Annotated in this window: 53 protein-coding genes and 1 tRNA gene (1 of these 54 cut by a window edge); 20 read left to right on the top strand and 34 right to left on the bottom strand. The window is 60.5% G+C overall.

Translation table 11 applies throughout. From position 1 onward, the window contains the following. Nucleotides 1–56 precede the first annotated feature (56 nt). The 5 genes from HMPREF3104_RS08935 to HMPREF3104_RS08915 all read left to right on the top strand — a co-directional run bounded on the left by HMPREF3104_RS08935 (nt 57) and on the right by HMPREF3104_RS08915 (nt 5,038). The gene (locus HMPREF3104_RS08935; protein ID WP_070495242.1) at nt 57–1,265 is read left to right on the top strand and encodes an MFS transporter; all 1,209 of its coding nucleotides are present in this window, start codon (nt 57–59) and stop codon (nt 1,263–1,265) included. Next, entirely contained in the window at nt 1,253–2,251 is a 999-nt protein-coding gene (locus HMPREF3104_RS08930; RefSeq protein ID WP_070495240.1) for a nucleoside hydrolase, read from the top strand. Before HMPREF3104_RS08935 ends, HMPREF3104_RS08930 begins: the two co-directional genes overlap by 13 nt. Nucleotides 2,252–2,398: 147 nt before the next feature. Continuing rightward, nucleotides 2,399–3,193, top strand: coding sequence for a glycosyl transferase family 9 (locus HMPREF3104_RS08925; protein WP_070495237.1), 795 nt, complete (start codon nt 2,399–2,401; stop codon nt 3,191–3,193). A 4-nt stretch (nt 3,194–3,197) separates the two neighbouring features. Beyond that, nucleotides 3,198–3,878 carry an energy-coupling factor transporter transmembrane component T family protein gene (locus tag HMPREF3104_RS08920; protein ID WP_070495235.1) on the top strand — a complete coding sequence of 227 codons (681 nt, stop codon included), beginning with the start codon at nt 3,198–3,200 and terminating at the stop codon, nt 3,876–3,878. Continuing rightward, nucleotides 3,869–5,038: an ATP-binding cassette domain-containing protein gene (locus HMPREF3104_RS08915; RefSeq protein WP_070495234.1), complete on the top strand. Its 1,170-nt coding sequence runs from the start codon at nt 3,869–3,871 to the stop codon at nt 5,036–5,038. The genes HMPREF3104_RS08920 and HMPREF3104_RS08915 overlap by 10 nt, the downstream gene beginning before the upstream one ends. Nucleotides 5,039–5,058: 20 nt before the next feature. Here the strand turns inward: HMPREF3104_RS08915 and HMPREF3104_RS08910 are convergent, their stop codons facing one another. From HMPREF3104_RS08910 to HMPREF3104_RS08870, 9 genes are all read right to left on the bottom strand, one after another. Continuing rightward, nucleotides 5,059–6,189 (bottom strand): AAA family ATPase, encoded by a 1,131-nt coding sequence (locus tag HMPREF3104_RS08910; protein WP_070495233.1) that lies wholly within the window; start codon nt 6,187–6,189, stop codon nt 5,059–5,061. A gap of 403 nt (nt 6,190–6,592) precedes the next feature. Beyond that, on the bottom strand, nt 6,593–7,501 hold the full coding sequence (locus HMPREF3104_RS12120) for a NaeI family type II restriction endonuclease (RefSeq protein ID WP_083279039.1): 909 nt from the start codon (nt 7,499–7,501) through the stop codon (nt 6,593–6,595). 8 nt (nt 7,502–7,509) lie between these two features. After that, a complete protein-coding gene (locus tag HMPREF3104_RS08900) occupies nt 7,510–8,511 on the bottom strand; it encodes a DNA cytosine methyltransferase (RefSeq protein WP_070495231.1) in 1,002 nt (333 codons plus the stop codon). A 101-nt stretch (nt 8,512–8,612) separates the two neighbouring features. After that, nucleotides 8,613–9,137 (bottom strand): hypothetical protein, encoded by a 525-nt coding sequence (locus HMPREF3104_RS08895; RefSeq protein ID WP_141738193.1) that lies wholly within the window; start codon nt 9,135–9,137, stop codon nt 8,613–8,615. Next, nucleotides 9,122–9,331 carry a hypothetical protein gene (locus tag HMPREF3104_RS08890; RefSeq protein ID WP_070495229.1) on the bottom strand — a complete coding sequence of 70 codons (210 nt, stop codon included), beginning with the start codon at nt 9,329–9,331 and terminating at the stop codon, nt 9,122–9,124. Before HMPREF3104_RS08890 ends, HMPREF3104_RS08895 begins: the two co-directional genes overlap by 16 nt. A 45-nt stretch (nt 9,332–9,376) precedes the next feature. Then, the gene (locus HMPREF3104_RS08885) at nt 9,377–10,369 is read right to left on the bottom strand and encodes an L-lactate dehydrogenase (RefSeq protein ID WP_070495228.1); all 993 of its coding nucleotides are present in this window, start codon (nt 10,367–10,369) and stop codon (nt 9,377–9,379) included. 17 nt (nt 10,370–10,386) lie between these two features. Beyond that, nucleotides 10,387–11,769, bottom strand: coding sequence for an amino acid permease (locus HMPREF3104_RS08880; protein WP_070495227.1), 1,383 nt, complete (start codon nt 11,767–11,769; stop codon nt 10,387–10,389). A gap of 58 nt (nt 11,770–11,827) precedes the next feature. Further along, complete coding sequence (locus HMPREF3104_RS08875) at nt 11,828–12,439, bottom strand: hypothetical protein (protein WP_070495226.1); 612 nt, start codon at nt 12,437–12,439, stop codon at nt 11,828–11,830. Nucleotides 12,440–12,478: 39 nt separating this feature from the next. Further along, entirely contained in the window at nt 12,479–13,438 is a 960-nt protein-coding gene (locus HMPREF3104_RS08870) for a hypothetical protein (protein ID WP_141738191.1), read from the bottom strand. A gap of 42 nt (nt 13,439–13,480) precedes the next feature. Here HMPREF3104_RS08870 and HMPREF3104_RS08865 point away from each other — a divergent pair, with 42 nt between their 5' ends. Both HMPREF3104_RS08865 and HMPREF3104_RS08860 read left to right on the top strand, forming a co-directional pair. Further along, nucleotides 13,481–15,730 carry a DEAD/DEAH box helicase gene (locus HMPREF3104_RS08865; protein WP_070495224.1) on the top strand — a complete coding sequence of 750 codons (2,250 nt, stop codon included), beginning with the start codon at nt 13,481–13,483 and terminating at the stop codon, nt 15,728–15,730. 100 nt (nt 15,731–15,830) lie between these two features. After that, entirely contained in the window at nt 15,831–17,036 is a 1,206-nt protein-coding gene (locus tag HMPREF3104_RS08860; RefSeq protein WP_070495223.1) for an amidohydrolase, read from the top strand. 117 nt (nt 17,037–17,153) lie between these two features. Here HMPREF3104_RS08860 and HMPREF3104_RS08855 read toward each other — a convergent pair whose 3' ends face one another. From HMPREF3104_RS08855 to putP, 3 genes are read right to left on the bottom strand one after another with little or no spacing between them, the layout of a single operon-like run. Beyond that, a complete protein-coding gene (locus HMPREF3104_RS08855; protein WP_070495222.1) occupies nt 17,154–17,639 on the bottom strand; it encodes a DUF2269 domain-containing protein in 486 nt (161 codons plus the stop codon). Nucleotides 17,640–17,650: 11 nt separating this feature from the next. Further along, entirely contained in the window at nt 17,651–18,259 is a 609-nt protein-coding gene (locus HMPREF3104_RS08850; protein ID WP_070495221.1) for an HNH endonuclease family protein, read from the bottom strand. 6 nt (nt 18,260–18,265) lie between these two features. Then, entirely contained in the window at nt 18,266–19,774 is a 1,509-nt protein-coding gene (gene putP, locus HMPREF3104_RS08845; protein ID WP_070495220.1) for a sodium/proline symporter PutP, read from the bottom strand. Nucleotides 19,775–19,842: 68 nt separating this feature from the next. Between putP and HMPREF3104_RS08840 the strand changes: the two genes are divergently transcribed. From HMPREF3104_RS08840 to HMPREF3104_RS08825, 4 genes are all read left to right on the top strand, one after another. Continuing rightward, a complete protein-coding gene (locus HMPREF3104_RS08840) occupies nt 19,843–22,971 on the top strand; it encodes a DEAD/DEAH box helicase (protein WP_070495219.1) in 3,129 nt (1,042 codons plus the stop codon). After that, entirely contained in the window at nt 22,964–23,878 is a 915-nt protein-coding gene (locus tag HMPREF3104_RS08835; protein WP_070495218.1) for an SWIM zinc finger family protein, read from the top strand. The genes HMPREF3104_RS08840 and HMPREF3104_RS08835 overlap by 8 nt, the downstream gene beginning before the upstream one ends. Nucleotides 23,879–23,940: 62 nt before the next feature. Next, nucleotides 23,941–25,134 (top strand): metallophosphoesterase family protein, encoded by a 1,194-nt coding sequence (locus HMPREF3104_RS08830; protein WP_070495217.1) that lies wholly within the window; start codon nt 23,941–23,943, stop codon nt 25,132–25,134. A 2-nt stretch (nt 25,135–25,136) separates the two neighbouring features. Beyond that, nucleotides 25,137–27,773, top strand: coding sequence for an AAA family ATPase (locus tag HMPREF3104_RS08825; RefSeq protein WP_070495216.1), 2,637 nt, complete (start codon nt 25,137–25,139; stop codon nt 27,771–27,773). A 6-nt stretch (nt 27,774–27,779) separates the two neighbouring features. On the opposite strand, the gene HMPREF3104_RS08820 is transcribed toward HMPREF3104_RS08825, so the two are convergent. Continuing rightward, complete coding sequence (locus HMPREF3104_RS08820; RefSeq protein WP_052204737.1) at nt 27,780–28,316, bottom strand: YceI family protein; 537 nt, start codon at nt 28,314–28,316, stop codon at nt 27,780–27,782. A gap of 141 nt (nt 28,317–28,457) precedes the next feature. Between HMPREF3104_RS08820 and HMPREF3104_RS08815 the strand changes: the two genes are divergently transcribed. Together HMPREF3104_RS08815 and HMPREF3104_RS08810 are read left to right on the top strand one after the other, a co-directional pair. Beyond that, the gene (locus HMPREF3104_RS08815) at nt 28,458–28,937 is read left to right on the top strand and encodes a MarR family winged helix-turn-helix transcriptional regulator (RefSeq protein WP_070495215.1); all 480 of its coding nucleotides are present in this window, start codon (nt 28,458–28,460) and stop codon (nt 28,935–28,937) included. Nucleotides 28,938–29,011: 74 nt separating this feature from the next. Continuing rightward, a complete protein-coding gene (locus tag HMPREF3104_RS08810; RefSeq protein ID WP_052204733.1) occupies nt 29,012–29,236 on the top strand; it encodes a PspC domain-containing protein in 225 nt (74 codons plus the stop codon). Here HMPREF3104_RS08810 and HMPREF3104_RS08805 read toward each other — a convergent pair. The 4 genes from HMPREF3104_RS08805 to HMPREF3104_RS08790 are packed head-to-tail and all read right to left on the bottom strand — an operon-like array spanning nt 29,233 to nt 31,981. Further along, nucleotides 29,233–29,691, bottom strand: a complete 459-nt coding sequence (locus tag HMPREF3104_RS08805) for a hypothetical protein (RefSeq protein WP_070495214.1) — start codon at nt 29,689–29,691, stop codon at nt 29,233–29,235. The genes HMPREF3104_RS08810 and HMPREF3104_RS08805 overlap by 4 nt on opposite strands. Next, nucleotides 29,688–30,452: a YhfC family glutamic-type intramembrane protease gene (locus HMPREF3104_RS08800; RefSeq protein ID WP_083279038.1), complete on the bottom strand. Its 765-nt coding sequence runs from the start codon at nt 30,450–30,452 to the stop codon at nt 29,688–29,690. The genes HMPREF3104_RS08805 and HMPREF3104_RS08800 overlap by 4 nt, the downstream gene beginning before the upstream one ends. Before the next feature lie 24 nt (nt 30,453–30,476). After that, nucleotides 30,477–31,190, bottom strand: coding sequence for a hypothetical protein (locus HMPREF3104_RS08795; RefSeq protein WP_070495212.1), 714 nt, complete (start codon nt 31,188–31,190; stop codon nt 30,477–30,479). A gap of 35 nt (nt 31,191–31,225) precedes the next feature. Then, on the bottom strand, nt 31,226–31,981 hold the full coding sequence (locus HMPREF3104_RS08790) for a hypothetical protein (RefSeq protein WP_070495211.1): 756 nt from the start codon (nt 31,979–31,981) through the stop codon (nt 31,226–31,228). 289 nt (nt 31,982–32,270) lie between these two features. Between HMPREF3104_RS08790 and HMPREF3104_RS08785 the strand changes: the two genes are divergently transcribed. Continuing rightward, nucleotides 32,271–33,155 (top strand): zinc-ribbon domain-containing protein, encoded by an 885-nt coding sequence (locus HMPREF3104_RS08785; RefSeq protein ID WP_070495210.1) that lies wholly within the window; start codon nt 32,271–32,273, stop codon nt 33,153–33,155. Between the two features lie 113 nt (nt 33,156–33,268). Here HMPREF3104_RS08785 and HMPREF3104_RS08780 read toward each other — a convergent pair. The 5 genes from HMPREF3104_RS08780 to HMPREF3104_RS08760 all read right to left on the bottom strand — a co-directional run bounded on the left by HMPREF3104_RS08780 (nt 33,269) and on the right by HMPREF3104_RS08760 (nt 38,574). Continuing rightward, nucleotides 33,269–33,342, bottom strand: a tRNA-Arg gene (locus HMPREF3104_RS08780). Between the two features lie 289 nt (nt 33,343–33,631). Then, nucleotides 33,632–34,237 carry a LutC/YkgG family protein gene (locus tag HMPREF3104_RS08775; protein WP_070495662.1) on the bottom strand — a complete coding sequence of 202 codons (606 nt, stop codon included), beginning with the start codon at nt 34,235–34,237 and terminating at the stop codon, nt 33,632–33,634. A gap of 84 nt (nt 34,238–34,321) precedes the next feature. Next, on the bottom strand, nt 34,322–35,887 hold the full coding sequence (locus HMPREF3104_RS08770; RefSeq protein ID WP_210386497.1) for a LutB/LldF family L-lactate oxidation iron-sulfur protein: 1,566 nt from the start codon (nt 35,885–35,887) through the stop codon (nt 34,322–34,324). Beyond that, nucleotides 35,884–36,669 (bottom strand): (Fe-S)-binding protein, encoded by a 786-nt coding sequence (locus HMPREF3104_RS08765; protein WP_052204711.1) that lies wholly within the window; start codon nt 36,667–36,669, stop codon nt 35,884–35,886. Before HMPREF3104_RS08765 ends, HMPREF3104_RS08770 begins: the two co-directional genes overlap by 4 nt. Before the next feature lie 228 nt (nt 36,670–36,897). After that, nucleotides 36,898–38,574: an L-lactate permease gene (locus HMPREF3104_RS08760; protein ID WP_070495208.1), complete on the bottom strand. Its 1,677-nt coding sequence runs from the start codon at nt 38,572–38,574 to the stop codon at nt 36,898–36,900. Between the two features lie 129 nt (nt 38,575–38,703). Between HMPREF3104_RS08760 and argS the strand changes: the two genes are divergently transcribed. Then, complete coding sequence (gene argS, locus HMPREF3104_RS08755; protein ID WP_070495207.1) at nt 38,704–40,359, top strand: arginine--tRNA ligase; 1,656 nt, start codon at nt 38,704–38,706, stop codon at nt 40,357–40,359. A gap of 63 nt (nt 40,360–40,422) precedes the next feature. After that, complete coding sequence (lysA, locus tag HMPREF3104_RS08750) at nt 40,423–41,760, top strand: diaminopimelate decarboxylase (protein WP_070495659.1); 1,338 nt, start codon at nt 40,423–40,425, stop codon at nt 41,758–41,760. Between the two features lie 22 nt (nt 41,761–41,782). Here lysA and HMPREF3104_RS08745 read toward each other — a convergent pair whose 3' ends face one another. Next, entirely contained in the window at nt 41,783–42,046 is a 264-nt protein-coding gene (locus HMPREF3104_RS08745; protein ID WP_052204705.1) for a type II toxin-antitoxin system RelE family toxin, read from the bottom strand. Further along, the gene (locus HMPREF3104_RS08740; protein ID WP_052206383.1) at nt 42,039–42,293 is read right to left on the bottom strand and encodes a type II toxin-antitoxin system Phd/YefM family antitoxin; all 255 of its coding nucleotides are present in this window, start codon (nt 42,291–42,293) and stop codon (nt 42,039–42,041) included. The genes HMPREF3104_RS08745 and HMPREF3104_RS08740 overlap by 8 nt, the downstream gene beginning before the upstream one ends. 156 nt (nt 42,294–42,449) lie before the next feature. On the opposite strand from HMPREF3104_RS08740, the gene HMPREF3104_RS08735 reads away from it, so the two are divergent. Together HMPREF3104_RS08735 and thrB are read left to right on the top strand one after the other, a co-directional pair. Beyond that, on the top strand, nt 42,450–43,793 hold the full coding sequence (locus HMPREF3104_RS08735) for a homoserine dehydrogenase (protein WP_070495206.1): 1,344 nt from the start codon (nt 42,450–42,452) through the stop codon (nt 43,791–43,793). A 19-nt stretch (nt 43,794–43,812) separates the two neighbouring features. Then, nucleotides 43,813–44,736: a homoserine kinase gene (gene thrB, locus HMPREF3104_RS08730; RefSeq protein WP_070495205.1), complete on the top strand. Its 924-nt coding sequence runs from the start codon at nt 43,813–43,815 to the stop codon at nt 44,734–44,736. Here the strand turns inward: thrB and HMPREF3104_RS08725 are convergent. The 3 genes from HMPREF3104_RS08725 to HMPREF3104_RS08715 are packed head-to-tail and all read right to left on the bottom strand — an operon-like array spanning nt 44,733 to nt 47,831. Further along, complete coding sequence (locus HMPREF3104_RS08725) at nt 44,733–45,773, bottom strand: ThiF family adenylyltransferase (protein WP_070495204.1); 1,041 nt, start codon at nt 45,771–45,773, stop codon at nt 44,733–44,735. The genes thrB and HMPREF3104_RS08725 overlap by 4 nt on opposite strands. After that, on the bottom strand, nt 45,739–46,656 hold the full coding sequence (locus HMPREF3104_RS12960) for a molybdenum cofactor biosynthesis protein MoaE (protein ID WP_070495203.1): 918 nt from the start codon (nt 46,654–46,656) through the stop codon (nt 45,739–45,741). Before HMPREF3104_RS12960 ends, HMPREF3104_RS08725 begins: the two co-directional genes overlap by 35 nt. A 26-nt stretch (nt 46,657–46,682) precedes the next feature. Then, entirely contained in the window at nt 46,683–47,831 is a 1,149-nt protein-coding gene (locus HMPREF3104_RS08715; protein ID WP_070495202.1) for a molybdopterin molybdotransferase MoeA, read from the bottom strand. 18 nt (nt 47,832–47,849) lie between these two features. Between HMPREF3104_RS08715 and HMPREF3104_RS08710 the strand changes: the two genes are divergently transcribed. After that, on the top strand, nt 47,850–48,083 hold the full coding sequence (locus HMPREF3104_RS08710; protein ID WP_070495201.1) for a MoaD/ThiS family protein: 234 nt from the start codon (nt 47,850–47,852) through the stop codon (nt 48,081–48,083). A gap of 9 nt (nt 48,084–48,092) precedes the next feature. Here HMPREF3104_RS08710 and HMPREF3104_RS08705 read toward each other — a convergent pair whose 3' ends face one another. The 7 genes from HMPREF3104_RS08705 to HMPREF3104_RS08675 are packed head-to-tail and all read right to left on the bottom strand — an operon-like array spanning nt 48,093 to nt 55,616. Further along, nucleotides 48,093–49,661, bottom strand: a complete 1,569-nt coding sequence (locus tag HMPREF3104_RS08705) for an ATP-binding cassette domain-containing protein (protein ID WP_141738190.1) — start codon at nt 49,659–49,661, stop codon at nt 48,093–48,095. Nucleotides 49,662–49,664: 3 nt separating this feature from the next. After that, complete coding sequence (modA, locus tag HMPREF3104_RS08700; protein ID WP_070495199.1) at nt 49,665–50,408, bottom strand: molybdate ABC transporter substrate-binding protein; 744 nt, start codon at nt 50,406–50,408, stop codon at nt 49,665–49,667. Nucleotides 50,409–50,431: 23 nt separating this feature from the next. Continuing rightward, the gene (locus tag HMPREF3104_RS08695) at nt 50,432–51,007 is read right to left on the bottom strand and encodes a molybdenum cofactor guanylyltransferase (protein WP_246816400.1); all 576 of its coding nucleotides are present in this window, start codon (nt 51,005–51,007) and stop codon (nt 50,432–50,434) included. Between the two features lie 5 nt (nt 51,008–51,012). Then, entirely contained in the window at nt 51,013–51,489 is a 477-nt protein-coding gene (moaC, locus tag HMPREF3104_RS08690; protein WP_070495198.1) for a cyclic pyranopterin monophosphate synthase MoaC, read from the bottom strand. Between the two features lie 11 nt (nt 51,490–51,500). After that, nucleotides 51,501–52,712 carry a molybdopterin molybdotransferase MoeA gene (gene glp / locus HMPREF3104_RS08685; protein ID WP_070495197.1) on the bottom strand — a complete coding sequence of 404 codons (1,212 nt, stop codon included), beginning with the start codon at nt 52,710–52,712 and terminating at the stop codon, nt 51,501–51,503. A 4-nt stretch (nt 52,713–52,716) separates the two neighbouring features. Continuing rightward, a complete protein-coding gene (gene moaA / locus HMPREF3104_RS08680) occupies nt 52,717–53,829 on the bottom strand; it encodes a GTP 3',8-cyclase MoaA (RefSeq protein ID WP_371441053.1) in 1,113 nt (370 codons plus the stop codon). A 44-nt stretch (nt 53,830–53,873) separates the two neighbouring features. Then, entirely contained in the window at nt 53,874–55,616 is a 1,743-nt protein-coding gene (locus tag HMPREF3104_RS08675) for a long-chain fatty-acid--CoA ligase (protein ID WP_070495196.1), read from the bottom strand. Nucleotides 55,617–55,951: 335 nt separating this feature from the next. On the opposite strand from HMPREF3104_RS08675, the gene rho reads away from it, so the two are divergent. Further along, a protein-coding gene (rho, locus tag HMPREF3104_RS08670; RefSeq protein ID WP_083279033.1) for a transcription termination factor Rho crosses the window boundary here: on the top strand, nt 55,952–56,065 show its start. 1,740 nt of this gene lie beyond the right edge of the window; only the first 114 of its 1,854 coding nucleotides appear in the window; it begins with the start codon at nt 55,952–55,954; the stop codon falls past the right edge of the window.

The following is a 56,065-nucleotide window of genomic DNA, read 5'->3' as shown; positions in this document are numbered from 1 at the left end:
GTACTATTTTAGCGCTTTGAGGTGGATGAACATTTCGGGCTAGGCTAGTCGCTAACATGACTCAAGTTATTCCTCATCCGGCGCAACCGGCACCAAAGATCCCGCGAACAATCTGGGTGTTAGTTGCCGCCGCGTTCATCATTGCTTTGGGCTACGGCTTCATCGCCCCAGTGCTGCCGCAATTTGCGGCGAGCTTCGGCGTCTCCATGGCCGCAGCAGGCGCTGTGATTTCGGTGTTTGCCCTTGCGCGCCTGCTTGGCGCGCCCGGTGCTGGCGTGCTGGTGGACAAGCTCGGATCGCGCCCGGTATACCTCACTGGCTTAAGCATCGTTGCGGGCGCGACGTTCTTCGTCGCTTTCGCGCAGGCGTACTGGCAGATCATGGCGTTGCGCTTTATCGCGGGCTTCGGTTCAACCATGTTCACGCTGTCTGCGCAGGCGCTCATTGTTCGCGTAACCCATCCGCAGATCCGCGGGCGTGCCAACGCGCTGTACGCCACCGCCTTTTTGCTTGGCAATATCTTCGGCCCCATCATTGGCGCGGCCTTGTCGTTTTTGGGTTTCCGTGTCCCGTTCGCGGTGTATGGCATCGGGGTTGGCTTGGCAGCGCTGTTGGTGTGGGTGCTTACGAATAAGCCGAATTCGAACGCTGTGTTGCCTAAGCCGAAGCCGGCGATGCAGCTTGGTGCAGCGTGGGCCACGCCGACGTATCGCGCGCTTCTGGCTAGTGGTTTTGCTAACGGGTTTGTGAACTTCGGTGCGCGCGTGGCCGTGTTGCCACTGTTCGCTGCTTCTGTGTTCACCCACGGTGCGGCGGCATCCGGCCTTGCGCTCACCGCATTTGCGTTTGGCACCGCGGTGACCTTGCAGTTCTCTGGCCGGCTTGCAGACGTTGTGGGTAGGCGCCCCATGATCATCGCCGGCATGATCACCGCTGGTGTGTTTACCGCGGCGCTGGGCTTTGCCACCAGTTTCTGGCCGTTGATGATCCTTTCCGTCTTGGCGGGTGTGGGCAGTGGGTTGATGAGCCCGGCGATCCAGGCGTCCTTGGCCGATGTGATTGGTAATGATCGCTCTGGCGGCAAGGTGCTTTCCACCTTCCAGATGGCGCAGGATGCTGGACAGATTCTTGCGCCCGTGTTGTTGGGTGCTGTCGCCCAGGCGTTCGGGTTTAGCGCGGCGTTTGGCGTGTGCGGGGTGCTCTTTGGCGCCACGCTGATTGTGTATCTTGTGCTGGGGAAGGAGACGAAGCCGTGCAGCGCGTAATTTTGGATTGTGACCCGGGTATTGATGACACGTTCGCACTCATCTACCTGTCTGCAGCAAACCATGCGGGGCAGTTAGAGCTTGATTGCGTGACGACGTCCGCGGGAAACGTATCAGCCGCCCAGTGCGCCCAAAACGCGGCCTTTGTGTTGGCGCAGTGTGGGCTGCGCACCATCCCGATTGCCGCGGGGTGTAACTCTCCGCTGCAGTGGCCGCTGACCACAACCCCGGAGACCCACGGCGAGACCGGCCTTGGCTATGTCGAAGCACCAAAGCGTCACGTGGAGAAAGACTGGCAGGAGCTGTGGATCGATGCCATTGAGCGCGGCACGGATGACTTGCACCTGATTGTGACAGGCCCTATGACCAACCTGGCAGTGTTCGCCCACCAGCATCCCGCGCACTTTGCGCGTCTGAAGCACATCACGGTGATGGGCGGGTCAGTGAACTACCCGGGCAACACCACGCCGAATGCGGAGTGGAACTTCTGGGTGGACCCGCACGCAGCCAACGAGGTCTTCCGTCTGGCGCACACCCCGATCACGCTGTGCCCGCTCAACGTCACGGAGCAGATGTGGCTTGCCCCGGAGCGTCTTGAAGCAATCGTGAAGCTCCTCGGTACGCAACCCATCGCGCAGAATCTCAAGGAGATCGTCCGGTTCTACTTTGAGTTCCACCAGGACGTGGGGGAGGGCTACGGCGCCCAGATCCATGACCTGCTCACCGTGCTGGTTGCTTTAGATCGCGTACCGGCCACCACCGAACCTGCCTACCTGCAGGTAGAGGCGGACTCGGAGCTCATGCGCGGGGCAGTATCGGCCGATATCAAGGGCATATTCGAGCACGCACCCAACGCAGCGGTCCTCACCAGCAGCGACATCGACGCAGCGTGGGCAGAATTCGAGCAATCCTGCCGCGTGCACGCAGCGTTTAGCGCAGGCGATCCCACACTCGCCGCGGGCTATCACCGCAAGGCCGAGGATTAGCCCACGCATTAACTCAAGCAAAAAGCTGCTAAACTTCCCCAGCGATTCCACTGCGGCCGAGGTGACATAGGCATAGCAGGGGAGGTTCCTGTTTCTCGTTTTGCCGAGCGCTCTTATGCTCTCGCAACATCTTTGGAAGGCCCATCAATGTCACAAACTGCCACCTGGACGCCAGCGCGACGCGCGCTTGTGATCGCCGGCGCTGTCATCATCGCAGCCACCTGGCTCTACCTCGTTCTACTGCGCCCCACCGATTGGGACACCGTCACCGGCTCCACCCAGGGTGTCATCACGCTTCTTGGCTACGGCGTGGGCACGATCCTGCTGCTCATCGCCGCTGTCCCGGTGCTGCCGGCCCGCACGCTGGGCCTTATCCCCATCGCCATGATCATTAACTCCGTGGTGGGGGAGATCGTAGGCTCGATCGGTCTGCCGCTGTACATGGACACCATCGGCACCGTGTTGGTCGCGGCCCTGGCAGGCCCGGTCGCCGGCATGACCACGGGTGCCCTGAACAACGTGGTGTGGGGTCTACTGAACCCGGCAGCCCTGCCGTTCGCAGCAGGTGCTGCGCTGATCGGCTACCTGGCTGGCGTGTTCATTCACAACCTCAACGCGTTTAAGAACATCGGCCTCGTCGTGGTCTACGGCCTTGTGCTCGGCGTGATCGGTGGCATGGTTGCCGCCCCAGTTGCAGCGTTTGTCTACGGCGGCACCGCCGGTGTTGGCACCGGTGCGATGGTCAGCCTCTTCCGTGAGATGGGCGCGTCCCTGATCGCCTCTGTAACCACCCAGGCGTTTATCTCTGACCCGGTGGATAAGGTCCTGGTCATGCTGATCGCGTTTTTCACCGTCAAGGCACTGCCAAAGCGCACGGTGAGCGCGTTCGCGCCGGGCGTGGCAAAGCAGACCGAGCAGACCCAGCCAACCCCGCAGGTCTAACCCCATGCTGAACCCCTTGACCGCGCTTTCCTTGGGCGCCTCCGGATGGATTCTGGTCATGGGGTTGAACCGTCCCATCGTTTCCGCCGCGGTACTCGCGATAGCGCTGATCCTAGGCACGCTCAAGACGCGAAACTTCGCGCTCATCGCCGCAGTCACCGCGCTGGCTGTGCCGGTGGCGTTGTCGATGGTGCTGATCCACGCTCCCTACGGCCAGGAACGTATCGCACCGTTAATCACAAAAGACGGCCTCGCCATCGCAGGCGTGCTTGCGTTGCGATTCTCCGCCCTCATGGCCTGCATCCTCTCCGCCGGCGTGTTCATCCGCGTACCCGACCTAGCCAAGGTGTTGCAGCTGCGCCGCGGCGGCAACCGCCTGTCCTACATCGCGGGCGCCACACTCCAGCTCATTCCGCAGGCGAGCGCGCGGGTGCGTGCGGTGCGTGACGCGAACCGTCTTCAAGCACGGCCCATCACCATCAAAACGGTGGTGCCGCATGTGATCATGCCGGTGCTTTCAGAGCTGCTCACACTCAGTGCCCACCGCGGCCGCGCCCTTGAAACCGCAGGCTACGGCATTGCTGGCCCCCGCACGGTCTTAATGCCGGTGCATGATTCCACGTTGCAGTGCATCATCCGCATCGCAGCCCCCGTGGTGTGTTTGGGGGTGGCGATATGGATCTAACCGCGCTTGAGCAGGCGCTTTCCACGCAGAAGCAGGTGGTTGTTACCGGCGCGTCCGGCTCGGGCCTAAGCACCCTTGCCAACCAGATTCATGACACCTGGCCCAACGCCGCCGTTGTTGGCCAGGACCCGATCGCACACCTGACGTTTCTGCGCGACACCGTTGCCGAAGAGGTAGCCATTGGCCTGGAGCAGCGCGGCGTCCCGCGCGAGGAAATGACCCGCCGTGTCAACGACATGCTCGCGCGTGCGGATCTCACCGAGCTTGCGGAGCGCAACCCCGCGAAGCTTTCCGGTGGGCAGACGCGCCGCCTGGCGATTGCGTGTGTTGCCATCATTGAGCCGGAGATCCTCGTGCTGGACGATCCGTTCGCGGGTCTGGACCCGGATTCCGCCGCGCGCATCCAGTCGCTGTTAGACAGCCTGCCCTCGCGTATCGTCGTGCTCACCTCCCGCGGTCAGGGGCATTTTTTGCTTATCGACGCCACGTTAAACCCCCCAACCACCCCCACCCCCATAACCCTGCCAGAACCAGTAGAGCCTTCTGGTTTGCCGGCGCTGGAGCTGGGGGAGGTGGCCGCAACCCGTGGCCAGCGTCCCCGCAAGTGGTGGCAGTTCCGTGCAGACACCACGCCAGTGTTTACCGCGGGTCCGGTAGCACTCGCGCCACGGCCTGGGGAGGTGCTCTGGCTGCGCGGCGCAAACGGCACCGGCAAAACGACGCTGCTGCGCGCCCTCGCAGGGCTCGACGACAACCCCGGCATTGCCAACACCCATGGCGTAAGCGTGTCGTTGGCCTTGCAACGCGCAGCAGACCAGATTGCCGAGGTCACCACGGCAGGCTTTATCAACAGCCCCGACGCGCTAGCCCGCCTAGCGGATCTGGGTGTGACTCTGGACCCAGAGGAACACCCGCTGGACCTGCCGGCAGCGCACCTGCGGCTGGCGCAACTTTCCCAGGTATTCGCACAGGATCGGCAGTTGGTGTTGCTTGATGAGCCCGACGTGGGCCTAGACAACACCTGCCGCAGCATCGCTCACCGGCTGATCGCCGACGCACTCACCAACGGCCAAGCCGTAATCATGACCTGCCACGACGAATCCTTCGCCGCCGAAGTGGGCCAGTACGCCACACTCCAAGAGCTGTGGCTCGGCGCCTAGCCGCCCCTAGTCCTTCGCGCTTAGTCCCACCCGGTGTCTCGGGTGCCGCTGTTGAGTAGGTGATGAGCCATGTGCGGAATAACAAAGTTCAGGTATCCGCGCCGTGGGCTGTATAGCAGCTCACGCTCTATAAGTAGCTGGCGCACGACGGTGAGGTCTTGAGGTCGTTTGCCTAGAAGCTCAGCGATTTGACCGGTTGAAACTGGCGAGGAGTCCTCCTGAATTTCAGCCATGGCGGTGAGATAGTCGGTTTGCGAGCGTGGGACCCCGAGGAGTGCTGGTCCGTGTACTAGCTGGCCAAGGGTATCTAGAACGGTTTCTGTCACTGCATCTACATCGAATGGCTCGATGATGCTGCGGTTGGCGGAGCGTACTTCCTCAACCAGGTGGAATCCTAGAAGCTGAATAAGGAAGGGGTAGCCGCGAGTTAGAGCAGCAGCCTTGTCGAGAGCGTCGCTGTTGAGGGTGATATTTACTTCGCCTGCTGTGGACGTCAGGATCTCAATAGTTTCTTGCGGGGTCATCGGGGCAAGGCTTACATGCTGAGCTCGCCGCAGAAAAGTAGTGCCCGGATGTTTGAGCAATGAGTTGATCCCATCGGGCAATCCGGCTGCTGCAAAGGCGATGTGGCGGTTGTCCCGTCGTAAGTCCTGGATGGCCGATGAAAGTTCCCACAGTTCGTTAGGGTCGGCGCTTTGCACCTCATCCAGCGTGATCAAAACACCGGAGCGATCGCCGACAACATCGCACAATTGATTAAGGACAGAAATGAGGGATGGTATTGGTTGGGGAGTGTTCCGTTGCTCAGTTGAAATGGATCCAATTCCCGCGACACTGATTCCTGTGATGCGTCGGCCACCATTGTCTTGCTGGCTGACTTTTTGAATGGCTTCGGGAACGATTGTGTTCACGAGTGGACCGATCAAGTCGTAAGGGTGAGCCCGGATGACTATCCAACCGTGTTGTGCAGCAGCATCTTCCAACTCGTTCAGAGTAATGGTCTTGCCGATGCCCCTGGGCCCAGAAATCAAGAGGATGCGACGCGGATCACCAACGCTGCCGTCTAAACTTCGGGAGAAGCGCGTGACCACGGACTCTCTTCCGAGCACCACTGACGGAGAGACACCGAATGTGGGAGTGAAGGGGTTCATGAAGATCCGATCGTCTGCCTGCCGTGGACTTTATACTCTATATAGAGAATATATTTGTTATACACCGCCGGGAATTTATACTTTATATACAATATATACAACGGCGAGTTTCGGCAGGTCCTGACTTGGCTCAATGGTAGGTGATGAAAATCACTCTTGACATTGTGGCCTGTGGGTATGGGGTTGTGGTGGTGGAAAGTTCGGCACTAAGCGGGTAGTGGTGAGGGTAATCAGTAGTCTGATTTTGCGAGTCCGTACATCCGCACTGTCCAGACTGCCTCCAGGACAACCGCAGTCCAGGTGGTGTGGGACGAGCATCACGGGTTGAAAAAGCTGCAGTGGGAGGGCTAATTCTGTGCACGCGCTGTCGCATTCATTCGTTGCTTGCTTTATGTCGTTCTTGTCATTCCATGGGGATACGAGGGGCAGGCACTACCGGATCGCTCTGGGTTGCAACTCGCCACAGATGGTTCCCAATTGTGACTGTGCGCCCAGAAAATCCTGGTTCGGCAGGATGTACACGCACCGAGAGACTGTCGCCTTCGTGGCAGACGGGGAGTTCAAGTGCATGCGCGATCCGTTGGTGACGCTTGTAATCGCCAAGAATGAGAATTCCTTCAGGTTGGAGATTCGAGCGGGACCCGCCGTTATAGCGAATCCGCTTCATGGGATCCTTTTGTTGGGCGACGGTGTAGACAACACCGCGGGGAATGAGCTCCTGCTGTACGAGACGGAAGAGATTGTCCAAGCGAGCCTGCCCACTCGACTGTCCCATAATGAGTTCGAGAGACGAAGGTTCCAGCATGAGGAGAATGTTCTTGGGGTAATGATGCTCCATCCAAGCCCATGCAATCGAATCTCGACCAAGTTTGTTGAGGGTGCGCTTACGGTCCCGGTTAGCTCCAGCATTGAGCACTTCAGGCGTTATTCGGAGAAAGCCAACTCTAAAGAGGGCTGCCTCTTCACTAGCGTGGCAGAGCATGGCGACATGTCCCATTGCTTCATCAGGGATCATCCAACCGTACGGTGCCTTGGAGTATTTACAGTCCACCTCGTGTCCGAGGATTTTGTAATCCATGTGATCGCCGTCGGATATAAAGCTGTCGAACGTACGTCGGATATTGATCTCCAACAAGGAACCAATGTGGGCGAGTTCGGTTTTGCTTAAATCTGATGGTCGAAACCGACCGGTGTGTTGGCCGTCGTAGGCCTGATCGAAAGTTTGTCGAAAGACACGCCCCATTTCTTCGCCATCAGCAATTCTGGATCGAAAAAACTCAGCTAACTCTTGTGCGATTGGATCGTTGATCATCGCTCAACCTACGAGACCCGAATCTGTGGTGCAGCCGCCAACCCTTCGCTGAGCGCAGCACGTATTGATTGGCCGATTGCTTCTGCAACTGGGGGCGGGAAAGCGTTGCCAACTTGCCTCCATTGCGCCGTTTTCCCTCCTTGCCATTGCCAATCGTGTGGGAACCCCTGTAGCACTCCGCCCATTGGGACCGTCAGGCGTGGCATGTTGTCTGGGTCGCCGACAGGGAAATCTGGACCTGGCGCTTCGTCGGCGATAGAGGACCCTCGGACCCCCATCAGTTTCCAGGCTTCACGGGCGCGGGTGGGGCCGACATCTGGTCCGCCATGCTTCTTGGAGCCGCCTACGAGTGTTGGGGCGACAGAAGTGGCCTGCTTCGCCCAATCTTCAGCACCCGGCCAACCTGCTGCACCCATCATCTCGCCTAATGCCTCGCCAACGCTCACGCGGTGATCTAAAGGCTCTGGCCAACGGAAGTGGTGGGCGAGTTCATTGCGCAAAGCGACAAGGATGAAACGTGGGCGCAGCTGGGGCACACCAAAATCCGCGGCCTGGAAAAGATCCCAAAAGGTGGTGTATCCAAGGTCATCTAACTGGTCGATGATCTGTGTTCGGTAGTTGTCGAACCGCTTTTGAGACAAGCCTTTAACGTTCTCCAGCATCACTGCATTCGGTTGGATCTCGTCAATCAGGCGCAACGCTTGGGGAAACAGGTCGCGTTCGTCATCCGAACCGAGTTGTTTACCTGCGATGGAAAATGGAGGACAAGGGACTCCGCCAGCGAATAGATCAATCTGACCGCGCCACTTCGTGCCGTCCAAATCATGAACGTCTTCATGGAGAATCTCCACGGTATCGCCGCCCAATTGCTCACGATTGGCGTGGAGGGTTTTTACAGCCCAGTCATCGATTTCAACCATCGCTTGGTGGGTAAAGCCTGCGCGCTCCAAGCCAAGTGCCTGACCTCCAGCGCCGGCGCAGATCTCTAGCGAGGTGAACCGTTGCTCCATTTGTCCTCCAGTTTCTGATGCTATGAACCTTAAATCAATCTAGCCTAGGCAGTCCACACATCATTCTATGGTGCAAATGTATATTCTAATTTGGGTCGTAGCTACTGCTCATCCGGTACGAACTTTCCCGCGACGTGGTCTCGTGTGCCGTGGTTGCAGACAATGCCGTGCTCGCCGTTGAGGCAGTACCAGGTTTCTGGTCGGCCGACGTAGGTTGCGGTTTCTTCATGGTCTTCGTAGACGAAGCTTTGGATAACGTTTGGGGCGGGGTGACAATCGTCTGGATCAGACGCAGAAACCACATACGTGCCGCTCTTGGCCCGGAAGTAGTTGCAGTAGGTCATCCCAGGTTCAACGAAAGGCGCGAAATGTGCGGCCGGATCAGTGATCGGGGCCGGGGGATTCGCCGGGTCAAAACGGTGGGAAGAATACTGCCCGTTCGGAGCAAGCTCCAGCCAGTAGCGTGCATCCGCATACTTTGAGTTGGCTACACGCAGGTTGTCTGGTCCCTCGACGCGAATCGTGCCGTCTGCAAAGTGGAACAAATCGAACTCGCCGAAAGACACTTTTTCGCCCGGCGCGAGTATGGCCGTGTCTTGCAGCAGCATGTCTAGAGAGGAATCCACGACAACGAAGCCGTAACCAGCCGCGGTGTGGACAAAGCAGGGAAAATCGCCGTGTACATCGCGCACGCGTTGCCGCCCTCCTCAAACCACACGGTTTGAGACTGAGCCATCGGATTATCTGAGAACTGTTCTGGGTTGTTGAAGTCCTCAGGGTTGCGCTCCACCAGGATTGCTAGCGGCGTTGTGATGCGCATGGGGGCAGTATAGGGGGCAACGTGGCGTCGATAAGCAAAAGCCCCTTAGTCGGTCAACCCGGTGGACTCGACAACCTTGCGCAGCGTCTTGGCGGAGGTGTCGAACTTGGCAAACTCGTCTTCAGAGAGGCGAAGCTCCACCACATTGCGCACACCGTCGCGGTTCAGGATGGTCGGGGTGCCAATGTAGATGTCGCGCTGCGCGTACTCACCCTGCAGTAGGGCGGAAACCGGAAGGGCGACGTCCTCATTACGCAAGATGGCGCGGGTGATACGAGCCAGCGCAGAACCAATGCCGAAAGAGGTGTTGCCCTTGCGCTTGATGATGTCGTAGGCCGCGTCGCGGGTCTTGACAAACATCTCATCAATCTCGTCGTAGATACCCGGGTTATTCTCCGCTTCCTTCTCCAACATCGCGTGCAGCGGCACACCAGCAACCGTGCCGGTGGAAATTACCGGAAGCTCCGAATCGCCGTGCTCACCAATGATGTAGTTGTGCACCGCACTCGGCGCCAGGTCGAAGAACTTGCCCAGGTTGTGGCGCCAGCGAGCCGTATCCAGCACCGTGCCGGAACCAATGACCTGATTCGACGGTAAACCGGTCTGCTTCCACGTGACGTAGGTCAGCACATCCACCGGGTTGGTGGCCACCAGGTAGATGCCGTTGAAGCCGTTGTCCATGATGGACTTGTTGATGGACTCAAAGATCTTCACGTTGCGGGCCACCAGGTCCAGGCGGGTTTCGCCCTCGCGCTGCGCTACGCCAGCACAGTTCACAATGAGCGCGGCATCCTCGCAGTCTTCGTAGGTGCCAACAGTGACCTTGATGTTGTTGCCGCTAAACGGCACGGAGTGAGCCAGGTCCTCAACCTGCGCCCAGGTTAAGTCCTGATCAAGATCAATGATTGCCAGGTGGTCAGTCAAGCCCTGGTTGAGCACCGCGTAGGCGTACGCGATACCAACAGCACCTGCGCCAATGAGCACAATCTTGTTGCCGGGAGTGACATGTTCTGGAAGTGATGCATTCGTTGCAGTCATGCCACCTAGTCTAGGCCCTATTTGGCTTCAGGAGGCAGTGAGAGCATTGCTTGTGGACGCCCAGTTGCGAAATACAACAACGACATAATGCCTAGAAACGCCACACCCACACCAAGTGCCAGGTGGTACTGCGGCAACCACACCATAATGCCGAAGGTGAACAGGATAAACGCGATTGAGAAGTACTGCCCGTAGGGCCAGAACGGCACGGGGAATCGTAGCGATTCGACTTGGGTGGGTGTCATCTGGCGCCTGGACGCAACCTGCGCCAACAGGATCATCAGCCACACAAAGACAGTGGCGAAGGTGGCTAGGGCTGCGATGGTTTCAAACACATTGGGGAACATGGCGTTGAGTATCACGGCGATGACAAGCACGATCAACAGGGAAACGGTGGTCATCACCGGAATGTCGCGCACCGTCTTTGCCATTGCGCGCGGGGCGAGGCCCTCCTTAGCCAGGCCGGTGAGCACGCGGCCGGTGCCAAACAAGTCCGCGTTAATAGCGGAAAGGGCAGCGGTGACAACCACCAGGTTGAGAAGACCAGCCGCCCAGGTGACGCCGAGGGTGTCAAAGATCTGCACAAACGGGGACTCTTCACCCGTGATGGTGCGCCACGGATTCAGCATCAAAATGATCAGGATAGCCAGTACATAGAAGAGCAAAATACGCGCAGGCACCGTGTTGACGGCCTTGGGAATGGACCGGTCCGGATCATCGGCCTCAGTGCCAGCAACACCGATGATTTCCGTGCCACCGAAGGCGAAGAGCACGAGGATAAACGCTGCAATCATGCCCTGCGGGCCGTTGGGCATAAACCCGCCGTCATTCCAGAGGTTGTCCACACCCGTAATCGCGGGGTTCTCACCAAGACCGAAAGCGAGGATGGCCGCGCCGCCCGCGATCATGGCCACCACGGCGGCAACCTTGATCAGGGTAAAAGCGAACTCCAGCTCGCCGAACCAGCGCACACTGGCCAGGTTTGCCGCGCCGATGATGAGCAGTGTGACCGTAATCCACACCCACACAGGTGTATCCGGGAACCAGAACTTCATATAAATGCCGATGGCGGTCAGATCCGCCAGACACACAATCATCATCTCGAAGGCGAACATCCACCCCGTGATGTAGCCGCCCAAACCGCCCAGGTGCTCACGGCAGTACACGGCAAACGAGCCGCGCACCGGGTGGCGCACGCTCATCTCACCGAGTGCTCGCAGCATGAAATACACCACCGCGCCGCCAAGCAGATACACCAACAGCACAGACGGGCCGGCCGCCTGGATCGCGCCAGCAGAGCCGTAAAACAGGCCCGTGCCAATCGCACTACCAAGTGCGATGAAGTGAATATGTCGATGTGTGAGCCCCCGGCCTGGGGAGCGTTGCGGCGCCGTGGTCATGTGCCAAGGTTAACCCTTGGTTGTCCACAGCAAGACGTGAGGTGGCTGTGAGGATTTCTCAAGGCGTGAAACGGGGCGAGGAATACTGGCCAGAAGAGGTGAGCTCAAACCAGTGGCCGTCGCGCTCGCCGCGGACGGTGCCGTCGGCGTTGATAGTAAACGTGTACTCACCAAGCGTGACCCGCTCATTCGGGTTGAGTGCTTCGTAGTGGGTCGGACCATCCGTGCCCAACACCTTGGTGGTTTCAAAACCCTCGCCGTCGCGGAAGGAAATGTAGTCCGCCGGCCCCTCGTTGAGCTCCACGTCAGTTTCATTCGGCGGCAACGTGCCTGTGAACTCGGCGTTGCAACCAAAGTACTCCGCCGGCTTGACCACGCAGCGGTTAAACGTGTCACCGAAAACAATCGCGTACATGTGCTTGTATGCACCATCAACCACGAAGTCTTCCGGGTTGCGCTCGGTCAGCGCTGGGGCGGACTCGGTTGTTTCTTCCGGCTGCTCGGTAGCGTCCGGCTGGTCTACCGGTGCCGCGCTCAGCGTTGGCTCAGCCAGCTCGTTTTGTTGCGCCTGGTCAGTGGAATCTGCGCCGGTGCAGGCGGTGGCGCTAAGGACCGTAAACGTGGCGCAAGCAAGCGTGGCAAGAGCGCGCCGGGAAACCTGAGACTTCATGGCTGCGATGCTACGGCACTCACGTGCAGGTATGTGCCGTTACGGCAGCCGGTGGATCTCATCAAACGGCACAGCCACAACTTCGCCGTTGCCTACTGACGCCGGCTCACCACTCGGGCTGCTGTCACCGCAGCTGAGTTTGCCGTTTGCGCCGATGTATTCCTCGCCCTCGTAGAAGTAACGGCCAGTGCAACCCCACCCCTCAGGGGAAGTCCAAAATGCTGCCTGGCCTTCAGTCTCACCAAAGTGCAAAGCCTTGCGGTAGCCCTCCATCACATCCATGGCCGTGTCGCAGTTGGTGCCGTCTTCTACGGCTATGACTGCTAAAGCATCCCCAGACGGCGCGTGCAACACCCCGCACTGCGTGCCAACATCCACGGGTTCTTTGGACTGGGCGATGCGATCTTCCGGGTCATCATCGAACTGAATTACGGAGTTATGCACCTCCACGCCCTGGCCGTCACGCTCCACACGAAAACCACCGTTGTGCAGGTGCGTAAACGTGGTGCCATAAATGGTTACGCGCTGGCCAGGTTCAAGCCCCGGTGGTGGGGAAGCGAATCCCTGAGAGCCGGGGGAGTGACCAGCCTGGAACTCGCCCAAGTCATAGTCAAAGTCAAACACGTTTGAATACGTTGCATCTGGCCACCCGCCGTTGAACTGCATCTCGGGCAGGGGATAGCGAAACATCACCTGACACGACGTGAGTAACTGGCCCGGGTAGTCCGGGTCCAACGATTCGTCTTTGACAAAGCAGCCGGCAACACCAGAGTTGCCACCCACCACAGCGCCATACCCGTTAGCAAACAGCTCCGGGTCAACATCTACGTACCCGTCATCCTCTTGAGCTGCGGTTATCTCTTCGTCCGGCGCCTGAACGTCTTCGATGGGGACGAAGGTGGGAGGGGGAGTCGACGCGGCGTCGTTACGCAGGGCACTGGGCACGCACCCGGCGAGCAGAAGTGTGGCAGCGAGCAGGGGGACGGTACAACGTTTCACAAATAGCAGAGTAACGCGTCCGTGAGTTAAGGTATGCAAGCAATGAGCATTTCCGAAAACGCCACCGGCGGCGAGAATGAGCCGGATGTAAACATGTCGGAAAATCAGGAAAACCCGCAGGATGTCGCAGCCGATGCTGCACGTGAGGACACCAGGGATGCGGGAGTTTCTGAGGATACCGGCGCTGCGGAGACCGCAGCCAATGCCGAAACTAATGAGACTGAGCAGATTTTGAGCCTTGCAGACGTAGTCGGGGTTGAGGCCCACGAACTTGTGCAAGAGCCTGAAGCCGAAGAGGCTTCTGAAGAGACTGAGACTGAAGCTGAAGAGACTGAAAAGCCGGAGAACGGGTTTGAAAACCTGGGCCTGCCGGAAGACGTTGTGGACGCGGTCAAGCGCGTTGGCTTCGAGCAGCCCTCTCCAATCCAGGCGCAGACTATTCCACATCTGATGGAAGGCCGCGACGTTGTCGGCCTCGCGCAGACGGGTACTGGTAAGACCGCAGCGTTCGCGCTGCCAGTGCTGAGCCAGATTGACCCGAAGCAGCGCCACCCGCAGGCACTCGTGCTTGCGCCGACGCGTGAGCTGGCACTGCAGGTGTCGGACTCCTTCCAATCTTTCGCCGACCACCTTGGCGGCATCCAGATTCTGCCGATCTACGGCGGCCAGGCCTACGGCATTCAGCTGTCCGGTCTGCGTCGTGGCGCCCAGGTGATCGTGGGTACCCCGGGTCGTGTGATCGACCACCTGGAGAAGGGCTCGCTGGACATTTCCAACCTGCGCTTCCTGGTGCTGGATGAGGCCGATGAGATGCTGAACATGGGCTTCCAGGAAGACGTTGAGCGCATCCTGGAAGACACCCCGGACAGCAAGCAGGTTGCACTGTTTTCCGCGACGATGCCGGGCGCGATCCGCCGCATCTCCAAGCAGTACCTGGACGATCCGGTAGAGGTGACGGTCAAGAGCGAAACCCGCACTAACACCAACATCACCCAGCGTTACCTGTTCACCGCGCACCGCAACAAGCTTGACGCGATCACCCGCATCCTTGAGGTGACCGAGTTTGAGGCGATGATCGTATTCGTTCGCACCAAGAACGAAACCGAGGAGCTGGCCGAGAAGCTGCGCGCCCGCGGATTCTCCGCCGCAGCTATTAACGGTGACATTCCTCAGCAGCAGCGTGAGCGCACAGTTGATCAGCTTCGCGACGGTCGCTTGGACATCCTCGTGGCCACCGATGTGGCCGCCCGTGGCTTGGATGTGGAGCGCATCTCGCACGTGCTCAACTACGACATCCCGAACGACACTGAGTCTTACGTCCACCGCATCGGCCGCACCGGCCGCGCGGGACGTACCGGTGAGGCAATCCTGTTTGTCACCCCGCGCGAGCGCCGCATGCTGCGCTCCATTGAGCGCGTGACCAACGCAACCATCGAAGAGATGGATTTGCCGACGGTGGATGAGGTCAACGAGAGCCGCAAGACCAAGTTCATGGACTCCATCACGGAGTCCCTGGAGGCCTCTGACCTGCAGGTGTTCAAGACCATGGTCCGCGAGTACTCCGCAGCGAACAACATTCCGATGGATGACATCGCTGCAGCCCTGGCTACCCAGGCGCAGGCTGGCGATGAGTTCTTGATGAAGGAGCCGCCGCGCGACAAGCGCGACCGCCGCGACCGTGATCGTTTTGACCGTGATGATCGCCGTGACCGTGGCGGGCGTCGTGACCGTGACCGCTTCGATCGGGATGATCGCCGCGGTGGCCGTGGTCGCTTTGCCAACGACAGCGAGAACTTTGACACCTACCGTCTTGACGTGGGCAAGCGCCAGCACGTGCGCCCAGGTGCCATCGTTGGTGCCCTGGCAAACGAGGGTGGCTTGAGTTCCAAGGACTTTGGCCGCATCACCATTGGCGGTGACTTCACCCTGGTGGAGCTGCCGAAGAACCTGGACAACGCCGTGCTTGACCGTCTGACGGATACGCGTATCTCCGGCCAGCTGATCAACATCCAGCGTGACCACGGTGCGCCGCCGCGTGACCGTGGTGGTTACGGCCGCGACCGTGGCCGTGGCGGCTGGGACCGTGATGACCGCGGCGGACGTGGCTATGGCCGCGACCGTAACCGTGGCGGTTGGGACCGTGACCGTGATGACCGCCGTGATCGCGGTGGTCGCCGTGACCGTGACCGTTTTGATCGTGATGATCGCCGCGGTGGTCGTGGCGGTTGGGACCGTGACCGTGATGATCGTGGCGGCCGTGGTGGCTTCCGCGGAGGCCGCGACCGCGACTAACGCTTGTGCTTAGCGCTGAACCAGCGCTTAAGCGTGTAATCCCGCTCTGCCGATTGGTTTGACCCGTTAGGCAGGGCGGGGTTTGTGCTTTTATGGGGTCATGGCTGAACAGACTCTCACAATTGATTCCATCCAGGACTGGTCGGAGGCCGTGTATAAAGACTTTCACCAACATCCTGAACTGAGTATGCAGGAAGTGCGGACGCGTCGTCGGATCTGCGAAGAGCTTGAGGCGATGGGCATTGACCCAATCGAAATTGGCGGCGGGGTAGTCGGCACCATCGAACGTGGTGAAGGCCCGACGGTGCTGATGCGTGCGGATTTTGACGCGTTGCCGGTGAGGGAAGAGACGGGGTTACCGTATGCGTCTACAAGCGAAGTGCTCGACGCGGACGGGCAGAAGGTTCCGGTCATGCATGCGTGTGGGCACGACCTTCATACTGCGTCGCTGCTGGCTGCCGGGCGGCTTCTGAGCGGGTCGGGGCAGGAGTGGAGCGGCACTGTGCACTTGCTGTTCCAGCCCGGCGAAGAGACTGCTGAGGGCGCGGCTTCTATGGTTGCTGGTGGCTTGACCTCCAAGATCACCCCGCCTGATGTGGTGTTTAGCCAACACGTCATCTGCGGCGATACGCCGGCCAGCAGCGTTGCTCTGCGCTCCGGCGCGTTTATGTCCACTGCTACCAATGTGGAGATCACGTTTTATGGCGTTGGTTCTCACGGTTCCATGCCGCACTTGAGTGTGGATCCGATTCTGATGGCCTCGTCTGCCGTTATGCGTATGCAGGGCATTGTGGCCAGGGAGGTAAATCCCAACGAGTTTGGCGTTGTCACGGTGGGCGTGATCTCGGGTGGGTTAAAACCCAACGTGATTCCGGAAAGCTGCACGCTGCAGCTCAACGTCCGCGCCTACAGCGACCAGGTTCGAGAGCAGATTCTGCAGGCCATTGAACGCATTGCTGTGGCGGAGACGCATGCGTCCGGCGGCAAGAAAATGCCAGACATCACCTGCTACCAGAGCTACCCGCTGACCAAGAACGACGACGCGGTCACCGACAGGGTGGCGCGTGCGTTTCGCAATGCGTTTGGCAGTGAGCGCGTGCTGGAAAGTGAACCGCTGACGGCGTCGGAAGACTTCTCCGTGATCGCCGACGCGTTCGGCGCGCCCTACTGCTACTGGGTGCTCGGCGGTGCAGAAGCGGGCGTGAGCGTGCCCAACCATAGTCCACACTTTGCGCCGCAAATGCAGCCGACGCTGCGCACCGGGGCAGAAGCGTTGGTGGCGGCTGCGCTTGAGTTCCTCGACTAATGCTCCTCGCTGATGTTTGTGACTGGCCGAGGCAAAAGGGCAAAAGAAAACGCCGGCGGGCGCAGCGGTGAGGCTGGCCAGCCGGCGTAAAGCGCGAAGCGCAAGAACAGCGAAGCGCTAGAACAGGTCCGCAGGCAGGAACATCAGGACCAGGACCAGGACCCACATCAGGTTGAAGATGCCGGCACCGGCAGACGCCTTTGCCTTGCACTTTTCAAAGTCACCGGTGACATCAGACGGATCGGCATCAGCCGGGTCGAGAGCGCCCAGGGAACCCATCATCTTGCGCTGGTGCGGAATCACCATGAAAAACAGCAGCGCCCAAGCGATGACGGAAAGCACGATCGCGGTGTGGAGCCAGTAGTTGGTGCTGTAGGTGTTCCAATCAAACGCCATGACCACACCACCGAGCAGCGGCACCAGCGCAGAAAGCATGCCGTAGTTCCGCGAAATCTTGTGAAGAACGGAGGCGCGACCGGTGGCCTCTTCGCCGCCAGCCTTCGCGCGGGCAGCTTCAGCCGGGAACATCGAGGTGGCGACGACAACCGGGCCAAGAAGCACGATCGCCGCGGCGACGTGCAGGAAGACAAAGAGAGTATTCATGGGCAAATACCTTACAGGGAACGGGCAGAAAGTACCCCTCGGGCGCCGGAGCAGGCGCGTCGCATGGCCTTGCGGTCCTCGTGGGACAACGCCAAACCGTAGGCGGAAGCCACAGCAGAAAGCTGTTGGGCGTATGGGCAACGGGAGCGCCACGCGGGTGGCATCCACTCACCAGGCAGCTTGTCAGACTTGGACTGGTTGGCGCTTCTAGAAGTCACCACCAGGTTCAACGGGTCGTTCGCAAACGCAAGCCGTTTTTCCGCAGGCCACGTGGCTGCGCCCATGTCCCACGCAGCAGCAAGGGGGAAGAGGTGATCAAGTTCAACGTCTGCGGGCAGGATCGCAGCACCGGTATAGGGATCACGGATAGGGGCGGCGTCCCACTCCAGATAGGGAATGTCGCAGGGTTGCCCCCAGGCCGTGGCCAGGGCAACGTCGCGGCTCGTACACGCACCCCCGGAGCCGGGGGCGGTGGCCCAGCTTGCGCCGAAGGCTTGTTGGCGGTTGTAGTTAAGCGTGGTGGTGCGGGGGGACAACGGGGCGTCGATAAGCAAAAGCCCCGTTGGGAACGGGGCGAGAGCAAGAGTGCAAACAATGAGGATTCGAAGGAAAAGCTTCATACCTCTTTAGACTGCGGGAAGTGCCTCCTGGTTCCCGGTGACGCGTTCGAATTCTTCCTCAACCCCCGGCTTCGGTGTGGTGGCCAGGGAAACCGCAACCATGGCGATGGTGGCAAAGGCCACGCCTGGGACGATTTCATAGATGATGTCGCCGAAGTAGGTACCCCACACGAACACGGTGACCGCGCCGACAATCATGCCAGCCAACGCACCCGGGGCGGTGAGGCGACGCCAGTAGAGCGACGCCAACACAACCGGGCCGAACGCCGCGCCGAAGCCAGCCCAAGCGAAGCCGACCAGACCCAAGATGGTGTCAGACGGGTTGAGGGCCAACAGCATGGCCACCACGGCAACCAACACAACCATCAGGCGCGAAAGGACCAGAAGCGTGGTCTGGCTGGGTTCCTTTTTGAAGATGCGATACAAGTCCTCAATAAGCGCCGACGACGTGATCAGCAGCTGCGAAGACATCGTGGACATAATCGCAGCCAACACCGCCGTCAGGATAATGCCAGCAACCAGCGGGTGGAACAGCAAACGAGCCAGATCAAGGAAGATCGTTTCAAAACCGTTCTGGTCCGTCACCGTCGCAGAGGTAGTGCCGAAGTACACGGTGGACACCAGCGCGGTGAACACAGCGCCAGCGAAGCAGATGGTCACCCAGATAATGCCAGTGCGGCGGCCAGCCTTTGCCTCAGACGCCGAACGCAACGCCATGAAACGGGTAACAATGTGCGGCTGGCCAAAGTAACCCAAGCCCCATGCGAGGTTGCCAATGATGGTTGCAGCAGACACACCCGCGATCATGTTGAAGTACTGCGGGTTGCCCTCCGGCCACGGGCCGTACGGGTTGGACGTGGCGTAGGAGAAGATATCGGCAGGATTATCCACCGCAAACAGTGCCAAAATAGGCACGATCATAAGCGCCAGGAACATCAGCGCACCCTGGACCACATCCGTGTAGCTCACCGCCAAAAAGCCACCGATGAAGGTGTAGAGCACCGTAATGGAACCAACGATCAACATGCCGGTGGTGTAATCCCCGCCAAAGGTGGACTCGTAGTAGCGGCCACCTGAAACCATGCCGGAGGAGACGTAGAACGTGAAGAAGAAAATGATGATCACGGCAGCGGCGAAACGCAGCGCACGCGAAGAATCATGGGTGCGGTTTTCAAAGAAGCTGGGCAAGGTGATCGAGTTATTGGCCACTTCTGTGTAGCTGCGCAGCCTCGGTGCGACCCACTTCCAGTTGCACCAGGAACCCACCAACAGGCCGATAGCAATCCACAGCTCACTCATACCGGAGACAAACAGCGCGCCGGGAAGGCCCATCAACAACCAGCCGGACATATCGGAGGCGCCAGCGGAAAGCCCCGCAACAAACGGGCTTAAGCCGCGGTCCGCCAGCACATAGTCGTCATACTTCTTTGTCTGTAGCCAAGAATAGAAGCCAATGGCTACCATGACCCCGAAGTACAAAACGATGGCAAGAACCAGCCAGAAGTTGTCAGTCATGTGCAAAGACAGTACTGCAGAGCGTGATGTAATGGGCGTTGTAGGGGGTGGGTGTTATAAAAGTGGGTATGCCAAAATTCCTTCTCCACGGTCTCTGGGTGCCAGGGTCTGGGCTCAACCTATGGGTTGAGCAGGTAGAGGGACACCGGATTGTCACACTGGATAAAGTTGAGGCGGGCACGTTCCCGGACGTGGTGCACCTTGTTGCAGGAAACAACACGTTCCGCCACCGCCACCGCATCCGCCTCCAAACACCGAAAGGCCGCCAAGTTGAGCTGCTTGCACCAACTGCGGCGCTTGGCCCGGAAAACACCGTGCGCTTGTTGGCTGGGCTTGCTGAGGCCCAGGCGCTGAAGAACGACGCGATTGCGCCAGACCTCAAATGGCTGATCCGCATGTACCAAGGCCTACACAGGTTCGTGCGCGCCGGGCGAGTGAGCATCCACGTCCCGCAGCGCGACAGGCTGTGGTACGCCGAATGGCAGCTTGGCACGGGTGTGCAGGAGCGCGGCTGGCTGGCCGCCATGACCGCCGCAGCACCCGGTGTGCTGGTAGCCAACAATCAGATGCTGGGCGAAGACATGGCGCGCACGCTGACGCACTGGATTGCTACTTACCGGCTTCAGAACACAAACATTCGGCAGCACGACCACCCGTATGGGCGCCACGACTTCATTAACTCACTGGTAAACGGCGAGCCACTGCGCCGCGGAAGCGCCATCTTGGCGCGCCGGGTGGGCGATTGGAACGGCTCTATTACCGCGGTGAACCTGCAGCTGGTGTTTATTGCAGATGATCCGATTGAGCTGGATGAGGATCTTGATTACATCGGTGAAGCTGAGGCAGATGCTGTGCCGCCGGTGTGGCCGGTGCGGGTGCAGGTGCGCTCCGGCACAGACTCGCCCCGCCCGGTGCTTCTGCATGAGTATGACGCGCAGACCGCTCAGCGGCTGCGCAGTGAGCTCCAGCGGGCAAGCCAAGTCACGGATTTGGCGGATCCGGTGCGCCACCCGCGCCCGCATTACTTGCCGCCGGAGTCTGATGAGGGCGACTGGGACCTCTACCTGACAACCGAGGACATTGCCCGTTTCGTGCGCACGGAAGCCGCGAAGCTTCGCAACCACAACTTTGCCGTGATGCTGCCCAAAGCGTGGACCACGATGGAGGCGAAGGCGAAGCTGCATGTCACGCGGGATATTGATCCGTATGACGCCTCCACAGTTCGCCACCTGGGCTTTGACACGCTCTTGACCTATGACTGGAAGGTTTCCATCGGTGACGTTGAGTTGACCGATGCTGAGATGCGTGAGCTGGTTCGCTCCAAGTCAGGGCTGGTCAAGCTTAGAGACGAATGGGTGCTGGCCGACAAAACCGGCCTGGCTAAGACTGAGCGCTACATCCAGCAGCTGCACGATTCGTCGCTGCCGGACCTGAAGAAGCGCCTGGATGCCGCGGAAGGCTTGGCCAACCTCCACGCGAAGCTTGGTCATGCAGACGCCGCGGAGTTGGAAGAGGAAGCCCGGGCACTGCGCGAAGAGTACGAAGCCGCCATGGCAGAGGCTGCCTCTGGCCAGGTCACGGCTGCGGAGCTTCGCCAGCTGGCGCTTGAATCTGCCGCGGATGCCTCGATGCAGCTGCCGGTGGAGATCACGGGTGCGGGTTGGTTCAATTCGCTGATGGGCGGCACGGACCGTCCTGCGCCTGAGCGGGTGGACATTCCCGAAACCGTGCAGGCCTCATTGCGTGATTACCAGCGCCGTGGCGTGGATTGGCTGTATTTCATGTCCCGCAACAACCTGGGCGCTGTGTTGGCAGATGACATGGGTCTGGGCAAAACGCTGCAGCTGTTGACGCTGCTTGCTGTGGAGCAGGACGCCGCGGCGAAGGACGGTCACAGTGACCTTGGGCCGACGATTGTGGTCGCGCCAACCTCTGTGGTGGGCAACTGGGCGCGTGAAGCCGCACGTTTCGTGCCGCACATGAAAGTACTGGTCCACCACGGTGCGGGCAGGAAGAAAGACGATGCGCTGATCGAGGCCGCGCGCGAAGCCGATTTGGTGATTACCTCCTACGGCATTGCCACGCGTGACGGGGCCGCCCTGTCTGAGGTGAAGTGGGATCACGTGGTGTTGGATGAGGCGCAGGCGATTAAGAATGCGGGCACGAGGGCGTCGAAAAGCGTGAGAAGGCTCCCGGCGCGTCAGCGAATCGCGCTGACGGGCACACCGGTGGAGAACAAGCTGAGTGAGCTGCGAAGCCTGCTGGATTTTGTGAACCCGGGGATGCTGGGCTCGCAGGCGTTTTTCCGTAACCACTTTGCTAAGGCGATTGAGCGTGGTGATGATGAGTTGAGCCAGGAAATGAGCGAGCGACTGCAGCGCCTGACCGCACCGTTTATCCTGCGCAGGCTGAAGACGGATCCGGCGATTATTGATGACCTTCCGGATAAAGCCGAGCACATCATCACCGTGGACATGACCGCGGAGCAGGCGGCGCTGTACACCGCGCTGACGGAGGAAATGCAGCGTGAGCTGGGAAGCCGCGAGGGCATGGCGCGCAGGGGGCTGGTGCTGTCCACCATCACAAAGATCAAGCAGATTTGTAACCACCCGGCGCATTTTCTTGGCGACGGCTCAAGCGTCACCCTCAAAGGCCGCCACCGCTCCGGCAAGGTGGAAAAGTTGGTTGAGATCCTGGATCAGGCCGCCGACTCCGGCCAAAGGGTGTTGATCTTTACCCAGTACAAGGCCTTCGGCGACATTTTGAAGCCGTATTTGAGTGAGCGGCTCGGCGAGGACATCCCGTTTTTGCACGGTGGTGTGGGTAAATCTGGCCGCGACGCAATGGTGGAGCGCTTCCAGGCCCCCGATGGCCCGCAGGCGATGCTGCTAAGCCTGAAGGCGGGCGGCACGGGGCTGAACCTGACGGCGGCCTCTATCGTGGTGCACATGGACCGCTGGTGGAACCCGGCTGTGGAGAACCAGGCGACGGACCGTGCGTTTCGTATCGGCCAGCAGCGGGATGTGACCGTGTACAAGATGATCACCCGCGGCACCATGGAGGAGCGCATTCAGGAAGTGTTGGACGGCAAGATGCACCTGGCGGGTGCTGTGGTTGGTGAAGGCGAAGGCTGGATTACTGAGCTGAACGCGGAGGACCTAGCGCAGCTGATGAGCTACAGGGGGCGCAATGACTAACACGAACCGTCCGCACGAAGACAACGTCATCTACGCCAACTTTGGCGCAAAACGTCGCGTCTCCTCCGCGGAGGAGACGGTCGGGCCGCTGGTGCCTCCATCGCCGCGGGAGCTTCGGGAGCGGATCCGGGAGACTGCGCAGCGCATTCGGAACGGGGTTGGGGAAGGGCCTGTGCAGAGTGTGTCGCACCCGTCGGTGAGCTACTCACCGGCGTCGAGCCGCTTGCGTGAGGCGGTAGCGCAACGCACAGACCAGGGGCGTGTAAAGCGCGGCCGGGAGTACGCGGCTGAGGGGCGTGTGACTGGTTTCAACGTGCGCGTCAATACCGTTGAGGCGGAAGTGCACGGCTCACAGCCAGAGCCGTTTTTTGCGGGTTTTATCCTGGCGCGACGCTCGGAAGAAGACTTGGTAGATGCGATGCAGCAGCTAGGTGGGGGAGGCAGTGCAGTCGCTCGGGCCAAGCGCGGGGCGTTTCCGGACCAGGTTGTAGACACCCTGCTGTTTGCGGACGGGGATGATGCACGTTTCTTCTGCGATTGCCCGGATCCCGCCCCGTTATGCAAGCACATCGTTGCGGTGACTGAGGTAGCTGCCAAGCGTTTCGACGCTGACCCGACGCTCCTTTTCGCCCTGCGTGGGTTGAGTGTGGAGGACGTCGAGGCGTCTATACGCGAAGGCGCCGAGGGGACCGCTCGGGCGAACGCTGCGGAAGGCTCGGAGTTTTTCTGGACCGGCCATGAACTGCCGGATTTGCCGACCCCGAAGATTGCCCCGATGGTGGATGATTCGGACACGGATCTGTTGCGTCGCGCGTTGGAATCAGTGTCATTTACCAACATTGACCTGCTCAATGCAGTAGCGGATATTGAGAATCTGTATGACGCATTGGTGGAAGAAGACCACTAGTTCGAAGCAATGTTCGGTATTGCGCGGGAGTGTGTGGCCGTGGCGTGCTATTGCTTAAAGGCATGAAACCCGTGACCGCGACCCTGACGTTTATCCACACCTCTGACTTCCAACTTGGCATGACGCGCAAGTTCCTCCCGCCTGATGCGCAGTCGCGTTTCGACGCCGCACGTTTAGAAGCCGTAGCCAAACTCGGCGAGCTAGCGCGTGACAAGGGTGCCGAATTTATCGTGGTGGCAGGGGATGTGTTTGAACACAACACGCTTGAGCCGAGGACGCACGAGCGCGCACTTGAGGTACTGCGTGCGCTACCGGTGCCGGTGTATCTTTTGCCGGGCAACCACGATCCGTTGGTTGCGGATTCCATTTTCACCCGCCGCGAGGGCGTTGCTGAGATCGACGGTGTGCACGTGCTGCGTGACTTCGACCCAGTTGAGGTGCGCGAAGGCGTAGAAATTGTCGGTGCGCCGCTGACTACCAAGCACGCTTCCGAGGACCTGTGCGCCCGGGCAATCGCACCGCTTGAGCCGAGCGAGAACATCAGGGTGCTGGTGGGCCACGGCGCCGTCGAGGGCTTTGGGGATCAGGACAAGGCCTCTCTGATTAGCGTTGCGGGACTGGAGGAGGCTGCGTCCCAGGGCGTGATTGATTACGTGGCATTGGGCGATACCCACTCCACGCAAGACCTGTCCAGCTCTGGGAGGGTGTGGTACTCCGGTTCGCCGGAAACGACAGACTTCCACGACCGCCGCGAAGGTGTTGCCGGCGGAGAGACGGACTCCGGCAACGCACTGGTGGTCACCGTGGAAAAACGCGGGATGGAATCCACCGTGCAGGTGGAAAGCGTGCCAGTAGGCGAGTGGACGTTTGAAGAGCTCGCCTGGGAAGTCGCAGGTCCTGAGGATGTAGATCTCATCCTGGATCAGCTTCGCGCCTACCCCCACAAAGACCGCACCGTAATCCGATACTCCATCACCGGCACCTTGGGTTTGGAAGACACCGCACGCCTTGAGCGAGGGATTACAAAACTCTCCCACGCCTTTGCCGCACTCTATGAACACGAGCGATACATGGGGCTGTACCTGCAGCCGAGCGACGAAGAACTGGCCAACCTGCCCCTGAGCGGCTATGCGCGCGAGGCTATGGCAGAGCTTGCTGCGGCAGCGAGCGCGCCGTCTCTTCCGGGTGAGGCGAGTGATCCGGTGGTGCGCGATGCCTTAAACCTGCTGTTTCGTCTTTCTGAGGAGGCCAAGTAGCCATGCAGATCCACGCACTGGAACTGACCAACTTCCGCGCTGTTGAACACTTGCGCCTTGATGAGCTTCCTGAGCGCGGCGTCATTGTCATCCACGGTGAGAATGAGGCGGGTAAGTCGACCATCTTGGACGCGATTGATTTGGTGCTCAACCAACGCCACGGCTCTAAGAGGAAAGAGGTCAAAGCTGTAGCACCTGCGGGGAGGGATGTGGGCCCAGAGGTGCAACTGACGGCAACGGTGGGTGACACCACGTTTACCGTGCATAAGCGGTGGATGAAGTCCCCGATGTCTGAGCTGCGCATCACAGTACCGGCGCACAAGAACTTTTCGGGCCGTGAGGCAGACGATCAGCTTGAACACTTGCTTGACCAGCACTTGGACCGCGAGCTGGCCGAGACGCTGTTTCTGCGCCAGGGGGAACTGGACCCAGGCCTGCAGGCGGCAGGGATCGCCTCCATTACCGCGGCGTTGGAAGAGGAGTCCGGTACTCAGGCCGCTGGCGTTGAAGACACCGCGCTGATGGCCGCGGTGGAGGAGGAGTACGCACGCTACTGGGATGCACGAGGTAAACCGAAGGCTGCGTTTACCGCGAAAAAGACTGCGGCTGATGAGGCAGCGGAGGAGCACACGCGCTTGCGCGACCAGGAAGCGCAACTGTCCCGGTATGTGGAAGAGGTTGCGCGCAAGCAAGAGGAGATTGCGCAGGCAAAGGCTGAGCTGCCCGCGGCCGAGGAAGAGGTTGAAACGCGCGAAGCAGAAGCAAGGCAGGCGCGTGAGCTGGGGGAGCGGGTTGAAGCGGCAGCAGAGACGCTGCGGCAGGCAACGGTCACGCTGACTCGTGCGGAAGGCGACGTGCAGCAACGCGAGGCACTGCAGGAGCGCGTGACTGCGCTGCGCACAGAGGCTGAAAGTTTAGCGGCGCAGCTTGAGCCGGCTCGTGAGGCGGCAGAGACCGAAGGTGCGCGTTTGGAAGAGCTGGTGGCGCAGCGGGAGGTGGCGAAGAAACGGGTGAGAGATGCGCGTGTGGCAACGAAGCGCGCGGCGCGAGTGCGTGACCTGGTGCGTGCCCGTACAGAGCTTGCGGCTGGTAACGAGCGTTTGCTGCGTATTGCCGAGGCGGAGAAGACTTACACCGAGCTTTTGGAGGCGTCGCCTCGCCGGACTGTGACGGATGCGGATATCCGCGCCATCGAAGAGGCAGAGGCCGAAGTTGCAGTGCAGCAGCGCCTCCTTGAGGCCTCCGCTGCGAAGTTGGACATCACCGCAACTGGTGCCACGGTGGTTGTAGACGGCGAGGAGTTGGCCGTTGACGGCACGACCTCTGTCGGCGTGTTCGACGGCACAGAGCTGCAGTTTGGGGACGTCACCGTGGTCTACCGCGCCGCACAGGGGCAGCGCGACCCGCGCGAAGCAGCAGATGAGGCGAAACGTGAGCTCGACGAGCTTTTGGAGGCTGTCGGCTGCGAAACACTGAAGGAGGCGCGCGATGCTCGCGATGCGCATGCCTCCCATGCGTCAGCGTTGGCTGGGGCCAAGCAACGTCTTGATGATGTGCTGGCAGGCAGCGACATTGCTGCGTTGCGCTCAGCCCAGACGGCACTTGAGGCGACGGTGGAAGAGCTGGAGCAGGAGCTGGATACACCGGCAGATTTCAGCGAGGCACAGGCGCAAGAGGCTGTGGATGCGGCAGATGCGGAGCTTGCCAAGGCGGAGCAGGACGCGGAAACCGCAGAAGCCGCCGCGAAGCCATTTGCGGACCGTAAGGCGGCGGAGGCGTTGACGGTGCTAAGCACCAGGTGGGAGGCGAAGCAGTCTGAGTGTGCAGATGCTCAAGCGAACCTGGATGCTGCAGAAACTGCTACTACCCAAGACTCGCTCACGGTCGCGCTGGAGACTGCACGCGCAGCGGTTGTGGAGGCAAACGCCACGCACGAGTCCTTAGCTGCTCAGCTTGCAGACGCTGACCCGGACACGGCCACGCTGCTGCTTGCAGGTGCGAAAAACCGTGCTACTAGCCTGCAGGAACGTATGCAGTCGGCGGATAAGCGTATTGCGGAGCTGCACAGCTACATTGAACTTGCCGCCGGTACCGCCCAGCGTGCGGACCTGGCTGAGGCGAAACTCGAGGCAGCGACATCGGAACTCGCGCGAACAACCCGACGTGCGGAGGCGGCCCGCCTGCTGCGCAACACGATGGTTGCGCACCGCGATACTGCTCGTGCTCGCTACACCGCACCGTTTAATGAGGCACTACGCAGTCACGCCCGCGTGCTGTTCGGACCGAGCGTGGACTTCAACTTTGGCGACGCACTAGACATTGTGGACCGCACCGTGGACGGCACCACCGTGGCGCTCAGTGAACTCTCTGGCGGTACGAAGGAACAGTTGGCGCTGCTGACCCGTTTTGCTATCGCGGACCTGGTCACGGCAACTGGCGATACTGCGCCGGTGCCGGTGATTGTGGACGACGCTTTAGGCGCCACCGACCCCGAACGCCTTACCCGTATGAACCTGCTGTTTGACCAAGTGGGGCAGAAGGCTCAAGTGTTTGTGTTGACCTGCTTCCCGCAACGCTTTGACAGGGTTGGTGCGGTACGCAGATACGCCATGGACGAAATAAAGACCCAGCAGGGGTAAGAAGACTTAGTCAGCCTTGACTGCGGAGCCTTCGATCTCCACCTTGATCTCCTTGGACAGGAGCACGCCGCCGGAGTTCATCGGCGCGTTGAAGTCGATGCCGAACTCGGTGCGGTCAATCGTGGTGTTTGCCTCAAAGCCCCAGCGGGTCTCGCCCGTCGGTGCTTCTTCCACGCCGAAGGTTTCAACGTTGAGGGTAACCGGCTTGGTGGTGTCCTTAATGGTCAGGTCACCGGTCAGGGTGCCGTTGCCGGAAGCGTCTACGTTGACCTCGGTGGAGGTGAAGGTGATCTCCGGGTATGCGTCGGTGTTAAAGAAGTCCTCGGTGCGCAGGTGCGCATCGCGGTCAGCGTTGCGGGTATCCGCAGAAGCAGCCTGGATGGTGGCCGTTGCCTTGGAGTCTGCGATGTTCTCCGCAACGGTGATGGTGGAGTTGAAATCATTAAACGTGCCACGCACCTTGGACACCATCGCGTGGCGTACCACGAAGCCGATGGTGGAGTGGGTGGTGTCAAGATTCCAGGTTCCAGTCAATGCAGTCATTGTGTGTTTCCTTTCGTTATTTTTGCTCTGACTGGCCCCGCCGTACACGTTTGGTGACGCGTCACCAATTAATATGTGACACAGCACCCACTTTCCCAGCAAATTCCTAATTGCCTACATATATAAAGTAAGCTTTCCGATATGCCTGCAGAAACTCGATGGTTGAACGAAGACGAGCAACGCCTTTGGCGTCTCATGCTCACTGCGTCCAACAAGATTGCGCGTGGCATGGATGAGACGTTGCAGGCAAAGTCCGGTTTGTCTGCCCCCGAGTATTCCGTGCTCGTCGCCCTGTCTGAGGCGTCAGAAATGCAGCTTCGCCTCCGCCAACTTTGTGAAAACTTGGGGTGGGACCGCTCGCGCACCTCTCACCAGGTAACCCGCATGGCCAAGCGGGGCTTGGTGGAAAAGAAGCGCAGCCCAGGGGATGCCCGAGGCGTGCTTGTGTCCTTGACCGATGAGGGCGTGGAGCGTCTGGAAGCGGCAGTGCCAGGCCACGTGAACTATGTTCGCCAGGCTGTGTTTGACCCAACTAGGGAAGTTGACCGCGAGGCTGTGGAGAAGTTTCTGCAGGCCTTGGTGGACCTTCCGCTGCCAGAGACCTCTAATAGCAACAGCTAACCGTTGTCCTGGCGGGCAAACGCGCCTTTAATGGGGAAGTGGGAACTACCCCAAGCAACCGAAAGGAATACGCAATGTCGTCTCCATACCCGCAGTTTTCCAACAACCAGCCGCAGCGCCGCCTGACCCGTTCCATGACGGACAAGATGCTCGCCGGCGTCTGCGGCGGTATTGCCAACTACTTCAACGTTGATCCGACCTTGGTGCGCATCGTGTTTGTCGTGCTCGCCCTGGCAGGCGTGCTGCCGGGCCTGTTGGCGTACCTGATTGGCTGGGTAGTTATTCCGGCTGAATTCTAGGTTCTGGCCTGGATCAGGCGTATGGCCTGATCCACATCACTGACCGCCACCACGCAATCATCCGAGGTGCGCGTGTGAATGCGGATAACGGGCCCGCCGAGGGTGAACGCGTCAGCGTCATCAACCCGCCATGGCTGCCCGGCAAGTAGTGCCACTCCCATGAACATGGTCAGCGGCACGCGCGGTGCGGGTGTTACCTCCACAATGTCGGCGTAGGGGATTCGCCTTGACCGGTTGTGTAAGCGTACCGTCAACGCATCGGTATCAAGCTTGAGCACTATTTTCTGCCGCAAGATCCACACCGTCCATGCAACGTAGAGCGCTGCAATGGCCACGCCCCACCTGCCGGTGTTGGCAAAGGCGACTAAGCCTGCGGCGAATGTTGCTACGCCAGTCAGGAGGACTGCGGGCCAGCCGGCGGTTCGCCGGATAAGTGTCTGTGTGGGCGCACTCACGCAAGGGCCTCCTTCTTTAGCGGACCTGCAATAACTGCCCACAAGCCCACGGCAGTAAACGCGGTGAGCAGGGCGTACATAACACCTAGGCCGTAGGGTGCGCTGATGACAGTAACGGCATTAAACACAATGTGCGCCGTCACGGCCAGAAGCCACAGCTGCCAGCGGCGCTCACGCACCGCGCGCAGCACAATGAGTGTGAACACCACATGCGCAGTAATCGCCAGCACGCGTTCGTACCATCCCGCGGCGAGCAGGCCGAGACCCATGTTCTGCAGGGCATCCATTTGTTGGTCGAAGGCGTCGATGGCGGTGGCGTCGCCAGTCTGAGCAACCTGCATGCGCAGCATTTCACCGTTGGTGAGCAACATGATGTTGGTTGCCAGGGCAGAGGCGAAAAGCAGCAGCGCCTCGATACCGCCGTGGCCCAAGCCAAAGCCCACACCATCGTGCCAAGACCGGGTGTTTTTCGCCCAGTAGCGCAGCACGATCCAGCGTGTAGTTTCCTCAAACAGGCCGGAGGTAGCCACCATCAAAATAGCGGTTGCCGTTGCTGCGGTGGCCGGGTCCATCACCCGGCTAAACACCAGTTGCAGCGGCACCACCAGGGCCATCCTGGCCGCCTGGGAGAGGGGGAATGCAAGAGCGCCCCAGCCTAACGACGCCCACGTAAACCCCAACTTCCACCTCCCCACAAACCAGGCGAGGAGGACTCCCACAACTACGACGGCAAACTGCACAACGACAAGACCAAACGTCATTGTGCCTACGATACCGGCGCGCTACTACTTCAGTGCAGCGAGGTTCCCATCGACGAGTTCGAGCAGATTATCGACGGGGCCAATCACGTCCGCCCTCTTCTCCTTGAGTAGGTGGTGTACTTCGATGACGCGCCCTGCGAGCGTGGTGAAGCAGATGGAGTGGTGCACATCATCGGGCTGAACGCCTTCAGGTGTGAAGCACTTCCACTCAAAGTTCGGCGTATTTACCGTCTTTTCAACTGGCATGTGATTCTGCGACTCGGTGAAGCCGCGAGCTTTGTCGAAGAAGAACTCCATTTCCGAGTCGTTGACGTTTGCTAAGGGGTATGGCTCATCATTGTTCAGCGCCATGTATGCCTGAACTGAGGCCATCGTCGGGTCTTCTCGGCGCAGGTATTGGCCCTCAACCGAGTTGATATCGGAATCTACGATGAGCTCTTGCGTCTCGTAGCCGTTAAGAGTCTCTAGTGCGCTGAACAGGTCACTGATTGTCACACCGTCGTAGACCGTGGACGGATCGTCGGGGTTGATCAAGGCTTCAGCCAAGTCTTTTGCGTTGGTGCCTTCTGTGCTTTCGCTGCTTGTGCTGGTGTCCGCAGCAGCTGTGGCCGTGGTTTCAGGTGCCGCCTGCTCAGCAGTAGTGGTAGTCGGCGCGGGGGCGTCGTCCCCGGTGCTTGAACAGCCCACGAGAAGCGCTGCGCTAAGGACGGCCGCAACGGAGAGTTTGGTGGTCTTCATGTGGTCGAAGCCTTCCTGTATTAAGCATTCCTGAACTAAGCGTTGCCCGATTGAAGCTCCTTCAGCGGAGCGAGGTTGTTGTCGAGCAGGTCGAGCAGATTATCTGCGGGGCCAACCATCTCAACATCTTCCTGAACAGCCTTGTGCTGGACTTCAATAACTCGGCCCGCGAGGACCGTGAAGCACGCGGTGTTGTTCGTTTCGTTCATTGGTACGTCTTCGGGGGTGACGCACTTCCACTCGAAGTTCGGCGTATTTACCACTTCTTCCACTGGGCTGAATCCGCTTTCCGTGATCATGCTGTGAACTTGTCCGAGGAAGAACTGCATGTGCGGGTCGTTCACGTTTTCCAGCGGGTGCGGCTCGCCACTATCGCGTGGTACGTACGCCTTGACTTGCGCGACCGTTGGCAGTTCAAGGTGGTTGTACTTACCTGTAACTATGTTGGTCTCACTGTCAATTTCGATCTCTTCCGACTGGTAGCCGTCGATGAAATTCAACGCACTGAAAAAATCGCTGATGGTGACGCCGTCGTACACCGAGGTCGGATCGTTCGGGTCGACCATCCCGTCGGCAAGGTCTTTGTAGTCCTTCTGGTCGTTGTCCGCCGAGCCCGTGCTGCTTGTGGCCGTGGCGGACGTGGTTGCGCTGCTGCTTGATGTCTCAGCAGAGGCTGTGGTTTCGGGCAGCGCTTGCTCGGTGGTGGGCGGGGTGTCATCCCCAGAGCTTGAACAGCCCACGGCAAGCGCTGCAGTAAGGACAGTTACAAGAGAAAGTTTTGTGATCCGCATAACACTGAAGTGTAACGAGTGATCTGCGGCGCTGCAGCGGCCCAAGGGGCTGCAGCAACACGAAATACTGCCATTTATACCCGGCCACCTGTAGAAAAGGCTTCCTAAAAGACGGGTAGAACGTGCCTCTGGTTGTTAGCGTGTTAGTAAGCCGAGACATCAACATGTCCGTCAATTCCGAAAAGGCAACACAGTGGGCGCAATTACAACTCAAACGTGCAGCGTTTCAGGCTGCGAAAAGCCGGCGCTGTTCCGTACACGGACGAAGCCGTCATATTGTGATGTCCACTTGGCCGAGATCTACAAACGCGGTGGGCTTGTGCTTCTGGATCCGTTCACAAGGCCGAAGGACCCTCTGCTCACCCGTTGTGTGGAGTGTGGCTTCGAGGCGCACTACAGGTTTGAGTACGTGCAGATCACCGTGAACCGCGACGAGAAAACATGCCGCGCGTGTTGCTGGCGGCAATGGGCCGCTCAGTCGCGCAAGCAGCTGGTCAGGGAGTTCGCGTCGATTCCGGCGCACGAGGCCAAGAAAATAGCCGAAGCATGCGGCTACCAGTACCTTGGCCCGCTGACTAACCCGTCTCTTCTTGATGATCCGCATGGGGTGAAGTGTCCTCATTGTGATCTCATTTCCGCCCAGCGGATCGGTGACATCAAATTTGGGTGCCGGTGCCAAAGATCGAACAAGACCGCTGCTGCCGCAACATCGAGCGCACCGGTGGCGAGCCTTCTGAAGGACCTCGATGTGGAGGCTGTCAGCTGGTGGGACCACGAGAAAAATCCCGAGGAGCTTTGGCATACCGCCGAGAAGGGCTCCCGGAAGAAAGCTTGGTGGACCTGTCCAGAGGGGCATTCGTTTCAAGGGCAGATTGATCAGGTGGTTAAAGGCTGGGCACGGTGCCCAATATGCCGTGAGCGTGAAGAGGAGCAACGCGCCATCGAGGATGCCGAGTTTGAAGAAAAGTACGGTTCAGCCACCGTTTTCGATGTGATGGAGCTTCTCGAAGCATGGGATGAGCCGTACATCGCCCCCGATTTCGTTCCGATTGTTGGCGTGTACGAGCGATTCCAGTTCTTGTGCCCCGAAGGGCACAAGCGTGTTGTTTCCCCCGAAACCTTCTTGAGGCAAGAGTGCCCCACGTGCAAGAGGCTCGAAACCCTCGAAACGTAACGACAAATGCAGCTACCTACACCCGGCTACCTGCAGAAATAATGAATGGTAGCCGGGTGTAGGTAGCTGCAAACTCCAACGGAGCGATGAAAAAATTGCGGCCCCGACAATTGCGTCCCCGACAGGATTCGAACCTGCGACCTTCGGTACCGGAAACCGATGCTCTAATCCACTGAGCTACGGAGACTTCGTCCCGAAAGCCTAGCACTCAGTAGTGCGGGCCTGGAAATTGGGCCGCGTTGGGCCGCGTTGGGGCGCAGCCGGGCAAGTCTGCGCCGGATTCAGGGTTTTGTGAGGAAATCGGTCAAGACTGCACAGGGCAACTTCACGGTCTTACATGCTTGGTCGCGCATAATCATTGTTGCGCGCGATGACAAGCGTGGCACGGGAAACAATGACAGCGAAACGGCCAGTCACTACCGCAAAAGGGAAGTGACTGGCCGTTTCGTGTGGGTGGGTAAAGGCCGTAAAAACCCTTACTTCACAATCATCACAACCAGGTCGCGCGGGCCGTGCACACCCTCAACACGCACAAGCTCAATATCCGAGGTGGCAGAGCCACCCGAGAGCATCGTGTTCGGCTTGAGCGGATCCAGACGCTCGATCATCTCCGGCACGCCGTAAACAACGGTTTCCGGGCGAACGATGCACACGTGGTGGTCCGGCACCAGCGAGAGGGAACGGCGGCCGCAGACCTCGTTGGCCTCAAGCACGATCGTGCCGCTGATTGCTGCGGAGACGTGGGAGTCGGTCACGGCAACAACGTCGCCGAGGTCGCGGGGGTCGGACGACGGATCGTCGGCACGCACGGAGCCCTTAACCTCATCGAATAGCTTCGGGTCCAGCCCCGGGGCGTAGACAACCTTGTCCCAACCACGGTCAGCCAGCGCCTTGGCAATGTCCTTGCCCAGGTCAGCCTCGGTGGTTTCCACAACGGTGGCCTTGTAGTCCAGCAGGCGGTCTACCAGGATCTCGCGCAGTTCCTCGGTGCTCTTGTCCCAGGTGGTGTGGTAGTTGCGCGGGATGTCCACGTGCTTCGGGGTGTTCGCAAGCTGCTGTGCATTGCGGATGCGGCTCAGCATCTCCTGCTTGGCATCTGCGTTACGGCGCTCATCGTCACCAAACGAACCGCCCGTAGCAGCGTTGGACGTAGCTTTTGTAGTCATTTACTTCTCACCCTCCGGGGTATCCAGGTGCTCGTCATGCTCCGGGTCGCCGATCTTGGAAGGAATGCCTTCCTTACGGGCGTTGGCCAGCAGCTCCTGTGCCTCGTCCGTGTCCCACCACTGGCGGAAGGACTTCTTCGGCGGCACTGCCACGTCGCGGTACTGCGTCCAGCCAGAGATCGGCGGCGGCATCGTGTCAATCGTGCCGTTGAAGCCACCGAGGACGCGGCCGAGTGCAACCATGCGCACGGCACGGTTCCACAGCGCTGGCTTGCCCCACAGCAAGCTGATCGCGCTAAACGCGGTCTGCTCCCAACGCGTCGGCTCGTTCTTGGCCTTCTGGTAGCGCAGCTCCAGCAAAATGTCCGTGATCGGGATCTTCACCGGGCAGACCTCGTTGCAGCGGCCGCACAGGGAAGACGCAAACGGAAGGGAGCTGTTCGGGTCCGAAGCAGAATCGATACCGGTCAGCTGCGGGGTCAGAATTGCGCCGATCGGGCCTGGGTAGGTGGAACCGTAGGAGTGGCCACCAGCACGCTCGTAGACCGGGCAGACATTCAGGCAGGCAGAGCAGCGGATGCACTTGAGTGCCTCGCGGCCGATCTCGTTGGACATTGCGGCGGTACGACCGTTGTCCAGCAAAACGATGTGGAAATTCTTCGGGCCGTCGCCCTCAGTCACGCCCGTCCACAGGGAGGTGTACGGGTTCATGCGCTCCGCGGTAGAGGAGCGCGGCAGAAGCTGCAGGAACACGCCCAGATCATCAAAGGACGGCAGCAGCTTCTCAATACCCATCACGGAGATCAGCGTCTCCGGCAGGGTCAGGCACATACGGCCGTTGCCCTCAGACTCAACGATGGAAACGGTGCCGGTCTCAGCAATGCCGAAGTTCACGCCAGAGATGGCCACCTTGGCCTTCATGAACTGCTCACGCAGGTAGGAACGAGCGGCATCTGCAAGCTCGGACGGATCACTGGTCAGCGTGTCATCCGTGTTCGGCATCTTGTTGACAAAGATGTCGCGGATCTCTGCACGGTTGCGGTGGATAGCCGGCACCAGAATGTGCGACGGGAAATCCTCACCCAGCTGCACAATCAGCTCAGCCAGGTCAGTCTCCTGGGCGAAGATGCCGCGCTTTTCCAGCTCTTCGTTCAGCGCGATTTCCTGGGTGGCCATGGACTTGATCTTGACCACGTTCTTCTCGCCGGTTTCTTCAATCAGGCGAGCAATGATCTCATTGGCCTCCTTGGAGTCACGTGCCCAGTGCACGTGACCACCGCGGGCGGTGACGTTGCGCTCAAACTCTTCCAGCAACTCCGGAAGACGCGACATGACGTCCTTCTTCACGGCGGAGCCGGTATCGCGCAGATCCTGCCAGTCATCCAACTCATCCACGGCGTTCTGACGCTTCACGCGAATGGTGGTGGTGGCGTAGTTCAGGTTGCGACGCTTAGTTACATTGTCCAGCTCATGGTGCGCAGCCTTCTGGAACTTCTCGGAGCCGCGCAGGTGGTTCGGGCCAACTGCATGCGGCGGCATCTGGGGTTTACCAAGTGCAACTTTCACAGCATTTTCTCCCTCGAGTAAGCAGCGGACGTTGGCGTCCACGGGTGCTCCTTGGTAGACGCCAGGATCTCAGCCATGTGCAACGCACGCACACCGGAGTGCTGACGGCTCATCGCACCAGCAATGTTCATCAAGCAGGAAGAGTCACCTGCGGTGACGTACTCGGCGTTGGTTTCCTTGATGTGGCGAACCTTGTCGCTGACCATCGCGGAAGAAACTTCAGACATCTTCACCGAGAAGGTGCCGCCGAAGCCACAGCATTCCTCCGAGTTCGGCAGGTCTACAAGCTCCAGGCCCTCGACGTTGCGCAGCAGCTCTAGTGGACGCTCGCCCACCTTCAGGAAACGAAGGGAGTGACAGGAGGAGTGGTAGGTCACGCGGTGCGGGAAAAATGCACCCACGTCGTAGGTACCAGCCACGTCCACAATGAACTCGGACAGATCCAGGGTCTTCTTGGCGGTTTGCTTCGCGCCGTCTACAAGCGCCTTGCTCCCGAACCTCTCAGCCAAGTGCACGTGCTGTTCACGCACAGCGCCGGTGCAGGAACCGGAGGGGACAACCACGTAATCAATGGACGGGTCGGAGAAAGTGTCAACGTACGTCTCCACAATCGGCATTGCCTGTTCCTGGTAGCCGGTGTTGACGTGCATTTGACCGCAGCAGGTCTGAGTTTCGGGGAAGACCACTTCATAACCCAGGCGCGAAAGCACAAGCGCGGAGGCCTTATGCGCGTCGGGGAAGAGGGCATCACCGATACAAGTAGAAAACAGCGCTACTCGCATGTGAGCTCCTTGGGTTGGATTTTGCGGTTATTGAGGTGTTCAACGCGCAGAGCCAGAAGGCAGGCGCAGACGCACAGGTACTATTTTACCCCTTCTGGGCCTACTTCCACACCCGCAGCGAGAGATGCGCAGTAGATACGCGGCAGAGATGCGGCAGATATGCGAAAGCCCCATTCACCGAAAGTGAATGAGGCTACACATCTGGGGGCAACCGTTAGTTCATAACCGTTAGTTCACCACGGGCGCCAGGAAGGAAAGCACGTTCGTCTGCAGGAAGACGATCACACAGATCGCGAGCAGGAACAGGAAGGACCAGCCCACAACCTTCTTGAAGATCTCGGACTCCTTGCCCTCCATGCTCACCGCGGTTGCGGCAATAGCCAGGGACTGCGGGGAGATCATCTTGCCCACAACACCACCGGTGGTGTTTGCGGCCAGCATCAGGTCCGGGTTCAAGTTGAGGTGGTTTGCGGCGGTGACCTGCAGGTTGGCAAACAGGGCGTTTGCGGAAGTGTCGGAGCCGGTCACGGCCACGCCAACCCAGCCGAGGATCGGTGCGAAGAACGCGAAGGCCGGGCCGAGGTTGGCAAAGAACTCACCAATGGTCACGGTCTGGCCGGAGTAGTTCATCACGTACGCCAGCGCCAGCACCAGCATGATGGTCGCCGCAGACCAGCGCATCTTCCACGCGGTGTCTACAAATTCCTTGCCCACCTGGCCCCAGGTCAGCGAGTAGCGGCCATTGTCGTTAAACACCATGTAAACGATGGCCATGATGATCGCGGAGATCACCATCAGGCTGCCCGGGTTGTTGATGTAGGCAAACGAGTAGTCGCTGTTGACCGGGTCGCCGGCCGCGTCGAGCAGCCTGCCATCCAGACCCGGCCACGGGAAGGAAATCTTGAACTGCTTCAGCCAGTTCGGAATGGTCTCACCCAGGTTGGCCAGGCCGAAGACGACCACAACAATGGCGTACGGCAGAAGCGCCATGAACACGCGGTTGGAGGTCAGTTCCTTCTCGTCCTCAGCGCTGAGCTCCGGAAGACCCAGGCGCTCACGCAGAGCGTCCACACCCTTCGGCTGCCAGAAGCGCAGGAGGATAAAGGCGGCGCCAAGTGCCACGATGCACGCAATCACGTCCGTGAGCTGGTACGCGAAGTGATTGGAGGTCCACCATTGGGCGATACCAAAGGAAAGGCCGATGACAAACGCGGCGGGGGCGGTTTCGCGGACGCCACGCCAGCCGTCGATAAGCAGGGCGATGATGAACGGTACGAAAAACGCCAGGAAGGGGGTCTGGTGGCCCACAATTGCGGCGATGTTTTCGGTCTGCTCAAGGGTACGGCCACCGACGTCACCAGCGGTGGTGATCGGGATAGCCACGGCGCCGAACGCCACCGGAGCCGTGTTAGCAATCAGCACGATCGTTGCGGCCTTCAGCGGCGCGATGCCAAGCGCAAGGATCATCGTTGCGGTAATTGCCACCGGTGCGCCGAAACCGGCGAGGGCTTCAAGCAGGCCACCGAAGCAGAATGCGATGAGCATGGCCTGGATGCGCACGTCACCGTTGCCCATCTTGTCAAAGACCATGCGCAGGTCCTCAAAACGCCCGGAGGCGACGGTGATTTGGTAGAACCAGATCGCCGTCAGAATCACAAAGACGATGGGGAAGAGGCCAAACAGGCCGCCGCGGAAGGCCGAAGAGATGGCCAAGGCGGTGGGCATGTTGAAGCCAAAGATGGCAACCAAGCCTGCAACCAGCAGGGCTACAGCACCAGAAGTGTGTGCACGGGCCTTGACGCCCAGCAGCATGATGAAAAAGGTCAGTAGTGGCAGGGTAGACACCAGCGCCGACAATCCGACACTGCCGCCGACAGCGTCAGTGACAACCTGAAATTGGTCCATGTACGCGCTCCTCGGTGGGTGATATGGGGTGATAAACAAAGACAAAGAGAATTATGTCACCTCTCGTATAATTTGACTGAATTCCCCAGTAGGTGGACCTTGTGCCCGCGTACCGTAGACTGCTTTTCCATGACTCCAGCAGATCTTGCAGCTACCATTCGCCAGTTCACTATCGACGTGCTTGAGCAGCGCGGTTTGGACACCTCCGCCGTGCCTGAGGCGGTGACGGTTGAGCGTCCCCGAAACCCCGAACATGGTGATTACGCCACCAATGTGGCGTTGCAGGTGGCTAAGAAGGTGGGCCTGAATCCGCGTGAGTTGGGCCAGTTGCTTGTGGACGCTTTGGGGAACCACCCCGCAATCGCCTCCGCGGAGATCGCTGGCCCGGGCTTTATCAACTTGCGCCTGGCGTCTGACGCGCAGGGCCAGCTGGTAGCGCAGATCCTTGAGGCGGGTAAGGCCTTTGGTAATTCGGATCTGTACGCGGGTAAGAAGATCAACTTGGAGTTTGTGTCTGCGAACCCGACGGGTCCGATCCACCTTGGCGGCACCCGCTGGGCTGCCGTGGGTGATTCGCTTGGCCGTGTTTTAGAGGCAGCTGGCGCAGAGGTAACGCGTGAGTATTACTTCAACGACCACGGTGGGCAGATTGACCGCTTTGCCCGTTCCTTGGTTGCTGCCGCGAAGCATGAGCCGACGCCGGAGGACGGCTACGGCGGTGCCTACATTCAGGAGATCGCAGCTGCGATTGTGGCAAAGCAGCCGGATGCACTGAACGGCACTGACGCAGAGGTGCAGGAGCTCTTTCGCGCCGAGGGCGTAGAGATGATGTTCGCGCAGATCAAGGAGTCCTTGCACGAGTTTGGCGTGGACTTTGATGTGTACTTCCACGAGAACTCCCTGTTTGAATCCGGTGCGGTGGATCGCGCTATCCAAAAGCTGAAGGACAACGGCAACCTGTACGAGTCTGAAGGTGCGTGGTGGCTGCGTTCCACGGACTTTGGGGATGACAAGGACCGTGTGGTGATTAAGTCCGACGGCAACGCCGCCTACATCGCCGGCGACATTGCGTACGTGGCAGACAAGTTTGACCGCGGCCACAACCTGGCCATCTACATGCTGGGTGCGGACCACCACGGATACATCGCGCGTCTACGTGCTGCAGCCCAGGCACTGGGCTACGACCCTGAGGCGGTGGAGGTCCTGATTGGCCAGCTGGTGAACCTGGTGCGCGACGGTGAGGCGGTCAAGATGTCCAAGCGTGCGGGCACCGTGATCACGCTGGATGACCTGGTTGACGCAATTGGGGTAGACGGGGCGCGCTACTCGCTGGTTCGCTCCTCTGTGGACTCCACTCTGGATATTGATCTGGACCTGTGGACCAAGGCGTCTTCTGATAACCCGGTTTATTACGTCCAGTACGGCCACGCACGTCTGTGCTCCATTGACCGTCGCGCTGCCGAAGCTGGCGTAAGCACCGATGGGGAGCTGGACTTGGGCCTGCTTGAGCACGAGAAGGAGGGCGACCTGATCCGTACGCTTGGTGAGTTCCCGGCTGTGGTTAAGGCGGCCGCTGAGCTTCGTGAGCCGCACCGTGTGGCCCGCTACGCCGAGGAGCTGGCAAGCGCCTTCCACAAGTTCTACGACTCCTGCCACATTCTGCCCAAGGCGGATGAGGAGCCAGCGCCGATCCACACTGCACGCCTTGCACTGGCCCAGGCCACCCGCCAGGTTCTGTCCAACGCACTTGCCATGCTGGGCGTGAGCGCACCGGAGCGGATGTAAATGACTCACCCAAGAGAAGATGTCCCCGCCGCACAGCGCGCAGCCGAGCGCAGGCGCACCCCACTGCAGGACGTAGAGGCCTTCAATAGGCTGCCCGAACACGTGTGGCCGCGTAACGCCCGCCGCGATGGAAACGGCGTGGTGTCCATTGCCGGTGTGCCGCTGACGCAGATTGCAGAAGAGTACGGCACGCCTGTGATGGTGGTGGACGAGGATGATTTCCGTTCCCGCTGCCGCGATATGGCCACGGCATTTAAGGCAGCCGAAAATGTGCACTACGCGTCCAAGGCGTTTCTCACCCGCACAATTGCGCGTTGGGTGGATGAGGAAGGCCTCTCTTTGGATGTGGCCAGCGAAAACGAGCTACGCATTGCGCTTGCGGCCAGCTTTCCGCCGGAGCGCATCACGGTGCACGGCAACAACAAGTCCGTTGCGTTTTTGCAGCTGTGTGTGGATTCCGGCGTGGGCCATGTGGTGATTGACTCCCACGAGGAGCTTGCGCTGCTTGAAAACGTTGCTGCCGCAGCAGGGGTGCGCCAAGACGTGTTCGTGCGTGTGAAGCCGGGCGTGGATGCGCACACGCACGAGTTCATCGCCACCAGCCATGAGGACCAGAAGTTCGGCCTGTCGTTGGCGTCGGGCTCTGCGTACAAAGCAGCCTGTGACGCTATTGATTCCCCGCACCTTGACCTGACCGGCCTGCACGCACACGTCGGCTCGCAGGTGTTTGACGCTGAAGGCTTCAAGCTCGCCGCGCAGCGCGTGCTTGGGCTCTACGCCCAGATTTTCCGCGAGCGCAATATGGCATTGAGCTACCTGGATCTGGGTGGCGGCTACGGCATCGCTTACACGGCCGATGAGGCTCCGCTAGATGTTGCTGCTGTGGCTCGTGACCTGCTGCGCGAGGTAGACAACGTGGCGGAAGATTTAGGCATTGTCCCGCCGACGGTGGTGGTAGAGCCGGGGCGTGCCATCGCGGGCCCCTCCACAGTCACGGTGTACTCCGCCGGCGTGGTCAAGGACGTGAGTACGAGTTACACCTCAACGCGTCGCTACATTTCCGTCGACGGTGGCATGAGTGACAACATTCGCCCGGCACTGTACGCCTCGCTTTACGACGCACGCCTGGTCAACCGCCTCGCCACCGGCACCCCAACCGCCACACGTTTGGTGGGCAGCCACTGCGAGTCCGGTGACATTTTGATCAATGACGCCAACTGGCCCGACGATATTGCCCGAGGCGATCTCATCGCGCTCGCCGCAACTGGCGCGTACTGCTATTCCATGGCGTCGAACTACAACGCCTTTGGCCGCCCGGCAGTCGTTTCAGTTCACGATGGCAAGGTCACGCCAATGCTGCGCCGCGAAACGGTGGAGGACTTGCTCGCCCGCGAGTACTAGCGCGGCTAGAGGCTCGGCCATCTTATTGGTAGATGCTGCGACGATGACCAGCTTTTAAAACAATGACAATGAGCTGGTCATCTTCCACCTTGTAGATGACGCGGTAGTCTCCAATGCGAATGCGCCGCTCCCCGTCACCGCCGGCCAGTTTGATTGATCCGGCTGGGCGAGGGTCTTCGGCCAGATTGCTGATTGCTTCGGTGATTCGCTTCGCCGTGGTGCGGTCTAGCTTTTTAATTGCTTTTGCTGCTGACCGTGCGTAAAGAATCCGATATTGCCTAGGCATTGGAATTGAATCCCAATTCCTCCATCAGATCCTCGTGACTAACCAAGTCATCCAAGTCGACTGACCTGGCTTCAGCTAGGTCCATTTTGTCCTCAAGAGCTTCCATAGCGCGATCGAACAGCTCAGGTGACACTAGAACCGCTCGACGAATCGCGCCTCGTGAAAGGATTTCAACGGGCTCGCGTTGTGCGGAAGCAATATAGAGGCTCTGGTTCGCGCGAAACTCTGAAAGCGTGGTCGAAGTCATGCCACGAATCATACAAGTTGTACAAGATGTATGCAATGGTCGATTCAGCTCCACTTTCAACCATCACGGAGTGAATCTGAATGCGCGCTCTACTAGACAAAGCGGTACACTGTGGCGTTATTGCCGACTCAACCGAGCCTTAAAGGAGCTATCCAAATGACATCCGCTGAAAGCAACGGTAACTACCCTGGCAAGGGTGCTGGCGCGCCGGTCGGCGTGGCCATCTTAGGTAAAGGCACCGTTGGTACTGAAGTGCTGCGCCTCATCGGAGAATTCTCCAATAATTTGGAGCAGCGTATCGGCGGACCGATTGAGGTTCGTGGGGTGGCGGTGTCGAACGTCGAAAAGCATAAAGATGCCCCCGAAGTCCAGGGGCTTTTGCTTACGGACGACGCGCATTCGCTGGTCGAGCGCGACGACGTCGATGTGGTTGTAGAGGTTATCGGCGGCATTGATTACCCGCGTGAGCTGGTGCTCAAAGCGCTGCGTGCGGGTAAGTCCGTGGTGACGGCGAATAAGGCCCTGGTTGCTGCACACGGCTCTGAGCTGGCAGATGCGGCGAATGAGGCCGGTGTGGACTTGTACTACGAGGCTGCTGTGGCTGCGGCGATCCCGGTGGTGGGCATGCTGCGTCGCTCCCTGGCTGGTGACCAGGTGCAGCGCATCGCGGGCATTGTCAACGGCACGACCAACTTCATCCTGGATGCGATGGCAACCACTGGCGCAAGCTACGAGGATGCGCTGGCAGAGGCCACCCGCTTGGGCTACGCCGAGGCTGACCCGACCGCGGACGTGGAGGGTCACGACGCTGCGTCCAAGGCCGCGATCTTGGCATCCATGGGCTTCCACACACGCGTGACCTTTGATGATGTGTACTGCGAGGCTATTAGCTCGATTACCGCAGAGGACATCGCGGCGGCGAAGAAGGCCAACCAGACGATCAAGCTGCTGGCTATTTGTGAGCGTCTGTTTAATGAGGACGGCTCCACCCGCGCTGTGAACGCGCGCGTACACCCGACCTTGGTGCCGAATGACCACCCGCTGGCAAGCGTGGACCAGAGCTACAACGCAATCTTCGTTGAGGCTGAGGCCGCTGGCCGTCTGATGTTCTACGGCAACGGTGCAGGCGGCGCGCCGACGGCATCCGCTGTGCTGGGTGATCTGGTTGGTGCAGCCCGCAACAAGATCCACGGCGGCCGCGCCCCAGCAGAAAACCCGTACGCCAACTATGACGTGGTGGGCTTTGATGAGGTGGAGACTCGCTACCACGTGAACATGACGGTCAATGACCGCGTGGGCGTGTTGGCGGACCTGGCGCACCAGTTTGCGGATTCGGATGTGTCGCTTGCCGCCGTGCGCCAGGAGGAGTCCGGCGATGAGGCTCACCTGATTGTGGTCACGCACAAGGCACGCGAGAAGGATCTGCGCGAGATTGTGGACCGTCTGGCCAAGCACGAGGACGTCCGCGCTGTGAACTCCGTGCTGCGTTTGCACGACTAACGGGAAAGGCTGGAAAGTTATGGCTATTGACCTGCAGATTGGCACCCGCGCACGTGTGACGGTTCCGGGATCTTCGGCAAACCTGGGCCCCGGTTTTGACACGCTTGGCATCGCGGTGGGTATTTACGACACCGTTGAGGTTGAGGTCACCGCGTCGGGCCTGGAGATTGAGATCATCGGCGAGGGTGCGGAAGACCTGCCGCGCGATAGCTCCCACCTGGTGGTCAAGGCGATTCGTTTGGGTCTTGCGGCTTGTGACGCCAACGCGCCCGGCCTCAAGGTGATCTGCCACAACAACATCCCGCAGTCGCGTGGCTTGGGCTCTTCGGCCGCTGCCGCAGTGGCGGGTGTGGTTGCCGCGAACACGTTGGCTGGCTCGCCGTTGGATAATGACGCGCTGGTGCAGCTGTCCTCTGAGTTTGAGGGCCACCCGGATAACGCGGGTGCGTCTGTGCTCGGCGGGGCGGTGGTGTCCTGGACCGACATTCCGGTGGATGGTCGCTCCAAGCCCAGCTACCGTGCGGTGGGCATCCCGGTGGATCCGTCAATTAAGGCGGTGGCGCTGGTGCCGGAGTTCCATGCCTCCACAAACGCGGTGCGTGCGGTGCTGCCGAGTCACGTCACGCACACCGATGCGCGTTTCAACGTGTCGCGTACCGCGGTGATGACGGCGGCGCTGCAGCACAACCCGGAGCTTTTGTGGGAAGGCACCCGCGATCGTCTGCACCAGCCGTACCGCGCAGATGTGCTGCCGGTGACCGCGGAGTGGGTCAACCGCCTGCGCAACCGCGGCTACGCTGCGTTTCTGTCCGGCGCGGGTCCGACCGCGATGGTGTTGACCACTACGGATGTTGATCAGGCCCTGCTTGACGACGCTCGCGCGGCCAACCTCCGCGTCCTCGAACTCGAGGTTGCGGGCCCAGTTGTAGCGGAACTGCTTTAGAAGCGCTCCATCCCGCCGCGGAGGCTGGCCAACCCGGTCAGCCCGCGCGCCTCCAAGATGGCGACTGCCTCAGAGGAGCGCACGCCACTGGCGCAAACAATTACGCCACCGTTCTCTAGCTCGTCCGGGGTTTCGCCTTCCATAATCTGCCCGAGTGGCACGTTGATGGCGCCGGGCAGGTGGCCGGTGGTGAATTCTTCGGGCTCGCGGACGTCGATGATCGTCGCGCCTTCGGCGATGGATTCCACCTCAGCGGGCCCGGTCGGCGGGGTGCCGGTGCGCACCTGCTCGGTGACCTGGGGGTCTGGGGCAAGCGCAATGTACTCCCAGGTGCCGGCCAACATGTCGTAGTACCCAAGCTGACCAACCAGTGGATCCCCGAGACGCGTGACAATCTTGAGCGCCTCGGCAGCCATCGCGGAGCCAACCACACCCACCAACGGGCCAAGCACGCCCGCCTGCGCGCACGAGGGCACCGAGCCTGGCGGCGGCGGGGCGGGGAAGAGGTCCTCATACACCGGCCCACGTCCTGCCCAGAACACGCTCATCTGCGCCTCAAAGCCCAAGATGGACCCCCACACGTGCGGGATACCAAGGCGCGCGCACGCGTGTGAGACCACGTGGCGGGTGGCAAAGTTGTCGGAGCCGTCCAGCACCACATCGCAGCCTTCGAGCAGCGCAACAGCGTCTGCACCGTCGTTTGACCACGTCAGGCGATGATTTACGGCATCTACCTGGGTATCAGGGTTGAGCGCTTTCAGGCGTGCGGCGGCGGATTCTACCTTTGGCACGCCCACCGTTTCGCCAGAGTGGACGATTTGGCGGTGGAGGTTGGTGGTGGAGGTGACGTCGGCGTCGATAATCAGGATGCTCCCAACACCGGCCCCGGCAAGGTAGAGCAATGCAGGCGAGCCGAGCCCGCCGGCCCCGATCACGCCGATGCGGGCGCCGCGGATGCGGGCCTGCGCCTCGGTGCCGATGAGTGAGACCTGGCGGGCGTACCTATCCATCAATGCCAACCCAGTGCGTGGTGCCATCCGCCATCAGCTGCTCTTTCCAAATGGGCACCTCGGCCTTGACGCGGTCGGCGACCTCTTCGCAGGCGGCAAACGCATCGCCACGGTGTGCGGCGGCGGCAAGCACCACAAACGCCAGCTCACCAATCGGCACAGGACCCACGCGGTGTGCGGCGTACAGACGCACCGGGTGCTTGGCGGCGACCTCTTCCACCACACGCGCAAGCTCCGCCTCGGCGGTGGGATGGGACTCATAAGTCAGTGCGGCAACGCGCTCGCCGTGGTCGTGGTTGCGCACGATGCCCTCAAAACGCACCAGTGCACCCATGGCATCAGTGGTCACATCGCTCACATCAATAGCGGCCAAGGGCTCCGCGCTAATCGACGTCCCCACAACCACACCAGTCTGCTCCCAGACGTAATCCGGGTCCCTCGGGGCGGAGTGAACGGGGGAGATCAGCTCCACAATGTGCGGCAGCACCGGCTCAAGCACCGTGCAGCCGTCCTTGACCCCGCCGGGGGAACCCGGAAGCGTCATCACAAACGTGGAACCGGCCAGACCCGCAACGGCGCCGGAAAGGATCGCCGTCGGCGTGTTTTCCAGGCCCACGCGGAAAAACTCCTGGACAATCCCGGGCAGCTGCTTGTCTAAAAGGGGGGTGATGGCGCTTACGGTAGCGTCGTCAAGCGAAAGGCCCGTGCCACCCGAGGTGAGCAACACCGCAGGCTGCTGGGCAAGCGCGCCGCGCACAGCGCCGGCGATCTCAGCGTCGGGCACCACAAGCGCATCCGGGGTGTCAAAGCCCATGCGGCGCAAAAACTCCACCGCAACCGGGCCCGATTTGTCCTCGTATCTGCTCGCGGCGGCGCGGGTGGAGGCAACAATAACTCGTGCTGTGTTCATCGTGCAGCCCACCTTACAAGGGGAAATTACAAGGGGTAGACCATAACCAGCTCGCCTGCGCGAAGCGTGGCGGCAACCGGGATGCGGATCAGGCAGTCGGCCTGGGCTGCCTGGCTGAGCAGGTGCGAGCCCGGCCCGCCGATGGGGTGCGCCTGGCCGTCGATCATCCGCCCGCGCAGGAACTGCTCGCGGTTGTCCAGGCCCGTGGTGTCGGCCGCGAGTGGCACCCATGCAGGCGCCGGCGCGTGCCCAAACACGGGGGCGACGTACAGGCGGAAACTCACCAGCGTTGAAATCGGGTTGCCCGGCAGGCTCAGCACGGGTACACCGGCGAAGGTGCTCAGGCCCTGCGGTCCGCCCGGCTGCTGCGCGACGTGCCCGTACCAGCCGTCGGTGAACACCTGGCGGATGACCTCAAACTTGCCGTGGCTGATCCCGCCAGAGGTGACAATCGCGTCGGGATTCAGGGTGTCCACGGCGTGGGTGACCGCGCGCTCAAGGTCATTTGGGTCATCGTTGGTGCGAAGCGTGCCTACAACATCAATGCCGTGGAGCTGCGCGAGCACGGTGAGCATGGGCCCGTTGGAATCCGGAATGCTCGCAGTACCCGTGCCACCGATCTCTTTGCCGCCGGTGATGGTGAGAATCCGTGCACGCCTGCGCACCTGCACTTCGGCGATACCCTGGCCGATCAGCGCACCAATGAGCGCCGGGGTGACCACCGCACCCGCAGGTGCCAGCAGGTCACCTGCGCGGATATCAGAGCCGGCAAGGCGCACAAACTGCCCCGGCGGGCAATCCGGCACGCTGACTTCGGCGCCTTCGTTGACAAACTCGCCAGGGGTGCATGCCTCAACCGGCACGACCGCCGCGGTACCTGCGGGCAGCTTCGTCCCCGTCATTACGGGCGCAGCGCAGTCGAGCCCACGCGGGTAACACTCATCCGGGTCCACACCAGCCGGCACGGTTGGGCCAACCCGCCACGTGCCGGAGCCCGCTTGCGGCAAGGCGTAGCCGTCCATCTGGGAGTTATCAAAACTCGGCGCATCACACTTGGCCAGCACATCCTGAGCCAGGAAACGCCCCGCCGCTTCAGTTACCGGCAGGGTTTCCGCGGGCAGTGTCGGCGCAAGCGCGCGCACGGCAGCGAGATGATCTTCGGGAGTTCGAGCCATGCCAGCTACTGTAGTGGCATGCGAATCCATTATTTCGCGGCCGCCCGCGCCGCCGCCGGGCTCGCCGAAGAAGACGTCGAGGCACTGCCGACACTGGAGCTCTTGCTTGCCGACGCCGCAGCGCGCCATCCAGACCTCCAACCCATCCTGGATCGCTGCACCATTCTTATCGACGGCCAGCGCGCCACCCCCGATGCCTCCCTCACAGGAGCGAGCCGCGTGGACGTGTTGCCGCCGTTTGCCGGCGGCTAGAGCTGGTGATCATGCGCTGAAGATGCGCACCTGATCAGGGCAGTCAAGCGGGTAGACGGCAATGGCCGCACTGCCTGCTTCAAGGTCAGTGGCGGCAACGCCATGGATTACGCCGGAGGGGGTGCGCATGTCAGCGGGCGCGCCTTCGCGTGCAGCACCTACCGCGGTGCCCTCACGGCGTGCCTTGCCCATCAAGTGTGCGGAAAACTCGGTGGTTGGCAGCGCTGCTTCCTGGGCAACGGACGAAAGGCCGCGTAGCTTACCGCGTTCAAGCACTGCGACCGTATCGGCCAGATTGAAAATATCTGCCGTGTCGTGCGTGATAATCACCGTGGTGCGGTCCTGGGACGCGGCACGCAGAAGGGAGCGCCATTGGGCGGAGGTGGGGGCGTCGATGGCGGACAGCGGCTCGTCTAAAAGCAACATGCCCGGTCGCGGGGCCAAGGCACGCACCAGCGCAACCTGGGCAGCCTGGCCGGTGGAAAGCTCGGTGACAGGGACCTGCGCAAGCTCACTAAGGCCAGCTGCGTCGAGCAGCTCAGCAGCCTTGTCGGTGACCATGGCTACCGCACCAAGGGCAGTGGTAGTGTGCGGCAGTCCCGGGTGCTGGGTGAGCAGCACCGCGCCTGGGGCAACAAGTGAGCGCACCAGCGTGGTCTTGCCGGCACCGTTAGGTCCGATGAGCGCAGTGGTTTTGCCGGTGGGGAAGCGCGAGGCTTCCTTCGGCTGGTCTGGCTTGGTCAACGTGGTCAGGCGCGCCTGATCAACTGGGCTTTGGGCACGGAGTTTCGGCTCCGCAGGTTTCTTGCGCAGCAGCTGTGGGAGTGCCGATAGCGCCAGCGCCACAACCGCCAGGAAGATCAGGATGGCGGCCAGCCCGTAGGCCACGGACTGCTCCACCTCACGCGCCAGGTAGATACCCAGCGGCATGGTGCGGGTGACCCCTGGCATGGAGCCGGCGAAGGTCAGCGTTGTGCCGAACTCGCCCAGTGAGCGGGCGAACGCTAGGCCCGCAGCCGTCGCAAGAGCAGGCGCGATGGCTGGCAGGGTGATACGCCACAGGATTTTGCCGCGCGGAATCCCCACGGCGGCGGCTGATTCTGTGATGTTGCGATCAAGCTGGCGAAGCGCGGCATCGAGCGTGATCACCACAAACGGCAACGCAATGTAGACGTGCGAGGCCACCACACCCGGAAACGCGAACGCGAACTGCCAATCCAACAGGTCCAGCAGTGGGGCGGCCACCCCGCGTCGGCCAATAAACGCAGAGAGCGCAAGGCCTGCCACTACCGGCGGCAACGCCAGCGGCAACAGCACCAGGCCGCGGGCCAGGAACGCACCACGGCGCAAACGCTGCATCCACAGCGCGAGCGGAAGCCCAAGGCCTAGTGCAACAAGTGTGGCTATCACGGCGGAAGCCAACGTCACCTCAAGCAGCTGCCTCGTTTCGGCAGAGGTGGCAATGGTGACAAGATCGCCCCACGGCACACGCAGACCAAGCGCGAGTACCGGCGCGAGGATCAGCGCAAGTGTGAGCCACGCCAAAACAACAACAACGGGAGAGAGTTTCTGTCGCACGGATTAGTCCTGCACAGGCGTAAACCCGTGCTTGGTCCACATGTCCTTCGAGCTCAGCAGCAGCGCCAGAAGGGCAGCGGCTGCCTCGGGGTTTTCGGTGTTGGTGGTTACTGCCGCGACGAGTGAGTTGGGGTGTTCACCGGCGTGCGGGATGTCAAAGGTCAATACGGCATCACCTGCGGCTGCTGCGTCCGTGCGGTAGACAAACCCGGCGTCAGCCTCACCGGAGGTGACCTTGCCAAGTGTGTCCGTGACGTTGTGCTCCAACGACACCGGCGTGAACTCCAGGTTGTTCGCGGCAATCAGCGTGCGGGAGACAGCACCGCACGGCACCTGCTCATCACACAGCACCACCTTGGCGTTTGCCAAGCCATCTACGCCCTGGATGTTGGCTGGGTTGTCCTTCGGCACCACCAGCACCATGGAGTTGGTGGCAACAACCTTCGGGTCTGCAACAACGCCTGCGGCAACCGCATCGTCCATGTTTTTCTGGTCGGCCGTGATCAACAGGTCGCCCGGCGCGCCTTCAACCAGCTGCTGCACCAGGTCGGAGGAGCCTGCGTTGATGTAGGTCAGTGTGTTTGGGGAAAGCTCCTGCAGATCGTCGTTGATCACGCGGGTGGAGGCCGCGCCGAGAACGGTCAGGTCCGGGTTGTCGCCTGCGGCGGTGTCTGCGCTCTCAGAGGAGCAAGCGGCAAGAGCAACGGCAGCAGTAATGACAGAGATGCAGACAAGGGCACGGTTCATGGCACTAAAGCTAGCAGAGTTTTCTAGAGCTCAACCCGGCCTAGCTGGGCCAACTCCTCTGGCGTATCGTAGTCGCGCTCGGCGCCTTGGGTCTCATGCTTGACGACGCTTCCCGCCACCTTGTACAACGCCTTCGCCGGCACGTCGTGCGTACCCACCTTTTCTATTGCCCCAAGTAGCGCTTGCTTGCGCCACACCGCGCATAGCGGCTGCATAAAGTCTTCTTCGTCCACGGCGACGGCGGCGGCAGCATCCGGGGCGTTCTGGAGCGCCTCGACCAATGCCGGCAGCGCTTCCGGGGAGTGCGGGGCATCAACTGCTACAACGGCGACCAGATCAGCATCTGCAAGCGCCACACCAGCAGCAATGCCGGCCACTGGCCCGCCGAAGGGTGGGTCCTCGCACACAGTTGGGATTTCGGGTGGCAACCCAAGATCAAATGGGGAGACCACGATTGGGGTGGTGGGAGTGGGGAGGGCAGATAGCGCTGACAAGGTGGCGTCGATAAGCCTGATGCCCTCAACGCGCACTTGGGCCTTGTCTGTGCCCATGCGGGTGGAGCGACCACCGGCGAGGATGATGACTGAAAGCGCAGGCACGGTGATTATTGGGGGAGTTCGCGGGACCAGTCGCCGGAGCGGCCACCGGACTTGGCGGTAATGCCCATGCGGCGCACGTATGCGGAGCGGTCCACACCTTTGACCATGTCAACGATGGACAGCGCGGCCACAGAGACCGCCGTGAGCGCTTCCATCTCAACGCCGGTGCGGTCCGCGGTTCGCACCGTTGCCTGGATAAACACGTGGTCTTCTTTCAACTCAAGGTCCACCGCACAGCCGTGTACGCCAATCGTGTGGGCAAGTGGTAGCAGGTCAGGTACTCTTTTGGCAGCTGAGATGCCAGCTACGCGCGCGACGGCGAGCACGTCACCTTTGGGCACCGTGCCATCGCGCAGTGCCTGCATGACTTCCGGTGAGCAGGCAACCTCACCCTGTGCAGTTGCTTCGCGGACGGTGGGCTGTTTGGCCGTGACGTCGACCATGTAGGCCTCGCCATTAGCACCAAGGTGAGTGAACTTCATATCGGTGGAGTCTAGAGGGTGGTCAAGGTGACGTGGAGATGCTGCGGCGTTTCCTCACCCGGCGCGAGAAGCGCGATGCCGTCGATGCCGGTAAGCGAGGCAACCATGTGGGAGCCCACGTGCTGTGAAAACGCATGCGCGACTGGTTCGGCACCGCTGTAATCCAGACGCACCGGAATCAGGCGAGTGACTTTCGGGTGCGGCTGCGGGAAGCCTTCGGCGGTTATGGCGCGCACCTGCGGGCGCGGGCGCGTATTGCCAGCGAAAGCACGAATCAGCGGCACCAGATACATGTGCGCGGAGACGAACGCGGCCACCGGGTTGCCAGGCAGGCACACAAGCGGCGCGCCGGCGCTTACACCAACGCCCTGCGGTCCGCCAGGGCGCTGCGCGACATGGCCGAACCACATGGAGCCGTTGTGCTTAGCTACGTGACGCACCACATCAAACGCACCCGCACTCACCCCGCCAGCGGTAACCACAATGTCATGCGTTTTCGCGGCCTGGTTGAGGGTGCGCGCGAAGTCCTCTGCACCATCACTGGCGTGCAGCTCGGTGACCTCGGCAGCACCGGCATCGCGGGCGATCTGGGCGAGCAGCGGCGCATTCGAGTTCGGAATCTGCGCGCCTGTGATCGGCTCAGGCCAGGAGACAAGCTCATCGCCGGTGGTGATGACGGCAACACGGGGAAGTGCGTAGACCTCAACCTCGCGCACGCCGGTAGACACCAGCGCGGCAAGCGTTGGGGCGTCAATCACCGTGCCGACGTCCGCCACCACGGCGCCAACCGGCGTATCCGAGCCTGCGCGGCGGATGTGGCCGCGCTTGGTGTCAGCCCCGTTGATAGTCACCTGCTTGGGCAGTTCTACAGGTCCGCGCTCAATGTTGGTCTGCTCAACAGGGATGACAATCAGGTCATCAATACCCGCAGGAATCGGTGCACCCGTCATGATGCGTACCACGTGGCCTTTCGGGCAGTCCACAGGAGCGGCGCCTGCGGGGATATCACCCGCAACCGGCAGCGTCCATGGGCCGTCACCGTCCAAGTCGCTTGCCCGGACCGCGAAGCCATCCATCGCGGCATTATCAAACGGTGGCACAGCAAACCGTGCTCGGGCGGGGGAGGCGAGGGCGTGTCCTGTGGCGTCGACAAGCAGCAAGCTCTGAGTACGCGGCGTGGCAAGCGCAAGGACTTCAGCCAAGTGTTCATCGATGGTGCGCATGGGGTTAGCCTCCGATCTCGCTCATGAGACGCTCCGGCTGCAAAAAGCCAGGATCATCAATACCGTGGCCAGGCTTCTTCGCCCACATCGCCGCAGCCCACAGGTCAGCCAGTTCCGTGTCGGTGGCACCTGCCCGCATGGCGTCGCGCAGCGAAATCTCATCCGCCTGCGCCGAAAACAGACACGAACGCACCGCACCATCCGTGGTTAGCCGCGTGCGATCACACGCGCCGCAGAACGGATGTGTCACCGAAGCGATAATGCCAATCTGCCCACTGCGCGTGCCATCCGTGACGTCCCACAGCGCAGCCGGGGCACTTCCGCGCGGCGTTGCTGCAGGGCGCAACGTAAACGATTCCCGCAGCTTACCCAGGATCTCCTCGGCCGTGACCATGTCACCGCGCTTCCAGTGCTCACGAGGGCCAAGCGGCATCTGCTCAATAAAGCGCAGCTGCAAGCCCTTATCCAGGGCAAAGGTGGCCAGATCCGTGATGGCGTTGTCATTCACGCCCGGCATGACCACCGCGTTGACCTTGACCGGGTGAAGACCTACTTCGAGCGCAGCATCAATGCCGGAAAACACATCCTGGATGCGATCGCGCCGGGTCAGCTCGGCATACAGCTCGGGGCTGGTGGTGTCCAGCGAGATGTTGATGCGGTCTAGGCCTGCCTCTTTCAGCGCGAGCGCACGTTTGTCCAAGCCCACCGCGTTGGTAGTCAGCGCCGTTGTGGGCGATGTGCCTTCGTCTGTGCGCATCGCCTTGGTTGCAGCCACGATCTTCTCAAGGGACTTGCGCAACAGTGGCTCTCCACCCGTAAAGCGAACCTGGCGAATCCCAAGATCCTCCACGGCGATGCGGATCAGGCGGATCGTCTCCTCATCCGTCAGCGCAAGCTCCGTGGGCATCCACTCCAAACCCTCTGCCGGCATGCAATAGGTACAGCGCAGGTTGCAGCGATCCGTGAGACTGACACGCAGGTCACGCGCCACGCGCCCAAACGTATCTACAAGCGTGCGTGGGCCTTCCTGCGGCGGCGGCAACTGCGCAGGTGTCGGCGCGACCGGGGAAGGTCTGCGAGCCGACACCGGCGTTGGTAAAGAAACAGGACGAGCCATAGTTCGACCCATGATAGGCATCTGCGCCACAAGACCCGAAGTTTCTAGCGGTCGGAGCTTGCGGAATCTGCCTTACGGTTACCAGGTCCCGGAAGCGCAATGACCTCAAACTCGCCACGTTTAAGGTGCTTGCGCAGGTCCTTCTTGTCAAACTTGCCCACAGACGTCTTGTCAATGGAGCGCACAAACGTCCAATACTCCGGCGCCATCCAACGCGGCAACACATCAGCCAGCCCGTCGCGGAGCCGAGCTGCGGTCTCTGCACTGGGTTCGACCTGCGGGTGAACAACCGTTACAGCAAGGGGGCGTTCGCCCCACTTCTTATCCGGGATACCAATCACCGCGCACTCGATGACCTCCTCGGACTCCATGATCAGGTTTTCCACCTGAGCGGAGTAGATCCACTCACCGCCAGAGCGGATCACATCACGCGCACGGTCATACAACGTCATAAACCCGTCATACGTCACCGTGCCCACATCACCCGTGCGCAACCAGCCGTCCGCAGTAAAGTGCTCCCGCTCATCCGTGACCGTCTCGCCACGGAACTCCGAGGCCATCTTGCCGTTCTCTTGCGTAGGCGAGTGGTAGTAACTTGCCGCAACAAGGTTGCCGCGCACCTGGATCTCACCCTGGGTCAAGTCGTTGGAGGCCATCACCATGCCGTCATTGACTACTCGATACTCCAACCAGGGAGCGAACCTGCCCTGGGAGACGCGATACGCCCAACGGGCCTCACCAGCAGCGCCCGAAGGCGGGCGCGCCACCGTACCCACAGTGGACGTCTCCGTCATGCCCCACACATGCACGATGTCAACGCCATAGCGTTCCTCCCACACCTTGATCAACCCCGGCGGGGCAGGGGAACCGCCAACGTAGATTTCCTGCAGGCTCATACGCTCCGGAGGATTGTTCAAGTAATGCACCATCAGCTGAATCCACAACGTAGGCACACCATGCGCAACACGCGGGTGTGCCGATGCAATCAAAGCCGCCAACGTCGGGGCCGAAACGTCTGAATCTGGCAACACCAACGGTGTGCCGGCCAAAAACGCCGCAAGTGGAACACCCCAGGACAACACGTGATAAATCGGAATGCAGCACAAAAACGACTCACCATGCGTCACCGCCAACGAGTCAGTGGCACGCAGACTCATCGCCTCAAGCCACAACGAGCGATGCGAATACGCCACGCCTTTCGGCGCGCCCGTCGTTGCAGTCGAATACACCAAAGCAGCAGCGGTATTTTCCGGCAGAGAGGGCCAAGGAAAGAGGGTCGACCTGCCGTCCAAAAGCATCTCATAGCTGCGAACATCAACCCCCTGCGGCAAAAGGTCAGCCAGCGGAGCAACAGGAGAAGTGCCAATAAACGCCACAGTTTGCACCGAAGGGCACATTTCAAGCAGCCGACCAAGCTTGGCCGCCAGGCGCGGATCCGCCACGATCACCTGCGCTTCAGAGTGATTGACAATGTAGGCAATCTGATCTTCCATCAGCTGCACATTCAACGGCGTGAACACAGCGCCTTTCGACGCCACAGCGAACATCACCTCAAGATGCTCCGCACAGTTGTACATCAGGGTGGCAACACGCTGATCACCATCAATGCCCAACTCATCATGCAACGCATTCGCAAACGCACCCGCACGCGCCGCAATCGCAGAAAACGTAGTCTCCTCGGGCTGATTCTCACGCCACGTGGTGCACTTGGTGGACCCATGCACCGAACTCCCGAACTCCAAAATACGGGCGACGGAGAACGGCACCTCCTGCATCGTAGAAAGCATGCTGCCAACTCTAGCGTGACGCGCCCACAGGCCCGGAATATGGATTTACATCCAATGCGCTATACTTTCGCCTTGGATCACCGCAGTTGGGCTGCGGACATGGCCCGCCTCTCGCGAAACACTTGCCGCGAGGTCAGATCCACCCCTCACACCTCAACATGGTGATTTTGCTGCAACTTTGCGCTCAAAACATGTGCCCTTGCGGTAGATACCCACAAGGTGAATGAGGAAGCGCGACATACAAATAGACGAAAGCTGCTGGCACGGCCGCGGAACACGAACAACACATACTTTTCCGCACCAGGGCATCCCAGCTGAGCTACGAAAGGACATCCGTGACCGCAGAAGGTAATACGGCTGCAAACCAGGCCAACGTGGACCTGGCATCTATGAAACTTCCGGAGCTGCGCAAGCTGGCAGCTGAGCGGGGGCTTAAGGGGGTATCTGGA

The organism is Corynebacterium sp. HMSC30G07 (assembly GCF_001806945.1).
Taxonomy (GTDB): domain Bacteria; phylum Actinomycetota; class Actinomycetes; order Mycobacteriales; family Mycobacteriaceae; genus Corynebacterium; species Corynebacterium riegelii.
This window is presented reverse-complemented; position numbering and strand designations above follow the sequence as displayed.

What these genes read in the sequence shown, in the direction of transcription:
- HMPREF3104_RS08935 (WP_070495242.1), top strand. Translation starts at nt 57, where the DNA reads ATGACTCAAGTTATTCCTCATCCGGCGCAACCGGCACCAAAGATCCCG.
- HMPREF3104_RS08925 (WP_070495237.1), top strand. Translation starts at nt 2,399, where the DNA reads ATGTCACAAACTGCCACCTGGACGCCAGCGCGACGCGCGCTTGTGATC.
- HMPREF3104_RS08920 (WP_070495235.1), top strand. Translation starts at nt 3,198, where the DNA reads ATGCTGAACCCCTTGACCGCGCTTTCCTTGGGCGCCTCCGGATGGATT.
- HMPREF3104_RS08915 (WP_070495234.1), top strand. Translation starts at nt 3,869, where the DNA reads ATGGATCTAACCGCGCTTGAGCAGGCGCTTTCCACGCAGAAGCAGGTG.
- HMPREF3104_RS08910 (WP_070495233.1), bottom strand. Translation starts at nt 6,189, where the DNA reads ATGAACCCCTTCACTCCCACATTCGGTGTCTCTCCGTCAGTGGTGCTC.
- HMPREF3104_RS12120 (WP_083279039.1), bottom strand. Translation starts at nt 7,501, where the DNA reads ATGATCAACGATCCAATCGCACAAGAGTTAGCTGAGTTTTTTCGATCC.
- HMPREF3104_RS08900 (WP_070495231.1), bottom strand. Translation starts at nt 8,511, where the DNA reads ATGGAGCAACGGTTCACCTCGCTAGAGATCTGCGCCGGCGCTGGAGGT.
- HMPREF3104_RS08890 (WP_070495229.1), bottom strand. Translation starts at nt 9,331, where the DNA reads ATGCGCATCACAACGCCGCTAGCAATCCTGGTGGAGCGCAACCCTGAG.
- HMPREF3104_RS08885 (WP_070495228.1), bottom strand. Translation starts at nt 10,369, where the DNA reads ATGACTGCAACGAATGCATCACTTCCAGAACATGTCACTCCCGGCAAC.
- HMPREF3104_RS08880 (WP_070495227.1), bottom strand. Translation starts at nt 11,769, where the DNA reads ATGACCACGGCGCCGCAACGCTCCCCAGGCCGGGGGCTCACACATCGA.
- HMPREF3104_RS08875 (WP_070495226.1), bottom strand. Translation starts at nt 12,439, where the DNA reads ATGAAGTCTCAGGTTTCCCGGCGCGCTCTTGCCACGCTTGCTTGCGCC.
- HMPREF3104_RS08865 (WP_070495224.1), top strand. Translation starts at nt 13,481, where the DNA reads ATGAGCATTTCCGAAAACGCCACCGGCGGCGAGAATGAGCCGGATGTA.
- HMPREF3104_RS08860 (WP_070495223.1), top strand. Translation starts at nt 15,831, where the DNA reads ATGGCTGAACAGACTCTCACAATTGATTCCATCCAGGACTGGTCGGAG.
- HMPREF3104_RS08855 (WP_070495222.1), bottom strand. Translation starts at nt 17,639, where the DNA reads ATGAATACTCTCTTTGTCTTCCTGCACGTCGCCGCGGCGATCGTGCTT.
- HMPREF3104_RS08850 (WP_070495221.1), bottom strand. Translation starts at nt 18,259, where the DNA reads ATGAAGCTTTTCCTTCGAATCCTCATTGTTTGCACTCTTGCTCTCGCC.
- putP (WP_070495220.1), bottom strand. Translation starts at nt 19,774, where the DNA reads ATGACTGACAACTTCTGGCTGGTTCTTGCCATCGTTTTGTACTTCGGG.
- HMPREF3104_RS08840 (WP_070495219.1), top strand. Translation starts at nt 19,843, where the DNA reads ATGCCAAAATTCCTTCTCCACGGTCTCTGGGTGCCAGGGTCTGGGCTC.
- HMPREF3104_RS08835 (WP_070495218.1), top strand. Translation starts at nt 22,964, where the DNA reads ATGACTAACACGAACCGTCCGCACGAAGACAACGTCATCTACGCCAAC.
- HMPREF3104_RS08830 (WP_070495217.1), top strand. Translation starts at nt 23,941, where the DNA reads ATGAAACCCGTGACCGCGACCCTGACGTTTATCCACACCTCTGACTTC.
- HMPREF3104_RS08825 (WP_070495216.1), top strand. Translation starts at nt 25,137, where the DNA reads ATGCAGATCCACGCACTGGAACTGACCAACTTCCGCGCTGTTGAACAC.
- HMPREF3104_RS08820 (WP_052204737.1), bottom strand. Translation starts at nt 28,316, where the DNA reads ATGACTGCATTGACTGGAACCTGGAATCTTGACACCACCCACTCCACC.
- HMPREF3104_RS08815 (WP_070495215.1), top strand. Translation starts at nt 28,458, where the DNA reads ATGCCTGCAGAAACTCGATGGTTGAACGAAGACGAGCAACGCCTTTGG.
- HMPREF3104_RS08810 (WP_052204733.1), top strand. Translation starts at nt 29,012, where the DNA reads ATGTCGTCTCCATACCCGCAGTTTTCCAACAACCAGCCGCAGCGCCGC.
- HMPREF3104_RS08800 (WP_083279038.1), bottom strand. Translation starts at nt 30,452, where the DNA reads ATGACGTTTGGTCTTGTCGTTGTGCAGTTTGCCGTCGTAGTTGTGGGA.
- HMPREF3104_RS08795 (WP_070495212.1), bottom strand. Translation starts at nt 31,190, where the DNA reads ATGAAGACCACCAAACTCTCCGTTGCGGCCGTCCTTAGCGCAGCGCTT.
- HMPREF3104_RS08790 (WP_070495211.1), bottom strand. Translation starts at nt 31,981, where the DNA reads ATGCGGATCACAAAACTTTCTCTTGTAACTGTCCTTACTGCAGCGCTT.
- HMPREF3104_RS08775 (WP_070495662.1), bottom strand. Translation starts at nt 34,237, where the DNA reads ATGCTGAGCCGCATCCGCAATGCACAGCAGCTTGCGAACACCCCGAAG.
- HMPREF3104_RS08765 (WP_052204711.1), bottom strand. Translation starts at nt 36,669, where the DNA reads ATGCGAGTAGCGCTGTTTTCTACTTGTATCGGTGATGCCCTCTTCCCC.
- HMPREF3104_RS08760 (WP_070495208.1), bottom strand. Translation starts at nt 38,574, where the DNA reads ATGGACCAATTTCAGGTTGTCACTGACGCTGTCGGCGGCAGTGTCGGA.
- argS (WP_070495207.1), top strand. Translation starts at nt 38,704, where the DNA reads ATGACTCCAGCAGATCTTGCAGCTACCATTCGCCAGTTCACTATCGAC.
- HMPREF3104_RS08745 (WP_052204705.1), bottom strand. Translation starts at nt 42,046, where the DNA reads ATGCCTAGGCAATATCGGATTCTTTACGCACGGTCAGCAGCAAAAGCA.
- HMPREF3104_RS08740 (WP_052206383.1), bottom strand. Translation starts at nt 42,293, where the DNA reads ATGACTTCGACCACGCTTTCAGAGTTTCGCGCGAACCAGAGCCTCTAT.
- HMPREF3104_RS08735 (WP_070495206.1), top strand. Translation starts at nt 42,450, where the DNA reads ATGACATCCGCTGAAAGCAACGGTAACTACCCTGGCAAGGGTGCTGGC.
- thrB (WP_070495205.1), top strand. Translation starts at nt 43,813, where the DNA reads ATGGCTATTGACCTGCAGATTGGCACCCGCGCACGTGTGACGGTTCCG.
- HMPREF3104_RS08725 (WP_070495204.1), bottom strand. Translation starts at nt 45,773, where the DNA reads ATGGCACCACGCACTGGGTTGGCATTGATGGATAGGTACGCCCGCCAG.
- HMPREF3104_RS12960 (WP_070495203.1), bottom strand. Translation starts at nt 46,656, where the DNA reads ATGAACACAGCACGAGTTATTGTTGCCTCCACCCGCGCCGCCGCGAGC.
- HMPREF3104_RS08715 (WP_070495202.1), bottom strand. Translation starts at nt 47,831, where the DNA reads ATGGCTCGAACTCCCGAAGATCATCTCGCTGCCGTGCGCGCGCTTGCG.
- HMPREF3104_RS08710 (WP_070495201.1), top strand. Translation starts at nt 47,850, where the DNA reads ATGCGAATCCATTATTTCGCGGCCGCCCGCGCCGCCGCCGGGCTCGCC.
- modA (WP_070495199.1), bottom strand. Translation starts at nt 50,408, where the DNA reads ATGAACCGTGCCCTTGTCTGCATCTCTGTCATTACTGCTGCCGTTGCT.
- moaC (WP_070495198.1), bottom strand. Translation starts at nt 51,489, where the DNA reads ATGAAGTTCACTCACCTTGGTGCTAATGGCGAGGCCTACATGGTCGAC.
- glp (WP_070495197.1), bottom strand. Translation starts at nt 52,712, where the DNA reads ATGCGCACCATCGATGAACACTTGGCTGAAGTCCTTGCGCTTGCCACG.
- moaA (WP_371441053.1), bottom strand. Translation starts at nt 53,829, where the DNA reads ATGGCTCGTCCTGTTTCTTTACCAACGCCGGTGTCGGCTCGCAGACCT.
- HMPREF3104_RS08675 (WP_070495196.1), bottom strand. Translation starts at nt 55,616, where the DNA reads ATGCTTTCTACGATGCAGGAGGTGCCGTTCTCCGTCGCCCGTATTTTG.